The sequence below is a fragment of the Ureibacillus galli genome, assembly GCF_014836845.1.
In the GTDB taxonomy this organism is placed as follows: domain Bacteria; phylum Bacillota; class Bacilli; order Bacillales_A; family Planococcaceae; genus Ureibacillus; species Ureibacillus galli.
Genome location: NZ_JACSQA010000011.1, coordinates 1 through 57,671, shown reverse-complemented (window position 1 = coordinate 57,671; position 57,671 = coordinate 1). Strand labels below are relative to the sequence as shown.

56 protein-coding genes, 1 other RNA gene and 3 other annotated features (1 of these 60 running past the window's edge) are annotated in these 57,671 nt (G+C 36.0%); of the genes, 51 read left to right on the top strand and 6 right to left on the bottom strand.

Annotated features, from left to right (window positions below; genetic code table 11):
- Nucleotides 1-16, bottom strand: the beginning of a protein-coding gene (locus H9636_RS09195; protein WP_191707327.1) for a hypothetical protein. 182 nt of this gene lie to the left of the window's left edge; the window shows 16 of its 198 coding nt (coding positions 1-16); the start codon lies at nt 14-16; its stop codon lies off the left edge, out of view.
- A gap of 167 nt (nt 17-183) precedes the next feature.
- Nucleotides 184-443: a binding site (T-box leader), on the top strand.
- 62 nt (nt 444-505) lie between these two features.
- Here H9636_RS09195 and H9636_RS09190 point away from each other — a divergent pair.
- From H9636_RS09190 to H9636_RS09090, 21 genes are all read left to right on the top strand, one after another.
- Nucleotides 506-3,157, top strand: a complete 2,652-nt coding sequence (locus H9636_RS09190) for a valine--tRNA ligase (protein ID WP_191707326.1) — start codon at nt 506-508, stop codon at nt 3,155-3,157.
- 105 nt (nt 3,158-3,262) lie between these two features.
- Nucleotides 3,263-4,555, top strand: coding sequence for a bifunctional folylpolyglutamate synthase/dihydrofolate synthase (locus tag H9636_RS09185; RefSeq protein ID WP_191707325.1), 1,293 nt, complete (start codon nt 3,263-3,265; stop codon nt 4,553-4,555).
- A complete protein-coding gene (locus H9636_RS09180; protein WP_191707324.1) occupies nt 4,545-5,795 on the top strand; it encodes a bifunctional folylpolyglutamate synthase/dihydrofolate synthase in 1,251 nt (416 codons plus the stop codon). The genes H9636_RS09185 and H9636_RS09180 overlap by 11 nt, the downstream gene beginning before the upstream one ends.
- A gap of 157 nt (nt 5,796-5,952) precedes the next feature.
- Nucleotides 5,953-6,582 carry a hypothetical protein gene (locus H9636_RS09175; RefSeq protein ID WP_191707323.1) on the top strand — a complete coding sequence of 210 codons (630 nt, stop codon included), beginning with the start codon at nt 5,953-5,955 and terminating at the stop codon, nt 6,580-6,582.
- A gap of 92 nt (nt 6,583-6,674) precedes the next feature.
- Nucleotides 6,675-7,262 carry a Maf family protein gene (locus tag H9636_RS09170; RefSeq protein ID WP_191707322.1) on the top strand — a complete coding sequence of 196 codons (588 nt, stop codon included), beginning with the start codon at nt 6,675-6,677 and terminating at the stop codon, nt 7,260-7,262.
- A gap of 19 nt (nt 7,263-7,281) precedes the next feature.
- The gene (gene radC, locus H9636_RS09165; RefSeq protein WP_191707321.1) at nt 7,282-7,977 is read left to right on the top strand and encodes a RadC family protein; all 696 of its coding nucleotides are present in this window, start codon (nt 7,282-7,284) and stop codon (nt 7,975-7,977) included.
- Nucleotides 7,978-8,415: 438 nt separating this feature from the next.
- The gene (locus H9636_RS09160) at nt 8,416-9,435 is read left to right on the top strand and encodes a rod shape-determining protein (RefSeq protein ID WP_191707320.1); all 1,020 of its coding nucleotides are present in this window, start codon (nt 8,416-8,418) and stop codon (nt 9,433-9,435) included.
- Between the two features lie 12 nt (nt 9,436-9,447).
- Nucleotides 9,448-10,371 (top strand): rod shape-determining protein MreC, encoded by a 924-nt coding sequence (gene mreC, locus H9636_RS09155; protein ID WP_191707319.1) that lies wholly within the window; start codon nt 9,448-9,450, stop codon nt 10,369-10,371.
- Nucleotides 10,371-10,895, top strand: a complete 525-nt coding sequence (mreD, locus tag H9636_RS09150) for a rod shape-determining protein MreD (RefSeq protein WP_191707363.1) — start codon at nt 10,371-10,373, stop codon at nt 10,893-10,895. Before mreC ends, mreD begins: the two co-directional genes overlap by 1 nt.
- 29 nt (nt 10,896-10,924) lie before the next feature.
- Complete coding sequence (locus H9636_RS09145; RefSeq protein WP_191707318.1) at nt 10,925-11,593, top strand: septum site-determining protein MinC; 669 nt, start codon at nt 10,925-10,927, stop codon at nt 11,591-11,593.
- Nucleotide 11,594: 1 nt separating this feature from the next.
- Nucleotides 11,595-12,392 (top strand): septum site-determining protein MinD, encoded by a 798-nt coding sequence (gene minD / locus H9636_RS09140; RefSeq protein WP_191707317.1) that lies wholly within the window; start codon nt 11,595-11,597, stop codon nt 12,390-12,392.
- Nucleotides 12,393-12,673: 281 nt separating this feature from the next.
- Nucleotides 12,674-13,225, top strand: coding sequence for a M23 family metallopeptidase (locus tag H9636_RS09135; protein ID WP_191707316.1), 552 nt, complete (start codon nt 12,674-12,676; stop codon nt 13,223-13,225).
- Complete coding sequence (locus tag H9636_RS19035) at nt 13,198-13,836, top strand: site-2 protease family protein (protein ID WP_225230154.1); 639 nt, start codon at nt 13,198-13,200, stop codon at nt 13,834-13,836. Before H9636_RS09135 ends, H9636_RS19035 begins: the two co-directional genes overlap by 28 nt.
- A 43-nt stretch (nt 13,837-13,879) precedes the next feature.
- Nucleotides 13,880-13,959, top strand: a sequence feature (ribosomal protein L21 leader region).
- Nucleotides 13,960-13,973: 14 nt separating this feature from the next.
- Nucleotides 13,974-14,282, top strand: coding sequence for a 50S ribosomal protein L21 (gene rplU, locus H9636_RS09125; protein WP_122973208.1), 309 nt, complete (start codon nt 13,974-13,976; stop codon nt 14,280-14,282).
- A gap of 18 nt (nt 14,283-14,300) precedes the next feature.
- The gene (locus H9636_RS09120) at nt 14,301-14,645 is read left to right on the top strand and encodes a ribosomal-processing cysteine protease Prp (protein WP_122973209.1); all 345 of its coding nucleotides are present in this window, start codon (nt 14,301-14,303) and stop codon (nt 14,643-14,645) included.
- Nucleotides 14,646-14,661: 16 nt separating this feature from the next.
- The gene (gene rpmA, locus H9636_RS09115) at nt 14,662-14,961 is read left to right on the top strand and encodes a 50S ribosomal protein L27 (RefSeq protein WP_121212831.1); all 300 of its coding nucleotides are present in this window, start codon (nt 14,662-14,664) and stop codon (nt 14,959-14,961) included.
- A 235-nt stretch (nt 14,962-15,196) separates the two neighbouring features.
- Nucleotides 15,197-15,721, top strand: coding sequence for a Spo0B domain-containing protein (locus tag H9636_RS09110; protein WP_191707315.1), 525 nt, complete (start codon nt 15,197-15,199; stop codon nt 15,719-15,721).
- Nucleotides 15,722-15,726: 5 nt separating this feature from the next.
- Nucleotides 15,727-17,016 carry a GTPase ObgE gene (gene obgE, locus H9636_RS09105; RefSeq protein WP_191707314.1) on the top strand — a complete coding sequence of 430 codons (1,290 nt, stop codon included), beginning with the start codon at nt 15,727-15,729 and terminating at the stop codon, nt 17,014-17,016.
- Between the two features lie 41 nt (nt 17,017-17,057).
- On the top strand, nt 17,058-17,513 hold the full coding sequence (locus tag H9636_RS09100; protein WP_191707313.1) for an ACT domain-containing protein: 456 nt from the start codon (nt 17,058-17,060) through the stop codon (nt 17,511-17,513).
- Between the two features lie 102 nt (nt 17,514-17,615).
- Entirely contained in the window at nt 17,616-18,485 is an 870-nt protein-coding gene (gene pheA, locus H9636_RS09095; protein ID WP_191707312.1) for a prephenate dehydratase, read from the top strand.
- Nucleotides 18,486-18,498: 13 nt separating this feature from the next.
- Nucleotides 18,499-18,882, top strand: coding sequence for a thiol-disulfide oxidoreductase DCC family protein (locus H9636_RS09090; RefSeq protein ID WP_191707311.1), 384 nt, complete (start codon nt 18,499-18,501; stop codon nt 18,880-18,882).
- A gap of 52 nt (nt 18,883-18,934) precedes the next feature.
- On the opposite strand, the gene H9636_RS09085 is transcribed toward H9636_RS09090, so the two are convergent.
- Entirely contained in the window at nt 18,935-19,465 is a 531-nt protein-coding gene (locus H9636_RS09085; protein ID WP_191707310.1) for a transcription repressor NadR, read from the bottom strand.
- Between the two features lie 146 nt (nt 19,466-19,611).
- Between H9636_RS09085 and H9636_RS09080 the strand changes: the two genes are divergently transcribed.
- From H9636_RS09080 to H9636_RS09045, 8 genes are all read left to right on the top strand, one after another.
- On the top strand, nt 19,612-20,919 hold the full coding sequence (locus H9636_RS09080; RefSeq protein ID WP_191707309.1) for a LysM peptidoglycan-binding domain-containing protein: 1,308 nt from the start codon (nt 19,612-19,614) through the stop codon (nt 20,917-20,919).
- Between the two features lies 1 nt (nt 20,920).
- A complete protein-coding gene (locus H9636_RS09075) occupies nt 20,921-21,778 on the top strand; it encodes a phosphotransferase (RefSeq protein ID WP_191707308.1) in 858 nt (285 codons plus the stop codon).
- A 214-nt stretch (nt 21,779-21,992) separates the two neighbouring features.
- Entirely contained in the window at nt 21,993-22,613 is a 621-nt protein-coding gene (gene ruvA / locus H9636_RS09070; RefSeq protein WP_191707307.1) for a Holliday junction branch migration protein RuvA, read from the top strand.
- Nucleotides 22,614-22,627: 14 nt separating this feature from the next.
- The gene (ruvB, locus tag H9636_RS09065) at nt 22,628-23,632 is read left to right on the top strand and encodes a Holliday junction branch migration DNA helicase RuvB (RefSeq protein ID WP_191707306.1); all 1,005 of its coding nucleotides are present in this window, start codon (nt 22,628-22,630) and stop codon (nt 23,630-23,632) included.
- Nucleotides 23,633-23,649: 17 nt separating this feature from the next.
- The gene (gene queA / locus H9636_RS09060) at nt 23,650-24,696 is read left to right on the top strand and encodes a tRNA preQ1(34) S-adenosylmethionine ribosyltransferase-isomerase QueA (RefSeq protein ID WP_191707305.1); all 1,047 of its coding nucleotides are present in this window, start codon (nt 23,650-23,652) and stop codon (nt 24,694-24,696) included.
- Between the two features lie 54 nt (nt 24,697-24,750).
- Nucleotides 24,751-25,896, top strand: coding sequence for a tRNA guanosine(34) transglycosylase Tgt (tgt, locus tag H9636_RS09055; RefSeq protein ID WP_191707304.1), 1,146 nt, complete (start codon nt 24,751-24,753; stop codon nt 25,894-25,896).
- 136 nt (nt 25,897-26,032) lie between these two features.
- The gene (gene yajC, locus H9636_RS09050) at nt 26,033-26,293 is read left to right on the top strand and encodes a preprotein translocase subunit YajC (RefSeq protein ID WP_191707303.1); all 261 of its coding nucleotides are present in this window, start codon (nt 26,033-26,035) and stop codon (nt 26,291-26,293) included.
- A gap of 125 nt (nt 26,294-26,418) precedes the next feature.
- Complete coding sequence (locus H9636_RS09045; protein ID WP_191707302.1) at nt 26,419-27,069, top strand: DUF421 domain-containing protein; 651 nt, start codon at nt 26,419-26,421, stop codon at nt 27,067-27,069.
- On the opposite strand, the gene H9636_RS09040 is transcribed toward H9636_RS09045, so the two are convergent.
- Nucleotides 27,040-28,557, bottom strand: coding sequence for a putative polysaccharide biosynthesis protein (locus H9636_RS09040; protein WP_191707301.1), 1,518 nt, complete (start codon nt 28,555-28,557; stop codon nt 27,040-27,042). The genes H9636_RS09045 and H9636_RS09040 overlap by 30 nt on opposite strands.
- 92 nt (nt 28,558-28,649) lie before the next feature.
- Here H9636_RS09040 and H9636_RS09035 point away from each other — a divergent pair, with 92 nt between their 5' ends.
- The 6 genes from H9636_RS09035 (at nt 28,650) to dtd (ending at nt 37,360) form a co-directional block, all read left to right on the top strand.
- Nucleotides 28,650-28,964 carry a post-transcriptional regulator gene (locus H9636_RS09035; RefSeq protein ID WP_191707300.1) on the top strand — a complete coding sequence of 105 codons (315 nt, stop codon included), beginning with the start codon at nt 28,650-28,652 and terminating at the stop codon, nt 28,962-28,964.
- 175 nt (nt 28,965-29,139) lie between these two features.
- Nucleotides 29,140-31,404 carry a protein translocase subunit SecDF gene (secDF, locus tag H9636_RS09030; protein WP_191707299.1) on the top strand — a complete coding sequence of 755 codons (2,265 nt, stop codon included), beginning with the start codon at nt 29,140-29,142 and terminating at the stop codon, nt 31,402-31,404.
- Nucleotides 31,405-31,579: 175 nt separating this feature from the next.
- The gene (gene recJ, locus H9636_RS09025) at nt 31,580-33,916 is read left to right on the top strand and encodes a single-stranded-DNA-specific exonuclease RecJ (RefSeq protein WP_191707298.1); all 2,337 of its coding nucleotides are present in this window, start codon (nt 31,580-31,582) and stop codon (nt 33,914-33,916) included.
- Between the two features lie 16 nt (nt 33,917-33,932).
- The gene (locus tag H9636_RS09020) at nt 33,933-34,445 is read left to right on the top strand and encodes an adenine phosphoribosyltransferase (RefSeq protein ID WP_191707297.1); all 513 of its coding nucleotides are present in this window, start codon (nt 33,933-33,935) and stop codon (nt 34,443-34,445) included.
- Between the two features lie 252 nt (nt 34,446-34,697).
- A complete protein-coding gene (locus H9636_RS09015) occupies nt 34,698-36,893 on the top strand; it encodes a RelA/SpoT family protein (RefSeq protein WP_191707296.1) in 2,196 nt (731 codons plus the stop codon).
- 17 nt (nt 36,894-36,910) lie between these two features.
- Nucleotides 36,911-37,360, top strand: coding sequence for a D-aminoacyl-tRNA deacylase (gene dtd, locus H9636_RS09010; protein WP_191707295.1), 450 nt, complete (start codon nt 36,911-36,913; stop codon nt 37,358-37,360).
- Nucleotides 37,361-37,397: 37 nt separating this feature from the next.
- Here the strand turns inward: dtd and H9636_RS09005 are convergent, their stop codons facing one another.
- Entirely contained in the window at nt 37,398-38,996 is a 1,599-nt protein-coding gene (locus H9636_RS09005) for an SH3 domain-containing protein (protein WP_191707294.1), read from the bottom strand.
- 159 nt (nt 38,997-39,155) lie between these two features.
- Nucleotides 39,156-39,400 (top strand) — a binding site (T-box leader).
- A 47-nt stretch (nt 39,401-39,447) separates the two neighbouring features.
- Here H9636_RS09005 and hisS point away from each other — a divergent pair.
- The 9 genes from hisS to H9636_RS08960 all read left to right on the top strand — a co-directional run bounded on the left by hisS (nt 39,448) and on the right by H9636_RS08960 (nt 46,428).
- Nucleotides 39,448-40,716, top strand: coding sequence for a histidine--tRNA ligase (gene hisS / locus H9636_RS09000; RefSeq protein ID WP_191707293.1), 1,269 nt, complete (start codon nt 39,448-39,450; stop codon nt 40,714-40,716).
- A 31-nt stretch (nt 40,717-40,747) separates the two neighbouring features.
- Nucleotides 40,748-42,520, top strand: coding sequence for an aspartate--tRNA ligase (aspS, locus tag H9636_RS08995; protein WP_191707292.1), 1,773 nt, complete (start codon nt 40,748-40,750; stop codon nt 42,518-42,520).
- 199 nt (nt 42,521-42,719) lie between these two features.
- A non-coding RNA gene (gene ssrS, locus H9636_RS08990) (6S RNA) lies at nt 42,720-42,914 on the top strand.
- 149 nt (nt 42,915-43,063) lie between these two features.
- Nucleotides 43,064-43,825 (top strand): tRNA threonylcarbamoyladenosine dehydratase, encoded by a 762-nt coding sequence (locus H9636_RS08985; protein ID WP_191707291.1) that lies wholly within the window; start codon nt 43,064-43,066, stop codon nt 43,823-43,825.
- Nucleotides 43,826-43,919: 94 nt separating this feature from the next.
- Nucleotides 43,920-44,321 (top strand): aminopeptidase, encoded by a 402-nt coding sequence (locus H9636_RS08980; protein ID WP_191707290.1) that lies wholly within the window; start codon nt 43,920-43,922, stop codon nt 44,319-44,321.
- A gap of 212 nt (nt 44,322-44,533) precedes the next feature.
- Nucleotides 44,534-45,052: a hypothetical protein gene (locus H9636_RS08975; RefSeq protein WP_191707289.1), complete on the top strand. Its 519-nt coding sequence runs from the start codon at nt 44,534-44,536 to the stop codon at nt 45,050-45,052.
- Between the two features lie 455 nt (nt 45,053-45,507).
- Nucleotides 45,508-46,065: a sigma-70 family RNA polymerase sigma factor gene (locus H9636_RS08970; protein ID WP_191707288.1), complete on the top strand. Its 558-nt coding sequence runs from the start codon at nt 45,508-45,510 to the stop codon at nt 46,063-46,065.
- A complete protein-coding gene (locus H9636_RS08965; RefSeq protein ID WP_191707287.1) occupies nt 46,058-46,219 on the top strand; it encodes a YvrJ family protein in 162 nt (53 codons plus the stop codon). Before H9636_RS08970 ends, H9636_RS08965 begins: the two co-directional genes overlap by 8 nt.
- Before the next feature lie 2 nt (nt 46,220-46,221).
- Nucleotides 46,222-46,428 carry a hypothetical protein gene (locus tag H9636_RS08960; protein WP_191707286.1) on the top strand — a complete coding sequence of 69 codons (207 nt, stop codon included), beginning with the start codon at nt 46,222-46,224 and terminating at the stop codon, nt 46,426-46,428.
- Between the two features lie 185 nt (nt 46,429-46,613).
- On the opposite strand, the gene H9636_RS08955 is transcribed toward H9636_RS08960, so the two are convergent.
- On the bottom strand, nt 46,614-47,900 hold the full coding sequence (locus H9636_RS08955; RefSeq protein ID WP_191707285.1) for a replication-associated recombination protein A: 1,287 nt from the start codon (nt 47,898-47,900) through the stop codon (nt 46,614-46,616).
- Nucleotides 47,901-48,019: 119 nt separating this feature from the next.
- Here H9636_RS08955 and cymR point away from each other — a divergent pair, with 119 nt between their 5' ends.
- From cymR to H9636_RS08930, 5 genes are all read left to right on the top strand, one after another.
- On the top strand, nt 48,020-48,439 hold the full coding sequence (cymR, locus tag H9636_RS08950) for a cysteine metabolism transcriptional regulator CymR (RefSeq protein WP_191707284.1): 420 nt from the start codon (nt 48,020-48,022) through the stop codon (nt 48,437-48,439).
- 62 nt (nt 48,440-48,501) lie between these two features.
- Nucleotides 48,502-49,644 carry a cysteine desulfurase family protein gene (locus H9636_RS08945; protein ID WP_191707283.1) on the top strand — a complete coding sequence of 381 codons (1,143 nt, stop codon included), beginning with the start codon at nt 48,502-48,504 and terminating at the stop codon, nt 49,642-49,644.
- 21 nt (nt 49,645-49,665) lie between these two features.
- Nucleotides 49,666-50,787, top strand: a complete 1,122-nt coding sequence (mnmA, locus tag H9636_RS08940) for a tRNA 2-thiouridine(34) synthase MnmA (protein WP_191707282.1) — start codon at nt 49,666-49,668, stop codon at nt 50,785-50,787.
- A gap of 145 nt (nt 50,788-50,932) precedes the next feature.
- Nucleotides 50,933-51,592, top strand: a complete 660-nt coding sequence (locus H9636_RS08935) for a tetratricopeptide repeat protein (protein ID WP_191707281.1) — start codon at nt 50,933-50,935, stop codon at nt 51,590-51,592.
- 267 nt (nt 51,593-51,859) lie between these two features.
- Nucleotides 51,860-53,074 (top strand): NupC/NupG family nucleoside CNT transporter, encoded by a 1,215-nt coding sequence (locus H9636_RS08930; protein ID WP_191707280.1) that lies wholly within the window; start codon nt 51,860-51,862, stop codon nt 53,072-53,074.
- 132 nt (nt 53,075-53,206) lie between these two features.
- Here H9636_RS08930 and hisA read toward each other — a convergent pair whose 3' ends face one another.
- Nucleotides 53,207-53,959 (bottom strand): phosphoribosylformimino-5-aminoimidazole carboxamide ribotide isomerase, encoded by a 753-nt coding sequence (gene hisA / locus H9636_RS08925; protein WP_191707279.1) that lies wholly within the window; start codon nt 53,957-53,959, stop codon nt 53,207-53,209.
- A gap of 183 nt (nt 53,960-54,142) precedes the next feature.
- On the opposite strand from hisA, the gene recD2 reads away from it, so the two are divergent.
- Both recD2 and H9636_RS08910 read left to right on the top strand, forming a co-directional pair.
- Nucleotides 54,143-56,629, top strand: a complete 2,487-nt coding sequence (recD2, locus tag H9636_RS08920) for an SF1B family DNA helicase RecD2 (RefSeq protein ID WP_191707278.1) — start codon at nt 54,143-54,145, stop codon at nt 56,627-56,629.
- A 281-nt stretch (nt 56,630-56,910) separates the two neighbouring features.
- Nucleotides 56,911-57,561, top strand: a complete 651-nt coding sequence (locus tag H9636_RS08910; protein ID WP_191707276.1) for an SIMPL domain-containing protein — start codon at nt 56,911-56,913, stop codon at nt 57,559-57,561.
- Nucleotides 57,562-57,671: the final 110 nt, after the last annotated feature.

Below are 57,671 nucleotides of genomic sequence, written 5' to 3'. Positions count from 1 at the left end.
TAGAACGTTTTTTCATTATTTCACTTCCTTTCATCAAATTTATTGTCACTTGAAAGATGTTAATGGTATATTATACAATAAGAATAGTTATACTTTATTAACCATCGCACTACTATATAGTTATGATGATTTCTTGAATTGGTTTCATCAAAATGTGCGAGTTAAAAAAGTTAGTAAATAATGATAGATGCGATGAACAGGAAGAGTAAAATGATTCTTGCTTGCTAAAGAGAGGAAACGGTAGCTGAAAAGTTTCTGCTTGCAACCATTTGAACGTAGCCTTGGAGCAGCTTTTGTGAAGTAATAGTAGCAAAATGCCGGGTCAAACCCGTTACCACAATGAGTGTCGAGATATTCGTGTTATTATGTTTGGACTAATAACGGAATCTCGGAATTAAAGGTGGTACCGCGAAAAATAAAATCAAAACTCCTTCGTCCTTTTGTTAAGGGCGATAGGAGTTTTTTTATTTTATTCGCTTTTAAAAATTCATAAGGAGGAGTCTATATGACAGAACAACAAAACGTATCAATGCCAACGAAGTATGACCCCAAAAGTATTGAAGCGGGTCGATACGAATGGTGGTTAAAAGGAAAATTTTTTGAAGCACAACCTGAAAGCGGAAAGCAGCCCTATTCCATTGTAATTCCACCTCCGAATGTAACAGGTAAATTACATTTAGGGCATGCCTGGGATACGACATTACAAGATATTTTAATTCGTATGAAACGGATGCAAGGATACGATGCACTATGGTTACCTGGTATGGACCATGCTGGTATTGCGACACAAACAAAAGTAGAAGAGAAACTTCGCGAACAAGGGATTACTCGTTACGATTTAGGTCGTCAGAAGTTTCTTGAGAAAACATGGGAATGGAAAGAAGAGTATGCCGGTCATATTCGTGAGCAATGGGCAAAAATCGGCCTTGCTCTTGACTATACAAAGGAACGATTTACATTGGACGAAGGTTTATCGGATGCCGTTAAAGAAGTATTCGTTTCATTGTATGAAAAGGGCTTAATTTATCGTGGAGAACGGATTATTAACTGGGATCCTGCAGCAAAAACAGCTTTATCTGACATTGAAGTTATTTATAAAGATGTTGAAGGTGCATTTTATCATATGAATTATCCATTAGCAGATGGATCAGGGGTGTTGGAAGTTGCCACAACTCGTCCGGAAACGATGCTTGGTGATTCAGGTGTAGCTGTTCATCCGAATGACGAACGTTATAAACATTTAGTAGGTAAAACGGTTATCCTTCCAATCGTTGGTCGTGAAATTCCAATCGTAGCAGACGATTACGTAGATATGGAATTCGGTACAGGGGTTGTGAAAATGACACCTGCCCATGATCCGAATGACTTTGAAGTAGGGAACCGTCATAATTTAGAGCGTATTCTCGTGATGAATGAAGATGGCACAATGAACGAAAATGCCGGTAAATATCAAGGGATGGATCGTTTTGAATGCCGTAAACAAATTGTAGAAGATTTAAAGGCAGCAGGAGTTCTGATTAAAATCGAACCGCATACGCACTCTGTAGGCCACTCGGAACGCTCTGGTGCCGTTGTAGAACCGTATCTTTCTAAACAATGGTTTGTAAAAATGCAACCGTTGGCAGACGCTGCGCTAAAACTACAAGAGGATGAAGAAAGTAAAGTAAACTTTGTTCCTTCTCGTTTTGAAAATACGTACTCTCGTTGGATGGAAAATATCCGTGACTGGTGTATTTCACGTCAACTATGGTGGGGACACCAAATCCCAGCTTGGTATCATAACGAAACAGGGGAAGTTTATGTAGGTAAAGAAGCACCGAAAGATGCAGAAAATTGGACGCGAGATGAAGACGTATTAGATACTTGGTTCTCTTCTGCCTTATGGCCATTCTCTACGATGGGCTGGCCTGATGAAAATAATGAGCTTTATAAACGTTACTACCCAACAAGTACATTAGTAACGGGCTATGATATTATTTTCTTCTGGGTTTCTCGAATGATTTTCCAAGGAAAAGAATTTACTGGCGAACGTCCATTTAAAGATGTATTAATTCATGGTTTAGTTCGTGATGGTGAAGGACGTAAAATGAGTAAATCCCTTGGCAACGGTGTTGATCCAATGGAAGTAATCGCCCAATATGGTGCCGACTCCTTACGTTATTTCTTAGCAACCGGTTCATCTCCTGGCCAAGATTTACGTTATACAACAGAAAAAGTAGAATCGATTTGGAACTTTGCCAATAAAATTTGGAACGCTTCCCGATTTGCATTAATGAACATGGACGGCATGAAATATGAAGAAATCGATTTAACGGGTCATTTAAATGTTGCGGATAAATGGATTTTAACTCGTTTAAACGAAACGATTGAACGGGTAACGGACTTAGCAGATCGTTATGAATTCGGTGAAGTTGGCCGAGAATTATACAACTTCATTTGGGATGATTTCTGTTCATGGTATATCGAAATGGCAAAACTTCCTCTTTATGGAGAAGATGAAGCGGCGAAGAAAACAACTCGTTCAGTTCTTGCTTACGTTCTTGATCAAACGATGCGTTTATTACATCCGTTTATGCCTTTCATTACAGAAGAAATTTGGCAGCATCTTCCACATGAAGGAGAATCTATTACAGTTGCTGCATGGCCAACGGTAAAAGAACAATTCAACTTTGCACAAGATGCAGAAAGTATGAAACTTTTAACAGATATTATTCGCTCTGTTCGTAATGTTCGTGCAGAAGTAAATACGCCTATGAGTAAAAAAGTACCATTATTTATTTCTGCCAAAGATAATGAAACGGCGAAAGTGTTAGAAGAAAACAAAGCATACATTGAAAAATTCTGTAATCCAGAAAATTTATCAATCGGTGTTGCAATGGAAGCACCAGCTCAATCCATGACAGCTGTTGTATCAGGAGCTGAAATTTATTTACCGCTTGCTGGTTTAATTAACTTAGAAGAAGAAATTGCCCGCTTAGAAAAAGAACTAGAAAAATGGGCAAAAGAAGTGAAATTAGTTTCTGGTAAACTTTCAAATGAAAAATTTGTTTCAAAAGCTCCAGAAGCATTAGTTGCAAAAGAACGGGAAAAACTAGCGGATTATCAAGAAAAACATGAAGCAGTTGAAAAACGTTTAGCAGAATTAAAAAATATGTAATATGATAAAAGATGTCCTAGTTTAACTAGGGCATTTTTTCTTTTACAATTATCTTATGTTAAGAATCTATTTGGTTGTTTAATGATGAATCGAGGAGAAGAAAAGATGTTTCACTCAATGGAAGAATGTACAAATTTCATCTTTACATTAAAAGCAAGTACATATAAAGGAAAACCGCTAGAAGCGGTTCGAAAAATATTACATCTATTAGGGAATCCCGAAGAAAAGGTGAAATTTATTCATTTTGCTGGTTCGAATGGGAAAGGCTCTACATTAAATGCAACCCGCGCTATTTTAATGGAACATGGGTTGCGTGTAGGTGCTTTTATATCACCGCATTTAGAACGGGTTAATGAACGGATTACAATTAATCATCACCAAATTTCCGATGATGCATTTTTGCAATATGCAAATCAAGTGGTTAAAATCATTCGAACGAATTTGGATGGACAGTATCCAAGCTTTTTTGAAGTAATGACAGTCATTGCTTTAATGCATTTTGCAAATGAGCAAGTCGACGTAGCCTTAATCGAAACGGGCATTGGAGGACGGATTGATTCAACAAATGTTATCACACCAGAAGTTTCGGTTATTACAACGATTTCTTTAGAGCATACCGAAATATTGGGGGACACGATTGAAAAAATTGCTTTTGAAAAAGCAGGAATTATTAAATTTGAAAAACCTGCCGTTGTGGGTGTGAAACAGATAGAAGCGAAAGAAGTTATGAAACAACAGGGGGCGGAATGTAATGCACCACTGTATTTTTTAAATGATGATATTGTTATAACAAATGAAAAAATTGGGAGACTTCAACAGTTTGACTATCGTTTTCAACAAAATGTTTTTCAATCAATTCCTTTAGCAATGCAAGGAGCCCATCAAATCGATAATGCGGCTTTGGCTATTACAGCCTCATTACTTTTTGATCAGGATATTAAGGAACATACTATTCAACAAGCTTTACGAAATGCACGTTGGGAAGGAAGATTCGAACTAATTCGTGACGGTATCATTATCGACGGTGCCCACAATTCGGAAGGAACAGCCGCTTTAATTGAGACATTAAAAAAAGCGTATCCAAACCAAAAATATAAATTCATCTATGCTGCATTACAAGATAAAGATCATGAAATGAGTATTCAAATGATGGATCAAATTGCTACGTCAATGAGTTTTACAGAAATCAATTTACCCCGTGCAGCGAAAGCGCAGAACCTTGCAACCCAATCCACCCATTCAACGGTTCGCGTCAATGAAAATTGGAAGCAATTAATCGAGGATGAGCTAACAGAGAAACAAGAAAATGAACTTTTAATTATTACAGGATCTTTGTACTTTATTGGGGAAGTTCGAAAATATTTAGTAGAGAAGGAAGAGAACAATCATGATTCCTAAGTTAGATGACTATAAGCGGAAATGGAACGTAGAGAGTGATCTATCAATCAAACCGGGATTAGAAGCAATCAAAGCCGCTTTAAAAGTGCTTCAGAATCCACAAGAACGATTACAAGTCGTACATCTAGCCGGAACTAACGGGAAAGGATCCACTTTAACCTTTATTGAGCATATTGCGAAAAAACATGGACTAACCGTTGGGAAATTTATGTCTCCTTGTATTGTAGATGTTCACGATCAAATTCAAATCAATGGGGAATCGATTTCTCAAAAAGAGATGGATGAAATTTTTCAACAGTTAGAACAATCGGGTTTAAGTGGTAAATTAACCGATTTTGAACTTTTAACTTGTATCGCCTTTCTTTATTTTGCGAAGAAAAAGGTAGACCTTGTTTTACTTGAAACGGGGATGGGAGGGAGAGAAGATAGTACGAATGTAGTTACACCGATTCTTTCAATTATCACAAGTATTGCATTTGACCATACAAAGTTTCTCGGACCTACAATCCAGAGCATAGCAAAGCATAAGGCAGGGATTATTAAACAAAATCGTCCAGTTATTATAGGAAGGCTTCCGGAAGAAGCGTTAATCATAGTTAAAAATGAAGCCGAAAGTAAATCGGCTCCTGTTTTAGCTCTAGGTGAACATATCGATGTAATAACTGCTGAAACAGAGGATGTTTATCGCCATAATGTAAAAGGGATGGAAATTCCTCATCTTACTCGGTTATTACCTGGGAAACATCAAGCCGAGAATATGGCTTTAGCTATCACCGCTTTTCTTGAAATTGCTCAGCATCTTCAAGTTCCATTTGAAATCGAAAAAATTCACCAAGGTGTAAAAAGTGCCCAATTACCGGGAAGGTTTGAGGAAGCATTGCCAAATGTTTATTTTGATGGTGCCCACAACCCTGCCAGTGCGAAAGCTTTAGCTAAAACGATACAAACTCAATTTCCAAATGAACCAATTCGATTCGTAATTGGCATGTTAGCCGATAAAGATGTCGATTCTGTCCTTCGATTACTTGAACAAGTAAGTGGAGAATTTTATTTTGTAGACTTTCCCAATGAGCGCGCAATGAAGGCAAAAGAATTATATACACGAAGTAATGCTACAAAAAAAGCCATTTTATCCGATCCGTTCTCTTTTATACAAAATGCGGCAAATGAGCCAATTAAAACTTTTGTAACGGGATCGCTATATTTATTAGGTATCATTAGAGAAAAGTTAATGAGATAACTGCGTATGAAAATATAAAAAAAGTTAATATTGGTTGTAAGTAATGCGGAAATATATCGAATTTTGGTAGTTTTTGCGAAATATTTTTTTAGCGAGGCGTCAAAAGTCTCGCTTTTTTTCATTGTTGATTTGTTACCGTTACAATGAGGTGATGCGAATGAAATTTCCAAAAGTTATAGGAAAAAGAGAACTAATGCATGCAGCAATTATAGGATCTGTCGCTGGGCTAGCGGGAGTGATATTTTTTATCATTCTACTTAATTCAATGAACTCATCGACTGAACAAGCAAGTAACGGAGAAGAGGAAAAGGTTCCTGTTCAAGCATCGGAAGAAACAAAAGATGATAATTTATCTGTGGAATTCTTCGCAAACCAATTCGGGGTGTTTAAAAGTCAAGAAGCGGCAACAGAATTTATGTCTCAACACGCTTCTTTAAATACAAGTGCTATTGTAGAAGTGGATGGTAATTATTATGTATGGTCTTCTATTACCCCTGTAAAAGAAGAACTAATTTTATCCGAAAACCCAACCTCCTTTGCTAAGACGTTTCAATTTTCAGGTGCTGCATGTACCGAACCAACTTTGCAAAATTTACCTACTTATTTAAAAAGTAATGACCCTTCAAAATTTTATTTTGAAGAGGGAAAAGTTCCCGATAATATTCCACAAGATTGGCAATCAATCACTTCAGCATTATCAAGCTTTTCACAGGATTTAGGCAATGCACGATTACATTTAATTGCCCATTATTTTAGTAAAAATGATTGTATGAAAATTGAATTTTAAACGAAATGCTCGAGGAAAAAATACAATTTACAAATGAAACTTATTTTTCAAATCTCCAATCCTTCGCTATCATAGGGAGAGGAGGAATGGAAATGAATTTTAAAACAGATCACCAAATTGTGTTAGCATCAGCATCACCTAGAAGAAAAGAACTCTTTTCAACGTTAGGTGTTCCTTTCGACGTTGTAACGAGCAATGTCGAGGAAACGACTGTTCAAGCTGAAAACTTAAGAGATTATGTACGAGAAGTAGCGTTATTAAAAGCAAGAGACGTGGCCAAACGAGAAGCGGGTAAAACAATCATTGGAGCAGATACGATTGTTGCATTTGAAAATTCATTGCTGCATAAACCAAAAACAGAAGAGGAGGCCATCTCCCATTTATTAAAGTTATCAAATCGTCACCACCAAGTAATGACGGCTGTTGTCATTATTTCTCCAGATAGGAAAGAAGAAACGTTTGTGGAAGTAACGAACGTACACTTTAAAAATATACCGTTAGAATTAATTAAAGCTTACGTACAAACAGGTGACCCTTTTGACAAGGCAGGGGGATACGGTATCCAAACTGATGGAGTTTTATTTGTTGACCGTATTGAGGGAGATTATAACACGGTTGTAGGATTACCGATTGCAAGTTTATTTGAAAAACTAATTGCATTGGACATTATAAAGTTTTAAGGGAAGTGATAATTGAACGATGGTTGCCTCATTTCCAGAGCTAAAAATACGTGATGTGCATGTAGATGATCGGCCAAGGGAAAGGTTAATTCGACAAGGAGCTCAAAGTTTATCCAATCAAGAATTAATTGCTATTCTTTTACGGACCGGGACAAAAGAAGAATCTGTCTTAACATTAGCAAATCGAGTTTTAACTTATTTTGAAAAACTTCATGGCCTGAAATATGCCACGATAGAGGAAATAATGGCCATTAAAGGGATAGGTGAAGCGAAGGCTGTCCAACTTTTAGCAGCCATCGAGCTCGGTAGAAGGCTAGCTCAAAAACAAGTTGATTCTCGATTTACGATTCGTTCTCCACAAGATGCAGCCACCTATTTAATACCTGAAATGTCATCCCTTCAACAAGAACATTTCGTTGTCTTATTTTTAAATGTGAAAAATCAAGTTTTGCATAAGCAAACGATTTTTATCGGCAGTTTAAATTCGAGTATCGTACACCCTCGGGAAATTTTCCGAGAGGCGGTAAAACGTTCAGCTGCTTCTATCATTTGTGCCCATAATCATCCATCGGGCAATGCATCGCCAAGCCCTGAAGATATCGAAGTAACAAAACGTCTACAAGAAGCAGGTTATATTATTGGCATTGAATTGATAGACCATGTGATAATTGGTGACCATCAATTTATTAGTTTAAAGGAAAAAGGTTATATGTAATCATCCTAATAAATTTATTTATAAGGGTCGAATGTCCGTTTGAACGGATTTCGACTTTTATTTTGGGCAAAATAAGTTGAAATGAAATGATGTAACATTTCATTTACAGCGAGTTAACAAAAGTATGTTAAATAGCTGATTTTGATTAAAATTAATTCTTTAATATTTCATTTTCATATTGCAGAACCTATTTCGCTTTTTTTCGTCATTTATATGGAGTGCTTGTTACAAGAATGTAAAAACTTACATAATTATTTTATTTGTTTCATAGAGAGAATCGAAATAAAATGAAAAATGTCGATAAAAGTTGAATGAAGTTTGACAAATATGATAGAACAGTACAAGTGGCACTATAATTTTTCGAGTTTTTCCGCTATAATAATTCTTAGTTTATAAGCAACGATTATAGAATTGCTTACAGAGAAAGGGAGTACAAAATTGTTTGGATTAGGAAATAAAGATGTCGGGATCGATCTTGGCACAGCGAATACATTAGTTTTTATTAAAGGAAAAGGGATCGTTTTACGCGAACCTTCAGTAGTAGCAAAAAATACAAAGACAGGTGACATCGTAGCAGTAGGGAATGATGCGAAAAATATGATTGGACGTACACCTGGTTCTATAGTCGCAATTCGCCCGATGAAAGATGGGGTTATTGCTGATTTTGATATAACAACTGCAATGATTGAATATTATTTAAAACAGGCATTAAAAAATTCTGGTTCTAACTGGAAAAAACCAAATGTCATGATTTGTGTTCCTTATGGTATTACGTCCGTTGAACAACGCGCAGTTATAGATGCATCTAGACAAGCTGGTGCAAAAGAAGCTTTCACAATTGAGGAACCGTTTGCTGCTGCAATCGGAGCTGATTTACCGGTTTGGGATCCTACTGGATCGATGGTTGTTGATATTGGTGGCGGTACTACAGAAGTAGCGGTGATTTCTTTAGGTGGAATCGTAACAAGTGAATCGGTTCGAATCGGTGGTGACGCAATGGATCAATCGATCATTAGTTACATCCGTAAAACATATAACTTAACGATTGGTGAACGTACCGCTGAGAAAATTAAAATTGAAATTGGTACTGCTCGTGTCGATGATAGCAATGAAAAAATGGAAATCCGTGGACGTGATTTATTAACTGGATTACCTAAAACAATCGAAATTACTTCTGAAGAGATTTCAGATTCATTAAAAGAAGCCATCGCTACAATTATCGACGGCGTTAAAAAAACATTAGAACAAACACCTCCAGAGCTTTCTGCTGATGTAATGGAAAGAGGAATTGTGTTAACTGGTGGTGGAGCACTTCTTCGCAATTTAGATAGAGTTATTAGTGATGAAACGAATATGCCTGTATTTATTGCGGAAAACCCATTAGATTGTGTAGCAATCGGTACTGGTAAAGCATTAGAACATATCGATTTAGTTCGTTCACAACAGATGAAAGGGTAAGGAGGAATACCAATGCCACATTTTTTTTCAAACAAGAAATTAATATTGCTACTAGTTGGCATGATATTCCTTGTGGCATTGATTAGCTTCTCATTACGGGATCGACAAAACGCAAGCGTACCCGAACAATTTATTAAAGACACAGTTGGCTTTGCGCAATCTCTTGTTGCAAAGCCAACAAATTACATAACAGGGATTTTTAATGACATTAATTCTTTATTAAATACGTACGAAGAAAATAAGCGTTTAAAAATGCGTTTGGAAGATTTTGCTGTACTTCAGGCGGAAGTTAATACATTGCAATCTGAAAATGAATCGTTAAAAGAACTAGTAGGCAAAGAAGAGAGTTTAACAGATTTTAATCCGTTAAATGCAAGTGTAATTGCTCGAAACCCAGATCAATGGGAAGAGAAAATTATACTCAACAAAGGATCGTCTCATGGTGTACAATTAAATATGGCTGTTATGACAGCAAATGGATTGATTGGTAAAATTAGTTTAGTTACGCCGTTTACTTCTGAGGTAGAGTTACTTTATACGAATAATCCGAACTATCGGGTTTCTGCTATTGTTCAAGGAGAAAAATCGGATATTTTTGGTTTGATTGAAGGATATGACGCAGAGCGTAATGAATTAATATTAAAAAGAATTGATTCTAGCTTCAAAGTGAATGTTGGGGAACAGGTTGTCACTTCTGGATTAGGTGGCGTATTCCCGAAAGGTATTCCAATTGGAGAAATAACGGAAGTAACAACGGATGATTATGGTCTAACAAAACTTGCATATGTAAAACCAGCGGCAAACTTCTCTTTACTTGAGGATGTTGTTATTGCCCAAAGAACAGTTATTTCAGTTGACGGTTCTGATGGTGGAAATACAAATGCAGATCTAACGAATGAAACAAAAAGTAAAACTACTGACGAAGGTGAAGAATGATGGTAAGATTTTTAATTCCCTTCGTGGCAGTCGTTTTATTTTTGCTTGAACCAGAATTTGCGCTATTTTCTCCTATTGATTGGGGAGGCGAAACGGTTTACTTCGTACCACGTTTTGTCATCCTTTACTTAATTTTCATTTCTATCTATTATAGTCGTAAAAGAGCATGTTTATATGGTTTAATTTTTGGGCTCTTGTATGATGTGTTTTACATTGATATTATTGGATTATATTCCTTTTTATACCCGGTAGTTTGCTTTATCGCTGGTTCATCTGTGAAGTTTATTCATCAACACTTAAGCGTTACGACCATTTTATCGTTAATATTAGTTGCTATTATGGAAGTTGTTTTATATTATTTCTTTTATTTCATTCAATTTACTACGATTCCAGTAGGTGAATTTTTAAGTAACCGCCTACTTCCAACTATTATTGCTAACTTATTATTTTTAATTATGCTTGGTTGGGCATTTAAATATTTAATTAATGCGCGTGTGTTGCAGCGTGCCCAAGATAATTCATAAATTGATTTGGCGTGAGGTGTCGCTTTATTATGAAAAAACAGCTTGTCCATATTAAAGGGACAAAAGAAGGGTTAGTACTTCGGCTAGACGATCAGTGCGCCTACGCAGAACTAGTAGAGCAACTTAAACGTAAAGTTTCAGAAGGCGGAATTGATGGGAAGGTAGATGTTCAACTTCATTTAGGAAAACGTTACCTTTCAACTGCACAACAAGATGAACTTATCACAATTGTACAAGGCCCTGGTAATATGCATGTGTCGAAAGTGCATAGTGATGTTATAACAATTCAAGAAAAAATGGAAATAGAGCAAGCTAGTCAATGTGAAACATATATAGGAATCGTCCGCTCGGGCCAAATCTTAAATGCGATAGGTGATATCGTTGTCATAGGTGATGTCAATCCGAACGGAAAAATCGAAGCGGGTGGCAGTATTTATGTCCTAGGTAATTTAAGAGGAATTGCCCATGCAGGTTTAAAAGGAGATAAAGAAGCAATTATTGTTGCTTCACATTTTGAACCGACGCACGTGTTAATTGACGATAAAATTGAAATTATGTCAAACGAAAAGCCGTTTGTAAAAGAAAATGCGGAACAAATTTTTGCATATCTTAATAAAGATGGCCACATTTCTTATGAACGATTACAAGAAGTGAGAAATATAAGACCATTATTAAGTACGGTTAAAGGAGGAAGCTAATGTGGGTGAAGCAATCGTTATAACTTCAGGTAAAGGCGGGGTAGGTAAAACAACAACAACTGCCAATCTGGGAACTGCATTGGCTCTTCAAGGGAAAAAAGTATGTTTAATTGATACAGATATCGGTTTACGTAACTTAGACTTAGTATTAGGTTTAGATAATCGAATTATTTATGACTTAGTCGATGTCGTAGAAGGTCGCTGTAAAATACATCAAGCGTTAGTGAAGGACAAGCGAGTTGATGAGAAACTATTTTTATTACCTGCTGCTCAAACAACGGATAAAAATGCCGTTACACCGGAGCAAATGAAGAGTTTAGTTGATGAACTGAAACGTGAATATGATTACGTTTTAATTGACTGTCCTGCGGGTATTGAACAAGGATATAAAAATGCTGTAGCAGGTGCTGACCGTGCTATTGTTGTAACCACTCCAGAGATCTCAGCTGTTCGCGATGCCGATCGAATTATCGGTTTATTGGAACAGGAAGAGATTGAACCACCAAAATTAATTATTAATCGTATTCGAAGAGATTTAATGAAGAATGGGGATACGCTTGATATTAATGAAATTACAGCCCACTTATCCATTGATTTATTAGGGATTATCATCGATAGTGAAGATGTGATTAGTTCATCGAATCGTGGTGAACCAATTGTTATGGATCCAAACAACAAAGCTTCACTAGGATACCGTAATATTGCAAGGAGAATTTTAGGTGAATCGGTTCCGTTAATGGCACTTGAAGATCATACTAAAGGCATGTTTAAAAAATTAATCTCTATATTTTCAAAGTAGTCTAATAGAGAAAAGGTTATTGATTCAGACATCAATAACCTTTTATTTATTTATAAATAAACATTTCTAAAAGGTAATCTATAGGGAAACAATCCAGGTTCCTTATTATATGGGGAATTCGTATGTTTTCTATTTATCAATAGGACTTATTTTTTTGTTTGTGCCTCTCAAGGTCTCTATTTTATATAATTCGACTAAATTGGACAGTTTCTTTTTTCGTTCAAATTGAATCCTATTTTCATATTTTTCATATACTATGAAAAATGAGAATGGATGAGGTAGTGAACAAATTATGGAAATGGATTGCTGCTGTTCTTCTCTGCGTAGTTGTTTTAATAGGTAGTCAATTACATGAAAGAGGGCAAATTGCAGTAGACGTAAATAAAATTGTATACAGTTCGGAAGATTTAACCATTATGAGAAATTTTTTAAGAGAAGTATTTGGAAGTGAACCAGATACGACGATTACCGTTTCCTCGGATAAAGTAAATCAAGAATTATTATCCTTTGTTTCCGTCAAACCTTATGATAGTGGATATTTATTAACTTTCGAACAGCCCATTCCGATTCTCGCAATTGAAAATGGATTGGTTGTTTATACAGGGCATTCAAAAAATACTGGGAAAACAATATCAGTCTATTACGAAGACGACACGACGGTGACATATGGAAACGTGGATTCATTTTCTTTATTACCCTATACTTCCATTGAAAGAGGCAGCACGATTGCGAATAAAGAACCGGGAGATCTCTATATTAAAATAGAGGAAAATGGGAAAGTTTTAAATCTTGAGGAAACGTTAGAATGGATGAAAGAGCATACGCAATCATGATGCGTATGACAATTCATCCATTATTTTTACCGGTTCTTTTCAGTATGGTACTATACGGCAATGTCTCCTATTATGCACTTATTTTATCTTCTTTAATTATTCATGAAATTGGCCATATTTTGGCAGCTTTTCTTTGTAAAGTGAAAGTGGAACGTTGTGTCATTATGCCCTATGGCGGTGAAATTGAATTGCGAGGTGGTATGTCTATTTCGCCGCGTAAACAATTGATTATCGCCATAGGGGGACCTTTAGCTACGATTGGATGTATAGCTGTATCACCGCTTTTAGACCCGTTAGTAGCAGATCCGTTTTTAAAAATCCAATTGATTTTACTAGCGATTAATATTATTCCGATTTGGCCATTAGATGGAGGACGGATGATATTATCGCTAATTCTTATTTTTCATCCACGTATTCGCATCATTGAATATTATTTAACACTATCATTAATACTCATTACGATTTCGGTATTTATTACCTTCATTTTATTACCAAAAACTTTATTTTTATTAGGATTGAGTTTGTTTTTATTGCTTCAAATTATAAATGAATGGAGATATCGAAAATATCGTTTTGCCTTTGAGAAACATGTAATGAAAAGATTGACGTGAGAGTATTGTTGTGGTAGTATTTTTAATGTTATTGTTTGTAGCACCCGTGCTACAACCGCTCTGGAAAGGTTTTTTTAAGCATCGAAAGATCACCTTTCGTTACAGGCGAGTCTGAGTCTAAGAGGAGGTGCATTTTAATGTACGCAATTATCGAAACTGGTGGAAAACAAATCAAAGTAGAAGCTGGACAAGAAATCTATGTTGAAAAACTAGGTGTTCAAGCTGACGAAGTAGTAACATTTGATAAAGTTTTATTCGTAGGTGGAGAAACAGTGAAAGTTGGAGCTCCAACTGTTGCAGGTGCTACTGTTACAGCGAAAGTTGTAAAAGAAGGACGCGCAAAAAAAATTACTGTATTCAAATACAAAGCGAAGAAAAACTACCGTCGTAAACAAGGTCATCGTCAACCTTACACTAAATTAGTTGTTGAATCAATCAACGCTTAATAAATCGAGGTGAATGGAATGATTACTGTTACGATTCATCACGATGAAAATAGACATGTTTCTGCATATGAATTCTCAGGTCATGCTGAGTATGATCAAACAGGGAAAGATTTAGTATGTGCGGCTGCATCTACAATTGCCATTGGCACTGTAAATGCTATTTACGCTTTATTACAAATCGAGCCGAAAATTGATCAAGCAACAGAAGGCGGTGGCTACCTTCGTGTAGATCTTCCTACTGATATAGACGGAGAAGTCGATGCAAAATTACAACTTATTGTCCAAGTAATGACTGCTCAAGTTTACTCGATGGTACAAAACTATGGACAATATATCCAAATTAACTACAACCAAGTAGCCTAGTAGGAGGTGGAACGAAATGAAATTGTTACTATCTTTAGACCTTCAATTTTTCGCTTCGAAAAAAGGGGTAGGTTCTACAAAGAACGGACGTGACTCTGAAGCAAAACGCCTTGGTGCGAAACGTGCTGATGGTCAATTCGTAACTGGTGGTTCAATTCTTTACCGTCAACGCGGTACAAAAATTTACCCTGGTACAAACGTAGGCCGTGGTGGAGATGACACACTTTTCGCTAAAGTTGATGGCGTTGTTAAATTCGAACGTTTAGGCCGCGACAAGAAAAAAGTAAGTGTTTACCCAGTAGCTCAAGAAGCTTAATTCCATATTTAAATGAAAGGACTGCTAGACAGCAGTCCTTTTTCATGTGTTAAGGGTATAATTTTATGTTTGAAAATACCGGAATGGACTATATCTGTTAGCTTTTACTAATGGATAACTGAAATTTTCTTATAGTATTCTTACAGAATTAGGGGAAAGAAGGGAAAAATGTCGGGAAACTTGTTATACTAAAAAAGAAATTAGTAGCATTTTTTCTATCATGTGGAGGTTCAAAATGAAAACTCTATCCCTTTCAGTTAATGAAGTATTAAGATTTGCAAATCATGATTATATGAATCAACTACAACTGATCAAAATGAACTTAGATTTGGGCAGAGTAGAAGAAGCAAAAAAAATTATAGAGCAAATTTCTGAACAATGTAAAACCCTTTCAAATATCAATAAGCTAAAATTACCAAAGACAGTGGAATGGTTACAAACGATACAATGGCGCTATCCAGCATTTCAAGTGACATTAAAAAGTAATGTAACAAGTCCGGTTGATATGAAAAAAGATGAACAAATTGTAGAATACTTAGAAAAGACAGTTATTCATGTTTATGATAACTTGGATCCATTTACGGAACATGAGCTAACGATTCAAATTGAATCAAATGAATCAGCATTCCATTTAACTTTCGATTTAATCGGAAAATGGGATACCCATTTGTTCGAACATGAAGTAACGCATTTAAACGTTCAAACATATGAACAAACTACAAGACAATGGAAATATGCTTTGAATATAGAACAGGAGTGAAAGCAATGTTTGTCGATCACGTAAAGATTTATGTGAAAGGTGGAGACGGCGGAGATGGTATGGTCGCCTTTCGCCGTGAAAAATTTGTACCAAATGGTGGACCTGCTGGAGGAGACGGCGGTAATGGTGGTAATGTTGTCTTTGAAGTAGAAGAAGGTTTACGAACTTTAATGGATTTCCGTTATAAACGTCATTTCAAAGCGAACCGTGGTGAACATGGGATGAGTAAAGGAATGCATGGAAAAAACTCCGAAGATTTAGTAATAAAAGTTCCTCCTGGTACAGTTGTGATGAATGAGGAAACAGGTGCTGTAATTGCTGACTTAGTCGAGCATGGTCAAAGAGCTGTGATTGCTAGAGGTGGTCGAGGTGGTCGAGGTAATAGCCGTTTTGCTACACCAGCAAATCCAGCTCCAGAACTTGCAGAAAAAGGGGAGCCAGGGCAAGAATTAAATGTTATATTAGAATTAAAAGTATTAGCAGATGTGGGATTAGTTGGATTCCCAAGTGTTGGAAAATCAACTTTACTATCTGTCGTCTCAGCTGCAAAGCCTAAAATTGGGGCTTATCATTTTACAACGATTGTTCCAAATTTAGGGATGGTCGAAACGGAAGATGGTAGAAGTTTTGCAATGGCTGATTTACCTGGGTTAATCGAAGGTGCACACCAAGGTGTAGGATTAGGGATGCAATTTTTACGTCATATTGAAAGAACTCGAGTCATTGTCCATGTTATTGATATGTCAGGTATGGAGGGTCGTGACCCTTATGAAGACTATGTGACAATTAATGAAGAATTAAAACAATACAATTTACGTCTTACTGAAAGACCGCAAATTGTTGTTGCCAATAAAATGGATATGCCTGATGCAGAAGAAAATTTAAAAGAATTTAAAGAAAAAGTAGGGGATTCCGTTAAAGTCTTCCCTGTTTCCGCTATTTCTCGTCAAGGATTAAAACCTGTATTATTTGAAATCGCTGATTTACTTGAAGTAACACCTCATTTTGAGTTACACGATGTGGTGGAAGAAGATAGTGATGCATCTGTTCTATACAAACACGAGAAAAAAGGTGAAGATTTCGATATTACTCGTGATGACGATGGTGCTTATGTATTGTCCGGCTACTCCATTGAACGTTTATTCAAGATGACGGATTTCAGTCGAGAAGACGGTGTACGTCGTTTTGCACGACAGTTACGTGGAATGGGCGTTGACGACGCTTTACGCGAACGTGGGGCAAAAGACGGGGATATCGTTCGATTGTTAGAATTTGAATTTGAGTTCGTAGAGTAAAAGTTGCTTAATGTATATTGGGAAGATGTTGGAGGGAGAGTATGAAAAACGTTGCGAATCAACGATATTATTTAGTACGTGAAGACGTATTAACGGATGCGATGCAAAAGACATTGGAAGCAAAGCATCTTTTACAAAGTGGTGCAGTGTCTTCGATCTGGGATGCAGTAAAAGAAGTGGATTTATCTCGGAGCGCATTTTATAAATATCGAGATGCCGTTTTTCCTTTTCACTCCATTGTTCGAGAACGAATTTTAACAATTTTTATTCAATTACAAGATGAAAAGGGTACACTTGCTAAACTATTAGAAATCATTTCTACAGCCCATTGTAATATTTTAACAATCCATCAAACGATTCCAATTCAAGGACGTGCCAATGTAACATTATCTTTGGATGTTACTAGTATGGAGATAGAGCTGGATGATTTGTTACAACAATTGAAAAAGTTAGAGTTTGTTGAATCTGCAGAAGTAATAAGCTCTGGAGCACTTTAACAACTATTTAAAAGAGAGTAAGAGATTCTTCGATTGCTCTCTCTTTTTTACATTGAATTGAAAGAAAAATTACACTAGTTAGAAAACGGTGGAGGGATTAAAGTGAAAAAGGAAGAGTCAAATCAAATAGCATATTTAGGACCAGAGGCATCTTTTACATATTTAGCTTCAAAAAGTTTATTTCCCAATGAGTCATTAATACCTTTTACAACGATTCCCGAATGTATTGAAGCGGTATCAAGCGGAAAAGTCGATTTGGCAGTCGTTCCGTTAGAAAATACAATAGAGGGGACAGTACCACTGACGATTGATTATTTATATCACGAGGCAGAGTTATTTATTGTGGCAGAAGTGTTGACAAAAATCCAACAACATTTAATGGTTCATAAAGCCCAAAAAGATAAGTGGCAACACATTGAAGAAATTTATTCCCACCCCCATGCGCTAGCCCAATGCCATAAATATTTATTTTATCGTTTTAGTAAAGTACCATTACACCAATTTTCATCTACTTCAGCTGCAGCCAAATTAGTTGCTGAAAACCCAGATCGTTGTATCGCGGCGGTAGGAAACACTTCTTCTGCTGAAAAATATAATTTAGAAATTGTAGAAAAAAATATCCATGACTTTCATTTTAATCATACCCGTTTTGTCGTATTGTCGAAAAAAAATATACGGATTCAAAAGGGGAAAGCGGAAGGAAAAGCGAAAACAACGGTGATGCTCACTTTACCTGAAAATGTATCAGGTGCACTCCATCAAGTCCTTTCTGTCTATGCTTGGCGCAAACTGGACTTAAGTAAAATTGAATCGAGACCATTAAAAACAGGTTTAGGAGACTATTTCTTTATCATAGATATATTGGCCGATGAAAATGAGGCGATGATGAAGGGCGCCTTTGAGGAATTAAAAGCACTTGGTTGTACTGTGAAATCTCTCGGCACATATGATACTTATTTAACACCAGAGTAAAGTAGGCGATTAAATGAACATTATATTGTTTGATGGGGAATGTCATTTTTGTGATGCAACAGTCCAATTTATTATAAAAAGAGATCGACAAAAGCATTTTAAATTTGCATCGATTCAAAGTGAAGTTGGCCAAACTTTAATGAAAAAGTTTCGAATTCCAAAATCAATTGATAGTGTCATTTATATTGAAGACAGTAACTGTTATATAAAATCGACGGCCGTTTTGCGAATCAGTCGTAAACTAGATGGTTGTTGGAAAGGTTGTTATCTATTTAAGGTAATACCTACTCCAATTCGAGATTGGGTTTATGATGTAATAGCAAAAAACCGTCATAGATTTATCAAAAATAATCATTGCATCATTCCAAAGCGGGATGATTTAGACCGTTTTATATAGGATGTTTTTAATTTCAAAAAATGGGCCACTCGAGGAGAGGGCCCATTCTTTATTAACCTTCAATTAAATAGCCCTTTTCTCTTAACTTTTGTTCTACAAGATCTAATTGTTCTTCAGAAGATGCAGAAAGGACATGTAAATGGGTACCGTTTGTCAGTACGGATAAATAATTTGCTTTTGTTTCGTTGACTCGTTTTATAAAACTATTCACATCATGTCGATTCGATAACATCATGGATGCGGTAATTTCACCATAAACAGGATGTTCAACAATAACACTTTTTAACGTCACACCACAATCGACAATTGTTAGCATTTCGTCTTCTGCCTGCTCGGCTGTATGTAAACAAACAATTTTTCTTTCATAAATTTCGTTATGATCTTCCCGCGCTATATAAAGGTATCCTTGACTTGTAGCAATGATCGGTTCATTACGTGCTTTTAATAAATTCATATCATTAACAATGACTTGTCTTGATACATTCGCATGTTTTGCCAAATCTGTTCCTGTTATTGGGTTTTGTGTACTTTTTAATAAACGGAGCAGTGTATCTCGCCGTTCTTCTCCTAACATTTTTTTCATCTAGGCACCTCTTTCATTGGAAATTTCATGTATATACATTACTCCTTCATTCATAGTTTATCACGAGGAACAACACAAATCGTTTAATTTTTTTGTGTCCTTTTCGTTTGAATAACATATTATAAAACGAGAAAAGGAGGATGTTTGTGCGAATTCATATTGTTCAAAAAGGTGAGACATTATGGCGAATTGCCAAACAGTATGGGATTGGACTTGATGAGTTAAAACGTTTAAATGCGCATTTGGCTAATCCAGATTATATCGTTCCGGGAATGGAAATTATTTTACCGGATAATAGTTCAAATGCCAATACAAATGCAAATCCAAATAGAAGTGAATCTTCAAGAATGACAAAAGAACAACTAACAGCACCAATGACAAGAGAACAGCCACAGCAAACAGCACCAATGTCGAAGGAACAACAAACGGCGCCGATGACAAAGGAACAACAAACGGCACCGATGACAAAACCAAAACAAACGGCACCAATGACAAAACCAAAACAAACAGCACCGAAGGAAAAATTAACAAAAGAAAAACCGGTGGAAAAGGCTATACCTGCTCCTATTCCAATGCCGATGCCACAGTTAGATTTAACACCACAATTCCATTTTGATTTTGCACCACAATTACAATTCCAACAACAGCACCCACAAGCACAGCCAATGCCGCAAGCTCAACCGATTTTTATCGAAGTACCACAACAGCCAATGATGCAAGCCCAACCGATTTTTATTGAAGTACCCCAACAACCAATGCCACAGCCGAAAGTTGAAACAAAAGTAGAAAAAGAAGTGGAATATGTACCTGTTCCACAACCTCAAATAATTTATGTACCATATATGCCGCAATTCTACCATCATCCATGTGAATGTTATGAACAACCGTTTTATTTTGATCCGTGTGGTTGTCATGAACAACAATACTATCACAAACCATCACCATGCGGGTGTCAAGAACAGCAAGTACAACAGTATGACTGTGGATGTGGAGGAAGCCATCACAATGAAATAATGCCATATGGGCTACCGCATTTTGAACCGAACTATGATGTGGCCCCTTCGATGGATATTGCCCCAGCTATGGATGAACATTGCCATGATGAAGATGGTTTACCTGATTGGTTAAAGGATTCTTCTGAATTAAAAACGAAAGGTATTGAAGACAAACATCAAGTCCTTTCTGAACAATTCGAAGATTTTAACGAGAATTATCACGATGTAAATGATTATGATGATGATGTCTATACTGGTGAGTCGATGGATAATTCCTATTATCCACAAAATAATTATTATGGACATCAAATGTCCCATGTTATGCCTGCACATATGCAACAAATGATGCCTTATATGATGCAACAACCGATGATGTCGCAACCGATGATGCACCCGAATTGCCAAAGTAACCCTTATATGAATCCTTATTCATCTCATTACACACCTTGGAAATATTAACATGCAGATTAAGAACAATATATGGAAGCAAGAAACACCAAATGGAACATTATTTATAAAAAAATATGAGAACGTTTCGGTTGCTGATAAGGTAAAATCGATTCATAAACAACTCGATAAAATAAAGTTTCCATATGTTATTCCACTAGTGAAAAGTAAGGAAAGGGATTTAGTCATCCAACTTTGGCAAGATAATAGTTATAGTGCCGATTTCTCCAATGCAGATCAAAGAAAGCAAAGTTATAAAATATTAAAGGCATTACATGATACTGTGAATGTCATTGATTGGAAAAGTCAAGTCATACTCCCAAGACAGCACCTTTACCAAAAATGGAATGCGAGATATGAACGATTTTTAATAAATGAAAAAGAATTAGTTCCCTATCTACAGCACGCTTATTATGATATTACCCTTTTTGCAAGCAGGGTTTTAAAACAAATGCGAAGGAAAAGGCATAAAGTCAATGGGAAACTAACTTTGTTACATGGAGATGTCGTTCATCATAATTTTTTAATCTGTGAAGATAAGAATATGAAGCTAATCGATTTTGATTTAGCCGTAGTAGGCGATTCGGCGGAAGAAATGATATTATGGATGCATCGAGTTTTGCCTACTATGGACTATGATTTAAAAAAGTTGTTTAAGGAAATTCCATATCTTCATCAACTATGTCTACCGAAATTAAACTATTTACAGTACCCGAATGAGCTATTACGGGAATGGCTCTATGTACTGCAATTGGGAAATTATGAACGAGATGCTTTCTTAGACTATTTAATGCCATTTACGGAAAAAGCGTTAAGGCATTGGCCTGATTTAATAATAGAAACAGAAAAATTACAATCAAACTATCTATAAATGGTGAAAGTTTGATAAAATAGTTGAAAGTGAAAATAAATAAACAATTGGCCGTCTATTGAAAGACGGTCTTTCTTTGTTGATGATAAAGCCGAGAGTTCTTACCTAAAATAGAGGATCGTACTTACAACGGGCAAAAAGTTATCGTAGTATTTGTTCCGGTGAATACCGAACAGTATGCTATAATTTAAAGCAGTGAATGTGGGGGATGACAATGTATGACTATATAATTGGACAAATTAAGCGGGTAACACCTGAGTATGTGGTGTTAGAGCAACAAGGAATTGGGTGGCAAATTTTCACACCTAACCCGTTTGCCTTTCGCATGAAGGAAGAGTTGCAACAAATTTTTTTACATATGCATGTTCGAGAAGATGCCCATATGCTATTTGGATTTCGCTCGTTGGACGAACGAGAGTTATTTAGAAAGTTGATTCAAGTATCAGGGATTGGACCTAAAGGAGCATTAGCTATTTTAGCTAGTGGAAACCCATCTCAGGTTATCTCTGCCATTGAAATGGAAGATGAAGCTTTTCTCGTAAAATTCCCTGGAGTTGGGAAAAAAACAGCACGCCAAATGATTTTAGACTTAAAAGGTAAATTAGGATCGTTACTCGAACAAGTGGAACTACCAAGTGCAGAAGATGAATTGCCATTATTCGGTGTGCATCCAAATAAAAAAGAACTAGAAGAAGCAATGTTAGCGTTACTAGCCCTTGGATATTCGGATAAAGAATTAGCAAAGATCAAACCGAATTTAGAAGAAAATGAACAGTTAACGACAACAGAAGCTTACATGAAACAAGCTTTACAACTATTGCTTAAAGGAAAGTAAGGGGGGAGTGATTTATGTCCGATCGAATCATTTCAAGTGAGGCAAATCAATATGATGAGCAATTTGAGATGTCACTGAGACCTCAAAAACTTTCTCAATATATTGGCCAGCATAAAGTAAAAGAAAACTTGAATATTTTCATCGAAGCGGCAAAGCTCCGACAAGAAAGCCTAGACCATGTATTATTATATGGGCCACCTGGGTTAGGGAAGACTACATTAGCTTCAATCATTTCCAATGAAATGGATGTCAATATTCGCTTAACAAGTGGCCCTGCGATTGAACGACCAGGAGATTTGGCAGCTATCGTTAGCTCCCTTCAACCTGGGGATGTTTTATTTATCGATGAGATTCATCGTTTACCTCGTGCTATTGAGGAAGTATTATATCCGGCAATGGAAGACTTTTGTTTAGATATTGTTGTAGGCAAAGGGCCAGAAGCGCGCTCCATCCGTTTGGATTTGCCTCCCTTTACATTAGTCGGTGCTACGACAAGAGCAGGTGCATTGTCAGCACCATTGCGAGATCGATTTGGGGTTTTATTAAGATTAGAGTATTATGATGAGGAAGCTTTAGAAGAAATCGTATTACGTAGCAGTGAATTGTTTCAAGTCGAAATTGAACGACTTGCTGCCCGGGAAGTTGCTCGCCGTTCAAGGGGAACACCTCGAATTGCTAACCGTTTATTGAAAAGGGTTCGAGATTATGCCCAAGTCATTGGAGACGGTACAATTTCCCTTGCCATTGCAAATCAGGCCCTTGAATTATTACAAGTCGATTCAAGAGGACTTGACCATATAGACCATAAACTAATAATAAGTATGATTGAACGATTCAAAGGAGGACCCGTAGGGCTCGATACGTTAGCTGCTTCCATAGGGGAAGAACGTTTAACAATTGAAGATGTATATGAGCCATTTTTAATGCAAATCGGGTTCATTCAACGTACACCACGGGGAAGAGTGGCAAGTCAACTAGCCTATGAACATTTTGGTTATACTTATCCTGAACAAAACTAATGAAAGAAGATGTAAAAATGAAAGTTGAAGATTTTGATTTCTATTTACCAGAAGAACTAATTGCTCAAACACCATTAGAGGATCGTACTGCTAGTCGTTTAATGATAGTGGATCGGAAAACAGGTGAAGTGGAGCATAGTCAATTTAAATATATAGTAGATGAACTACAAAAAGGTGACTGTCTTGTTCTAAATAATACACGTGTTATGCCTGCGAGACTTTTCGGGGAAAAGAAAGATACTGGTGCTCACATCGAAGTGTTACTGCTAAAACAAGGAAACGATGATGAATGGGAAACCCTTGTTAAACCTGCGAAACGAGTGAAAGTAGGTACTGAAATATCCTTTGGGGACGGTTTGTTAAAAGCGACTTGTATCGGCGAATTAGAACACGGTGGAAGATTATTTAAGTTTAGCTATGATGGCATCTTTTACGAGATATTAGATCAGCTTGGAGAAATGCCACTGCCACCCTATATTCATGAAAAATTAGATGATCAAGAACGCTATCAAACAGTTTACTCGAAAGAGATTGGTTCTGCTGCTGCTCCAACGGCAGGATTACATTTTACAAACGAAATATTAGAACAAATCAAAGAAAAAGGTGTAGAAGTTGTGTTCATAACCCTACATGTTGGACTGGGAACTTTCCGCCCAGTAAGTGTCGATTCCATTGAAAACCATGATATGCATTCGGAATTTTATAGTGTATCGGAAGAAGCTGCAGAAATAATTAACCGCACAAAAGCCAATGGTGGAAAAGTAATTGCTGTAGGTACGACATCGACTCGTACATTAGAAACTGTCGCCCATAAAAATAACGGTGAAATTCGCGCGGAACAAGGTTGGACAAATATTTTCATTTATCCTGGCTTTGAATATAAGGCGATTGACGGATTAATTACAAACTTCCATTTACCAAAATCTACTTTAGTGATGTTAGTTAGTGCCCTTACGACTAGAGAAATTATATTAAATGCGTATAATAAAGCTGTAGAAGAAAAGTATCGATTCTTCAGTTTCGGAGACGCAATGTTTATTCGACCAGATCGATCACAAAGTTAATAACTAATATAAAACGAGTTTTTACTCATAAAGAAGAGAGGATTTTTTTCATCTATGACAAAACCAGCCGTAACATATGAATTAATAAAGACATGTAAGCAAACGGGTGCTAGACTTGGAATCGTTCATACACCCCATGGATCCTTTGAAACACCAGCCTTTATGCCAGTTGGGACACAAGCGACTGTTAAAACGATGTCTCCAGAAGAATTAAAAGAAATGGATGCAGGGATCATTTTATCGAATACGTATCATCTATGGCTTCGACCAGGAAATGATATTGTAAAAGAAGCGGGCGGCCTACATAAATTTATGAATTGGGATCGTCCGATTTTAACAGATTCTGGTGGTTTCCAAGTATTTTCGTTAAGTGAATTCCGTAAAATTGAGGAAGAAGGTGTCCATTTCCGCAATCATTTAAATGGAGACAAGCTTTTCTTAAGTCCAGAAAAGGCGATGGAAATTCAAAATGATTTAGGATCTGACATCATGATGGCCTTTGATGAATGTCCTCCTTATCCAGCATCCTACGAATATATGTTAAACTCCGTTGATCGTACAACACGTTGGGCAAAACGTTGCAAAGAGGCACATGCCCGTCCAGAAGATCAAGCATTATTTGGAATTGTACAAGGTGGGGAATACGAAGATTTACGTAAACGTTCGGCAGAGGCCCTTGTGGAATTGGATTTACCGGGTTATGCCATCGGTGGATTATCAGTTGGTGAACCAAAAGAAATTATGAACCGCATGTTGGAATATACAACTCCGCTACTACCTGATAACAAACCACGTTATTTAATGGGAGTAGGTTCTCCAGATTCTCTAATTGATGGAGCAATTCGCGGTGTTGATATGTTTGATTGTGTATTACCGACTCGTATTGCTCGTAATGGTACGTTAATGACTTCAGAAGGCCGTTTAGTAGTGAAAAATGCGAAGTATGCCCGAGATTTCAGTCCGATTGATCCAAATTGTGATTGCTATACTTGTAAAAACTATACACGGGCTTATGTACGCCATTTAATTCGTACGGAAGAAACATTTGGTATTCGTTTAACAACTTATCATAACTTACACTTCCTATTAAAATTAATGGAGCAAGTACGACAAGCGATTCGTGAAGATCGACTTGGGGATTTCCGTGAAGAATTTTTTGAGAAGTACGGATTTAATAAACCGGATGCAAAAAATTTCTAAAAATTGTAAGAGTAACGTCAATAATATGGCGATTTGAGAAAAATATGACTATTTGTAGAAAAATAATCGTTTCAAATCGCTTTTTATAACCATTTTATAATATACTTAAAATTGAGGTTTTGAAAGGAGGGTATATATGGAACAATTAGTAGGTTTATTACCAATACTTATTATGTTTGTAGCGATGTGGTTTATTTTAATCCGTCCAGCACAAAAAAGACAAAAAGCAACAGTACAAATGCAAAGTAATTTAAAACGTGGAGATCAAGTTGTAACAATCGGGGGACTTCATGGTGAAGTTGATGCTATAGAAGATACAGCGGTATATATCATCGTTGATGGAAAAACACGTTTAAAATTTGAGCGTCAAGCAATTGGTCGCATCATTACTCCATAATTATTTAAAGCTTACTAAATTGGACAAGTTCCAATTAGTAAGCTTTTTTCATTTCTCTAATTATAGAAATCATGAATAGTAACCCTTTTTTGTGCTCAAAATGTGGGAGAGGAGGGTGTGTGAAAATGGAAATGTATGGGGAAATTATTTTAAGGACCGTGTTTTTATATATTTTTATATTAATTGTTTTTCGTATGATGGGCAAAAGGGAAGTGGGCGAACTAAGTATTATGGACTTAGTCGTCTTTATTTTAATTGCTGAATGTGTTGCCTTTGCATTAGAAGATGTTGAAAAACCTGTTTTTCAAAACATATTACCCATTATCATTTTATTTTTAATTCAATATCTCAACTCACTCATCACATTAAAAAATAAAAACGTTCGTGATTTAATAGATGGAGATCCTTCCATTATTGTTGAAAAAGGGGTTATTAACCAAGAAGAGATGAAAAAACAACGTTACAATTTGGATGACCTATTTCAACAAATGCGTGAAGAAGGAGTTCCATCTGTACAAAGTATTGATTATGCATTTTTAGAACCATCGGGTAAATTATCAATTTTTTTAAAAAGTGAAGATCCACTTATTTTGCCTCTTATCGTCGACGGTTATATTGTGGAGAAACATTTAAAATTAATGAAAAAAGAACGTTCGTGGCTTCTATTAAAATTAAAGGAAGCCGGTTATGAAAAGATTGATGATATTTTTTATTGTTGTTATGAAAATGAGAAAATTCACGTTCAATTAAAGTCGACGGGAAATGATCGAACTTAAATATTTGAAATCACTAATTTTAATTTGATTTGTTAAAATTAAGAGCAATGTAAGGATAATTAATGTCAACGCACTATTTGTCCAAAAATCGAAGGAAGAATTTGATATTAGGAACGTTTGAACAAAACTTGTCAGCATAAAAATTCCATATGGAATTGCAAAGAATCTAAAACCTGCACTAATCATTTTATGTCCACGTAATGTTGCCATATGGAGGAACGATGTAATTAATACGCCAAACCCTATGGCAATAATAGCCCCAAATTCTCGAATAAAAGGCTGGGAGGCTAGTACAAACATAACAAATAACTTAGCTAGTCCGCCATAAATGGAGTTCATCATTGCAGGTCGTGCTTCATCTACAGCTTGTAAAATGGATTGAAGAGGACTTTGTATATAATAAAAATAAAAAATAGGTGCAAGTATTCTCATAAATCCACGATCTTCTTCAAGATGGAACAGTCGCATCGCTAGTTCATCCCCATGTATAAAGAAATAGGTAGCTGCATAACAGCCGATAAGGGATGATAAACGTAACGAAATACCAATTCGTTCATTTAATAAACTATAGTTACTCCTTGCAACAGCATCACTAACGGCTGGAATTAATACAATTGCAAGGGCATTTGGAATGAAAGATGGAAATAATAATAAAGGGATATGAACTCCTGAAATAACGCCGTATAATGTTGTAGCTCCAGCGGCAGTCAAACCAGAAACCGTTAACGCTTTTAAAAAGACAATCGGTTCTAAAAACCATGTAAACGTCCCAAAGAGTCGACTACCTGCCGAAGGAACGGCTATCCGTAATAGTGGTAATGCCGGATAGGCCTTTGATGATTCCATTCTCTTCGGCTTTTTTTTCTTTATCGTGTAGTGAATGTATAAATAAACTAAAGAGAACAATTCTCCGATTGCTGTTATTCCCATTGCATAAGTAGCAGTTAAGGCTGGATTTTCTGGCGTAACGAAAAATGGTAACAAGAAAGTAATGAGTGAAATTCGAATCACTTGCTCAAGCATTTGTGACCAAGCCGTTGCAGAAATGACGGCAATCCCTTGAAGATAACCTCTAAATAATCCTGAGAATACAACAATAGGTACAGCTCCGAGGGCAACGTATAATGTCATTTTCGTTCCATCATTATGTAAAAGCGTCCCTGCCAAATATGGTATAAACAAATAAAGTAACGGCGTGAATAAAATAATGGAAAGAATTGACCATCTTGTAGCGGTCGTCATGACGGATTTTAATTGACCATCTTTTCGTTTAGCATGAAGCTCCGCAACAACTTTTGCAACAGCTATCGGTATTCCTAACTGTAAAATGGAAATAAAGAATACAAAGGCAGGATAGGCGGTCATATATATCCCTACTGCTTCTTCTCCCGCAATCCGCATAAACTGCATTCTATATACAAATCCGAACATTTTAGACAAAAAAATAACAACGGTTAAAAACAATGTTCCTTTAACAAATGAACCCATTCATTCAATCCCTTCTCATTTCAAGAAATTTCAGATACAATATTTGTATGCTTAGTGGTCGTTAGTTAAAACTACTGGTTGGGGGGATTGTCATGATTCAGTTCGAACAGCTATATAAAAAGGTTTTACCAGTATTACAAAGCAAAATGGAAGAGATGAAGTATTATGAATATGATGGTATTTCTTCAGAGGATCTTTGGAATTTTTGTATTCAAAAAAAATGGCGAAAACAAAAAGTAGAAGATTTACGGGTATATGAAATTGTGGAAACGATTTATGCGATTAAACCTTCCGAAATTGTTAGTCATTTTCAAATTCAACAATTTCATTCTGCCAATTGGTTTAGTGATGTAAGTCAAGAAGAACTACAGGAATTATTAAAACCGAAAAGTACGAATGAAGGGTAGTAAACCTATAGTGTTGGTTTGACAGTTGGACAAAGGTGTCTCATAATATGTTTGTTACATAGACTTACTTGGCCAGTTGTAAAACTAAATAAAAAGAATTAATCATTTTGACAAAACGTAGTTGCGTTTTTTGTGTTTACGTTTATGTAAACACAAAATTGAGGAGGACTTGAAGATGAAGCAAAAAAGCCGTATTTTTACTTTTGTACTCGTTGTAGTTATATTATTAGCTGGAATAGGTACAACGGTACAAGGGATTTTAAAAGATGTAAAACTCGGCTTAGACTTACAAGGTGGGTTTGAGGTTTTATATGAAGTAGAACCGCTAAATGGTGGAAAAATTACACAAAGCGTCCTAACAGATACGACAACCGCTCTATCGAATCGTATTGACCAATTCGGTGTTAGTGAACCGAGCATTCAAGTTGAAGGAGATAATCGAATTCGTGTTCAACTAGCAGGGATTGATGACCAATCATCCGCGCGTGAATTGTTATCTACTACAGCTAATTTAACCTTCCGAGATGTTCATGACAATTTATTATTAGATGGTACGGATTTAAAAGAAGGCGGAGCAGCAGCTTCCTTTGATCAACAAAATCGTCCCATCGTTACTCTTACATTAAAAGATGCATCAAAGTTTGCAGATGTAACGAAAAAAATATCAGAAATGCCGTTGGGTGAAAACTTATTAGTTGTATGGATGGACTTTGAAGAAGGTGTCGATTCATATGAAAAAGAAGTACAGAAAGAAGATCCGAAATTTGTTTCTGCCGCTTCTGTAGACCAAGTTTTAAATACAACAGATGTTATGATCAGCGGTAATTTTACCGTTCAAGAGACAAAGGATTTAGCTAGTGTTTTAAATGCTGGGGCTTTACCGGTAAAATTAATTGAAAAATATTCAACATCCGTAGGCGCTCAATTTGGTGAAGAAGCATTAAAAAGTACTGTATTTGCGAGTATTGTAGGGGTAGTCTTAATCTTTATTTTCATGTTATTGTATTATCGATTACCAGGATTTGTTTCGATTATTACTCTAGTAGTCTTTACTTACTTAGTATTGCTTGTATTTAACGCCATCAATGCCGTTTTAACGTTACCTGGTATTGCCGCACTAGTACTTGGTATCGGGATGGCTGTGGATGCGAATATATTAACCGCGGAACGTATTAAGGAAGAACTTCGAGTAGGGAAGACGATTCAAGAGGCATATCAATTAGGCTCTAAACAATCGTTATCAGCTATTATTGATGCCCAGTTGACGACTTTACTTGCAGCTGTTGTATTATTCTACTTTGGTACAAGCTCAGTAAAAGGCTTTGCGACAACATTAATGATTACGATTGTTTTAAGTTTCGTAACTGCCGTTTGGTTATCTCGAATTTTAATTGGTTTACTTATTAAAAGTGGTTATTTCAACAGTCCATTCTTTTATGGGGTTCGTAAAAAGAAAATTCACGAAGAATCCGAAGGGTTATCTACACTGGACTTATCAACAAACTTTGATCGTTTCGACTTTGTTCATAATCGTAAAAAATTCTATAGTTTATCGATTGTTATTTTATTAGTTGGTGGCGTCATAATAAGTATATTCAGATTAGACTTAGGTATCGATTTTTCAAGTGGTACACGGGTAGAAATTATGGCGGATGAACAAATCAATCAAGAACAAATAAAAGATTATATAGATGAGATTGGTTTCCCTTCAGAAGATATCCTTATCTCTGGTGAAGAACAAAATACGGCTGTCATTACTTATAAAGATGATTTATCACAAAAAGAAATTTTAACTTACAAAGCTGAAGTATTAGATGATTATGGTCATGAGCCAAATGTAAGTACTGTGTCTCCGACAGTAGGACAAGAGCTTGTGAGAAATGCTATCTACGCCCTTGCTATTGCCGCATTAGGAATTATTATTTATGTTGCATTCCGATTCGAATGGCGTATGGGGGTAGGAGCAATCGCTTCCTTGCTACATGATGTATTCTTTATGGTTGCCATTTTCAGTGTGTTCCGTTTAGAAGTAGATATTACTTTTATCGCTGCCATTTTAACCATCGTTGGTTATTCGATTAACGATACAATCGTTACCTTTGACCGAATTCGTGAAAATGTTGATCGAAAAGGGGTTATCTCTACGAAGGAAGAATTGGCGGATATTATTAATAAGTCCCTTCGACAAACGATGGCCCGCTCAGTAAACACAGTATTAACGGTGATCATTGTTGTAGTGGCATTGTTAATCTTCGGCGCACCAGCAATTCAAAACTTCTCCATTGCGTTATTAATTGGATTAGTTACGGGGATGTATTCCTCCATCTGTATCGCTGCACAAATTTGGTATACGTTAAAATGTCGTCAAATGGACAAAAAAGGTGCAGTTGTTGAGAAAAAAGAGAAAAAACAATGGGGTTCAGACGAACCTGTTGTATAAGAAATAGATTAAACAAAGTGTAGATAAAGTCGTTTTTGACTTTGTCTACACTTTTTTTCATATCGTAAAGCAATTAAAATAAACGTTTTTTGCATAATTTCTCAATTTCTCTATTTTTAAAGATTAGTAGAAGCGTTCTATTTTCGGTATAATGAAAAATTGAGGATGTGACAAAATGATCGAATCAACGAAGAAATGGATTGTTGAACAACCGAATGAAGAAAACATTATTAAATTACAAAAAGAATTAAATATTTCATCCATCGTGGCGAAAATTTTAATTGCAAGAGGCTATACATCCGTTCAGGAGGCAAAATCCGTTTTGCAAATGGATGAAAGTCATTTACATAGTCCCTATTTATTAAACGGTATGAAAGAAGCTGTAGAACGTATTGAGGCGGCTTTAAATAATGGTGAGAAAATATTAATCTATGGCGATTATGATGCCGATGGGATTACGAGTACGACTGTTATGATGAATGTTTTGTTGGATTTAGGTGCGGATGTGGACTTTTGTATTCCAAATCGCTTTGACCATGGTTATGGTCCAAATGAACAACTTTTCCGTAAGGCTTTTGAGAACGGTGTACAATTAATTATTACTGTCGATAACGGTATTAGTGGAATAGAACCAATTCGAATAGCAAAAGAACTTGGAATGGACGTCATCGTTACAGATCACCATGAAGCAGGAGAAATATTGCCACCAGCGGATATCATTATTCACCCCCGTGTACCTGAAGGACATTATCCTTTTGGAGAATTGGCAGGGGTAGGGGTTGCCTTTAAATTAGCCCATGCCCTTTATGGGGAAGTTCCAGAACATTTATATGAATATGTAGCAATTGGAACCGTGGCGGATTTAGTTCCTCTAGTTGGGGAAAATCGCTATATTGTCCAGCAAGGTATAAAGCATTTACGAACATCTTACAATCCATGGGTACGTGCCCTATGCGAAGTGACAAGTGTAAAACAGCATGAAATTGATGAAGATACAATTGGATTTTATTTCGGTCCTCGTCTAAATGCTATTGGACGATTAGGAGATGCTGATCCAGGCGTAACATTTCTAATGAGCGAAAATGATTTGGAAGCAGCAGAAGGGGCAAAACTTTTAAATAAAAAAAATGTGGAGCGAAAAGAAATTGTCCAATCTATTACAGAGGAAGCAATCAATATGATTGAACAGAATCCAAACATTTCGAATTCTTTAGTCCTTGTCGTAGCTAAAGAAGGGTGGAATCCTGGCGTCATTGGAATTGTTGCTTCCCGACTAGTGGAAAAATATTATCGCCCAACAATCGTCTTATCATTGGATCCTTTGAAAGGGACAGCGAAAGGTTCTGGTCGAAGTATCGAAGGTTTTCACTTATACCAAGAGTTAGCGAAAAATCGTGAAATCTTACCTCATTTCGGTGGACATCCAATGGCGGCGGGTATGACCTTTGCTCTTGAACATGTCGATGAACTGCGTCAACGGCTTCATAAACAAGCTGAAGAAGTTTTGACAGACGAAATGTTAACACCGAAATTAATGATTGATGTACCGGTTGAACTTAGCGAAGTAACGGTAGAAGCCATTGAAGAAATCAAAAAGCTGGGCCCTTTTGGAACAGGTTTTGCCAAACCGGTCTATGCACTACAAAATGTACAAGTACGAACAATGAAAAAAATTGGTTCGGGCGAAAATCATTTAAAAATGGAGCTAGAGGATGCATACGGTACAATTGATGCTATAGGCTTTAGTAAAGGGTACTTATATGATGAAATCACTTATGGTGTTCATTTATCTTTCGTTGGAGATTTACAAATTAATGAATGGCAAGGGAAGAAAAAGCCTCAATTTATGATTTCAGATGTTCAAACAAAGGAATGGCAGCTGTTTGATTACCGTGGGAAAGGCCAAGCACAAAAATGGATTCATGCCCTTCCACAACAAAATTGTGCGTTTATTGCCTTCGATCAAAAAACGGTTGAACATTTCAAAGGAGATATAGGGAACAACGATATTTCTTTAATGTCAGATTCATCGAAATTAAAGATTAGTTCATCGAATGTGGTTTTATTAGATTTACCACCGAGTATCATTGTACTTGAGGAATTCATTCAACAAGTGCAACCAAAAAGAATTTATGCAGTTTTCTATACTCCGGAATCAAAATTTTTTAATGGCATGCCGACTCGCGAACAATTTGGTTGGTTTTACTCCTTCTTGAAAAAGCGTCCAGGATTTAATTTGTCCGTTCATTTGGAACAGTTATCCCAACATATTGGATTAAATATAGAAGTAATAAAATTTATGACAAACGTGTTTTTTGAGCTAGGTTTTGTTACAATAGAAAATGGTCTGACGACTGTAAATATTCATGCAACAAAGCGTTCTCTTTCTGAAGCGGCAAGTTATAAAAAAAGAGTGGAACAAATTGAAATAGAACAGAAGCTTTTGTATGCACCATATTTAGAATTAAAACAATGGTTTAATGAACGAATGAAGGAATATCTCTATTCCTAAGGAGGACAAATTAATAATGGATTTAAAGCAATATGTAACAACTGTCGAAAACTGGCCGAAAGAAGGCATTAGTTTTAAAGATATTACAACTATCATGGATAATGGGCCAGCATTTAAATATGCTGCAGATAAAATCGTTGAATTCGCCAAAGAAGTAGGGGCAGAAGTAATTGTTGGACCCGAAGCGCGCGGATTTATCATCGGTTGCCCGGTTGCCTATGCTCTAGAAATCGGATTTGCACCGGTACGTAAAGAAGGAAAACTTCCTCGTGAAGTTGTACGTGTTGAATACGGTTTAGAATATGGACAAGACGTTTTAACAATGCATCAAGATGCGATTAAACCTGGGCAAAAAGCATTAATTGTTGACGATTTATTAGCTACGGGCGGTACTGTAGATGCAACGATTCAATTAATTGAAAAATTAGGTGGCGTTGTAGCAGGTTGTGCATTTATTATTGAGTTAAAAGACTTAAATGGTCGTGACAAAATTGGCAACTATCCAATTAAAACGTTAATTGAATATTAATCCTAAAAAGGAAATATCCCGCATTTTTTCGGGATATTTCCTTTTAATTTATTAGCTGCTCACCAATTTTTGGATTCGTAATAAAATAATTGAAATAAGGTTTTATTAAAAGTAAAATAATGTTCGAAAAATGTTCGAATTTGTCGTATTTCTGAAATGATTTATGTAGTTATCTTTACTTTTTATACATATTTTTTATACAATTAAGTTTATATATTAAATTTGAAAATTTTTTAGCAAGGTGGACAACTAATGGCGAAAGAGCAAATTTTGACGCCCGAAGATGTATTCGCGCTCGTCAAAGCATATATGAACGATGAACATGTTGCCTTCGTAAAGAAAGCCTATGAAGTAGCAAATGAAGCACATAAAGAGCAGCTTCGTAGTTCAGGGGAACCGTATATTATTCATCCTATACAAGTAGCAGGAATTTTAGCTGAGCTCCAAATGGACCCGGAAACGGTTGCTGCTGGTTTTCTTCATGATGTCGTAGAAGATACTACTGTTACACGAGATGATTTAGTAAACGAATTTAATGAAGAAGTCGCGATGTTAGTTGATGGCGTAACGAAGCTGGGGAAAATTAAATATTTGTCGAAAAAAGAACAACAAGCAGAAAATCATCGGAAAATGTTTGTTGCCATGGCGCAAGATATTCGTGTTATTTTAATTAAACTTGCTGACCGTCTTCATAATATGCGAACGTTAAAACATTTATCCGCTGAAAAACAGAGACGTATTTCCAATGAAACATTAGAAATTTTTGCACCACTTGCTCATCGCTTAGGAATTTCAAAGGTTAAATGGGAGCTAGAAGATACAGCATTACGTTATTTAAACCCCCAGCAATATTATCGAATCGTCAGCTTGATGAAAAGAAAACGCGTGGAACGAGAAGCGTATTTAGAAAATGTCATGGATGAAGTGAGATCTCAACTGACTGATGTCGAAATAGAAGCTGAAATATCTGGCCGACCGAAACATATTTACAGTATTTATCGAAAAATGGTTTTACAAAATAAACAATTTAATGAAATTTATGATTTACTTGCTGTACGGGTTATAGTAGATAGCATTAAAGATTGCTATGCAGTACTTGGAATCGTACATACATTATGGAAACCGATGCCAGGTCGTTTTAAAGACTATATTGCCATGCCGAAACAAAATTTGTACCAGTCACTTCATACGACAGTCATTGGTCCTTACGGTGATCCATTAGAAGTACAAATCCGTACTCGAGATATGCATCAAATTGCCGAATACGGGATTGCTGCTCACTGGGCATATAAAGAAGGGAAATCTGTTTCCAATAAGGAAAGTATTGACCAAAAATTAACTTGGTTCCGTGAAATTTTAGAATTTCAAAATGAATCGTCCAATGCCGAAGAATTTATGGAATCATTAAAATTTGATTTGTTCTCCGATATGGTTTATGTTTTCACCCCTAAAGGGGAAGTAATTGAATTGCCTTCTGGCTCTGTTCCAATCGATTTTGCTTACCGTGTCCATTCGGAGGTCGGAAACCGAACAATCGGAGCAAAAGTAAATGGTAAAATGGTACCGTTAGATACGCCTTTAAAAACAGGGGATATTATTGAAATTTTAACATCGAAACAATCCTTTGGACCAAGTAGAGACTGGTTGAAAATCGCCCAAAGTTCCCAAGCAAAAAATAAAATTAAACAATTCTTTAAGAAACATTTAAGGGAAGATAATATCGTAAAAGGGAAAGATCTCATTGAAAAGGAGATTAAATCTCAAGATTTCGATATTAAGGAAGTACTTTCCGCTGAAAATATAAAACGGGTTTTAGATAAATTAAATTATACAAATGAAGAAGACTTATATGCTGCCGTTGGTGTAGGTGGAATTACTGCTCAACAAATTGTCAATCGACTTGCTGAAAAGAAACGAAGAGAACGGGAACAGGAAGAAGCCTTTGAAAAAATCGTAAAGGAAATGCAAAATCCTTCTACGAAAAAGCGTAAAACCGAATCAGGGGTTATCGTTAAAGGAATTGATAATTTGCTAATTCGTTTATCTCGCTGCTGCACTCCTGTACCTGGAGATGAAATTGTTGGATTTATTACAAAAGGTCGTGGTGTTTCCGTCCATCGTTCAGATTGTCCGAATATACAAGAAGGGGATAATATGGATCGTTTAATTGAAGTTGAGTGGGAACATAGTCAAACGCAAGTACGAAAAGAGTATCCAGTAGATATCGAAGTATCTGCCTTTGATCGTCCTGGCATATTAAACGATGTAATGCATGCAGTAAGCGAGGCTAAAACAAATATTTTAGCTGTTTCTGGTCGTGCGGATCACGATAAAATAGCAACGATTCATTTAACGATTGCGATTTCAAATCTTTCAGGGTTACACAAAGTTGTAGAAAGAATTAAACAATTACCAGATATTTATTCCGTTCAACGGGTCATTAATTAATAGACGAGGTTTAATGAATGAGAGTAGTTATTCAAAGAAGTAAACAAGCATCGGTTACGGTTGAAGGTAAAGTTACAGGTGCTATTAATTCCGGATATGTATTACTAGTTGGATTAACCCATCATGATACAATCGAAGATGTACGTTATGTTGCTAAGAAAGTAGCGGAATTAAGGCTATGGGAAGATGAAGAGGGGAAAATGAATCGTTCCATTGTAGAACATGGTGGGGATATTTTATCCGTTTCCCAATTTACATTATACGGCGATACTCGAAAGGGTAGAAGACCAAGCTTTATTGAAGCAGCGAGGCCCGAAGTTGCGTTACCTTTGTGGGAATCGTTTAACGAAGAGCTTAAAACCTTTGGGTTGCATGTCGAAACAGGTATTTTTGGTGCGATGATGGACGTAGCATTAATAAACGATGGACCTGTTACAGTAATCGTTGAATCTAAACCGAAAGAATAGTCAAATAAAAAAGAGTTGCTCAAAATGAGCAACTCTTTTAATTTTCTAGTTGTGCATCAAAATAATCTAGTATCCCTTGGTAAATTCCTAATGTAGCCTGTTCACGATAATAATCCGTTGTTACAACCCGTTCTTCACTAGGATTACTTAAGTAGCCTAATTCGATTAAAATAGCTGGTTGTTTATTTTCACGAGTAACTAGATAATTACCAGGTTGAACACCTCGATCTCGAATCGTTACCTTTTCAGATAGACCATTGTGAACATACTCCGCTAACTCACGTTGGAAACTATTAGTATAGTAAGTTGTAAAGCCAGAAATAGAGCTGTCCTCTGTCGCGTCATAATGAATGCTTATAAAAGCATCTGCTCCATATTGATGGGAAATGGATACTCGTTTACGTAAATCAACATAAACATCGGATTCTCGAGTTAAAATAACATCTGCCCCTGCGGAACGTAATTTGGATGTCAGTAATTCAACTGTTTTTAAGTTGATATCCTTTTCTTCCGTTCCACTTGCTCCAGTTGTACCTCTATCATGTCCACCATGACCGGGATCAATGACAATTTGGATTCCTTTTAACGTTCCTTTTTTTCGATTTTCTTTGGACGTTTGTTTCTGAACCGTTCCATCAGAACCCGCCATTTCTTGGTCTACCGAAACGACCCAATTTGCTACATAGGCAGATGTATTCTTGTCCAACTCCACTTCATACCAATCGTCCTTTGTAGAGAGTACAGGGTATTTCTCGCCAGCATTCGCGCGAAGGACCACATTAGATGAAGTGGAAGGTACTTCACGAAGGTTCGTGCCATTATAGATAATCGTCACGGTACTTTGATCAGCAGAAGTTGTGTCTGATTGAGCAGCGGTAGGGATTTTCTCATTTTCTTGAAAAGTTCCGTAAAAACTATAAACCCAACCTTTTTCTTTACCATATTGAATTTTCACCCAGTTATTTTCCCGATCTAGCACTTCGTATTGTTCGTCCCTTTTTGCTGTCCCAATTTTCTTGGATGACAAATTAGGTTTTTTACGAACGTTCACTGCATCTACGGCAATTGAAAATAGTTTAGGATTATTTGAAGCTGTATTTTCTTCTGAGGTTTCGGATTGTTCAACCGTTTCCGTTTTATTTTTTGTTACATATTCTGAAGAAACCCAACCGACTGTTCCGTTATAGGAAATTTTCACCCAACCATTTTCTGTTGCTAAGACATTTGCTTCATCACCAACGTTTAATTGATTTAATACGGGTGATGAAATAGAAGCATCCGCTCGAATATTTAAATGATCGACTTGGGATATGACGGTACTTTCAGGTTGTTTTGTCTCAGAACTTTTTGGAGTGGAAGTTAACCATGAGGCAACCCACCCTTCAACATTTTTTACTTTTACGTGATACCAATCATCTTGCTTTTCAATAAAGGTTAGCTCTTCACCTTGTTTTAACGTTTCTAAAATTGGATAAGATAATCCAGGTCCTTCTCTTAAATATAAAATTTCAGCAGAAACAATTAAATCAGGTGTATCTTCATCTGATGCAAATGCATGTGTTTCATATGTATAAGGAAACAGCAATGAACAGATTAAGATGAAGGCCAAAAAATAATTAACTGCGTTTTGTTTCATCTAATTCCTCCTGTTCATTCATAATTTAGTAAGGAGATGCATAACCATATTTACTCTTTTCATTTTAAAATCAATTATGCACTAAAATCCACTGTTTTTTGAAAATAGTTGACAATATGTTATGACTTACTTAAGATTAGAGATAATGTAAAAACTGTAACATTGCCATTGACCAAGAAAGTAGCAATTACCTCTGTAGACAAGAGAGGGAGAGACTTAGGCTGAAATCTTTCCTACTACATGTAGATGTGAAAAACACTTGAGAGGTTTTTTCTCGAAAGACAAATTATTTTTGTTTAGTAGGGAAAAACGGAAACGGCCGTTATCCGTAATGAAGAGGGTGTACATTTTGTACATCAACTAGGGTGGAACCGCGGAAGTCATTTCAAGCTTTCGTCCCTTGCGTATGCAAGGGACGGGGGCTTTTTTTATTTTAGAAAGGAGAATGAAAATGTCATTTAAAGTACCTAGAGGGACACAAGATATTTTGCCAGAGCAAACAGCCAAATGGCAAAAAGTTGAATCGGTTGTACGGGAATTAAGTCGTGTTTACCGTTATAAAGAAATTCGCACACCAATTTTTGAACAAACGGAATTGTTTCAACGAGGTGTAGGAGATACAACCGATATCGTTCAAAAAGAAATGTATACATTTGAAGATCGGGGAGGACGTTCGTTAACCCTTCGTCCTGAAGGAACAGCTTCTGTAGTTCGCTCTTACGTAGAACATAAAATGTTTGGTAATCCAGATCAACCTGTCAAGCTTTCTTATATGGGACCGATGTTTCGTTATGAACGTCAGCAGGCAGGTCGATATCGTCAATTTGTCCAATTTGGCGTAGAGGCAATTGGAAGTGCTGATCCGGCAATTGATGCTGAAGTCATTTCCCTTGCAATGGATATTTATCAAACAGTGGGATTAAAAAATTTAAAATTAGTCATAAACTCTCTAGGGGATAAGGAAACGAGAGATGCACATAGAACAGCGTTAATCCAACACTTTGAACCAAGTATTGGGGAGTTTTGTTCCGACTGTCAAAACCGTCTAGCAAAAAATCCGCTCCGTATTTTAGATTGTAAAAAGGACCATGATCACCCGTTAATGAAAACTGCACCAGCTCTAACCGATTATTTAACGGAATCCTCTGCCAACTATTTTGACCAAGTGAAAAAATACCTTGAAGTGCTTGGTATTCCTTATGAAGTAGATCCAAATTTAGTTCGAGGATTAGATTACTACACTCATACTGCTTTTGAAATTATGAGTACAGCAGAAGGTTTTGGTGCCATTACAACTTTATGTGGTGGAGGACGTTATAACGGTTTAGTTGAGGGTATTGGGGGACCGGATGTTCCAGGAATCGGCTTTGCGATGTCCATCGAACGAATACTATTAGCCCTAGAAGCAGAAGGAATTGAACTGGAAGTAGAAGACGGACTTGATCTTTATGTCGTTGCAATCGGTGACGAAGCAAAATTAAAATCGGCCGAATTAATTAGCTCTTTCCGGGCAAAAGGAATCTCTGCTGATATGGATTATGTCGATCGTAAAATGAAAGCTCAAATGAAATCTGCTGATCGCCTTGGTGCTAAGTTTGTAATTGTCCTTGGTAATACGGAGATGGAAGAAGGGGCAGTAAACGTCAAAGAAATGGAAACAGGGAATCAAGAGAAAATTCCATTCCACGATCTAGTTAACTATTTACTTGAAAATAAATAATTCTTTTAATCATAAATTGGAGGAAAAGAACATGGCGCAAAGAACGCATGCATGTGGCGAAATAAACGAACAACATCAAGGAGAAAAGGTAATTTTAAAAGGTTGGGTACAAAAACGTCGCGACCTAGGTGGTCTGATTTTCGTTGATGTACGTGATAGAACAGGAATTGTTCAAGTTGTTTTTGGCGATGAAGCAAAAGATGCTTTAGCCGTAGCAGAGACGATTCGTAATGAATATGTCGTGGAAATCGAAGGTACCGTTGTTCTTCGCGATGAAAAACAAATTAACCCAAATTTACGAACAGGTAAAATTGAAATTGTCGCATCGTCCATCCATATTATCAATGAAGCGAAAACACCACCATTTGCCATTGATGATAAAGAAGAAATTGGAGAAGATGTGCGCCTAAAATATCGTTATTTAGATCTACGTCGCCCAGTGATGTATAACACATTTAAATTACGTTCGGATATTACCCGCTCAATACGTAACTTTTTACAGACTGAAGGATTCCTTGAAGTGGAAACGCCGATATTAACAAAATCGACGCCAGAGGGAGCGCGGGATTATTTAGTGCCATCACGAGTTCATGAAGGGGAATTTTATGCATTACCCCAATCACCTCAACTTTTCAAACAGTTGTTAATGGTATCTGGATTCGAAAAGTATTTCCAAATTGCACGTTGTTTCCGAGATGAAGATTTGAGAGCTGACCGTCAACCAGAGTTTACTCAAGTCGATATTGAAACTTCCTTTATGTCAATGGACGAAATTATTGAAATGAATGAACGTTTAATTCAAACGGTTATGAAAGAAGCTAAAGGTGTGGATGTTATTCTTCCATTCCAACGAATGACTTACAAAGAAGCAATGGAACGTTACGGTTCAGATAAACCGGATGTTCGATTTGGATTAGAATTAGTTCAACTTTCCGAAATCGTTCGAAATTCATCCTTTAAAGTGTTCGCTTCTGCTGTGGAATCAGGAGGAGAAGTAAAAGCAATTAATGTCAAAGGAAAGGCAGAAAATTATTCTCGTAAAGATATTGATGCATTAGCAGAATTCGTAGCAATTTACGGTGCTAAAGGATTAGCATGGTTGAAAGTGACGGAAGAAGGACTATCGGGTCCAATTGCTAAATTCTTTGAAGGTGAAACTGCTGAAAACTTAATGATAGCAACGAATGCAGAGGCGGGAGACTTATTATTATTTGTAGCGGATCAATCATCCGTTGTTGCATCTGCTCTAGGTGCCTTAAGAAATAAATTAGGAAAAGAATTAGGCTTAATCGATGAATCCCAATATGCATTTCTTTGGGTTACTGATTGGCCGTTGTTAGAATATGATGAAGAAGCGGGTCGTTATACGGCTGCCCACCACCCATTCACACGTCCATTTGATGAAGATATCGAAAAAATGGATACGAATCCATCAGAAGTTCGTGCCCAAGCATATGACATCGTACTAAATGGTTACGAGTTAGGCGGAGGTTCTTTACGAATTTACGAACGTGACCTTCAAGAAAAAATGTTTAAACTACTAGGATTTAGTCAAGAAGAAGCTCAAGAACAATTCGGTTTCTTATTAGAAGCGTTTGAATACGGAGTTCCACCACACGGAGGACTTGCCTTTGGATTAGATCGATTTGTTATGTTGCTTGCAGGTCGTACAAACTTACGTGATACAATCGCATTCCCTAAAACGGCAACAGCAAGTTGTTTATTAACTTCAGCACCGAGTGAAGTATCTATTGCCCAATTAGAAGAACTTAGTTTAACGGTTACAAAGAAAGAAGAAAAATAAGTAGCAAATTTTTGCGCAAGAATGTTTAACGCATTCTTGCGTTTTTTTGCATTTTTTAACAAGCTTTATTTTTTATTATGGATAAGTAATAAAATGTATCTAGTAAAAGTTCCTAGAAAACGATTAATTTGAAAAAAATTTAATATTTTTTATTTTCATATTGAAAATTCAGATAATTGTTGTTAATATAAAATTAATAAGAATCCTAAATTGCTAGTAATTGCTTTACAACTCTTTTGACCGAACAATTAATCGTTGGGAACCCATATTTTATCTTGGCAAACAAGCCCTGCAACAAGCCGAGGGAAGTTTAAAAAGATAAAGAGGGTACCCACCTGCAAGGGAAGCGGGTTCAAAACGAGGTTAACTTGCTTACGGTAAGTTTAGGATTCTATCTAAAACTCTTCTACTTTTTGTAGAAGAGTTTTTATTTTTCAATTTCTCTCTTTCGTATACTTTGAATCATTTTGTTACAAATTTACACTATAGAGGGCGATATGTTATAATTCCGAGTAGTAAAATATAGATTGAGAGGCATAAAATATGTTACATCAGTTTTCAAGAAACGAACTTGCAATAGGAAAAGAAGGACTTGAAAAATTAAAAAATACAACCGTAGCCATATTAGGAATTGGTGGCGTAGGCTCCTTTGCTGCAGAAGCATGTGCTCGTAGTGGAGTTGGACGTATTATTTTAGTCGATAAAGATAATGTGGATATTACAAATATAAACCGTCAATTAGTCGCTTACCTATCTACTGTTGGAAAATCTAAATCTCAAATTATGAAAGAACGTATTGCAGACATTAACCCAGAGTGTGAAGTAATCGATATGCATATGTTCTATACAGAAGAAACATATGAAAGATTCTTTGAACAAGGGATTGACTATGTAATTGATGCATCCGATACGGTCATGTATAAAATTCATTTAATGAAAGAATGTTTAAAAAGAAACATACCAATTATTTCAAGTATGGGTGCAGCAAATAAGATGGATCCAACTCGATTTAAAATTGCTGACATCTCTAAAACTCATACAGATCCATTAGCTAAAGTGATACGTACAAAGCTTCGTAAAGAAGGAATTCATAAAGGCGTTATGGTCGTTTTCTCAGATGAATCACCTATCGTCGTTCGTCCTGATGTGGTGGAAGAGGTAGGAAATCCGAATGCGCAAATACGAAAAGCAAAAATGCCACCTTCTTCCAACGCCTTTGTGCCTTCTGTTGCAGGGTTAATTGCAGCTAGTTGGGTCATTAATCAAATATTAAAAGATGTTAATATAACACGTGTTCAACAATAAATTACTTTATAATAGATGGGTAACCCGAAATTCGGGTTACCCTTTTTAAATTTAAACAGAGTTCTTAATCTTATGAATAAAAGGAGAACGTAATTTGGACAAATATACAGAACTGGAGTATAGGGGATTAAATATTATAGATGAAATTAGTACGGTTGAATTGGCGATTGATTGGGAAAATCAAAGGATTCATGTATTCGATACGAACCAAGTAGTAGAACCAGAGTATCATTTTTTAACGAAAAGCTATCAATTAAGTGAAGGATTTTATAAAATGGTAAAAGTTTTAAATGATAAACAAATTTGGGCTATTCAGAAAGTTGAAGGGGTTCAAAAGGGGTATACTGATTATGCATGGTACTTCTACGGGTCAAGAAATTGTATTTTAAAATATGAAAATTCAACCATGATGGAAGTGATAAAAATCGAGAATTTAAATGATGAAATGGTGACATATCATCATTTATATACAAAATATATTTCCAAATTACGATAATCGAATAAGCAATTGTTTTAATAAAATAATAAAATTCGGTACGTTTGGAATGAAATTTCTGAAATTAGCAGTTGAATAATCTTCAAAAATGAAGTAATTTCACATATATATCACATTTTTTCAGTCATTTTTTATTTTAAGAAAAAATCTCAGAACAATGTTGGTATAGTATGGATACCTAGAGTTTTATGGGGAATAGGGGAGGAATGAAAATGTCAACAAAGGTTCCAATGACAAATAATCATACTTTAAACTTGGTAGAGCTAAATGACCGTATGGAAGAAATCGTATTTAACTATATCGATACGACCCAAAACTGGAAAAAAGCTTATACCAATTTGGATGAGTTAGTAAAGAGTGCAGTCAACCATTTTAATCATGTTGTTCAGGCGAATGGGGAATTGCCAAAGGAAAATACTTATTGGGTATTATATATGAATGTTGTATGTAAGTTACTTTATTTCCATACAATTTCTAACTATCACTTACAAATGAATATAGATCAAGATGTGAAAAAAGAAGTATTAAACTTGTTAACAGTAGCTGCAAATTGTATTCCAGATGTACACATGGAAGATAATGCTGAATTTTTAAAAGAACTAGCAACAAGTTATGAAAATATAGAACTCTATAATGGAAAACAAGGTGAGTTTGAAAAAATGATTGTTGCTCAAAATAACCGAGTAATAGATTGTATAAAGACCTTTTCAACTTATTCCATCAATCAATAAGGAATGAAAAAAGGTAAAATTGCTACGGCAATTTTACCTTTTTTTATGTAGTAAACGATGATGGAACCGTATTTCATTTACTTGTATAACATTTATATGTTATTCATAAGGTTTTTTTACAATTTTTCAATAATTTTTATCGTTCAAAGTTGTTCTAAGGGTTGTTATTTTTGGGCTAGATTGTCCTTTATAAAGTAACCAAACAAATTATTACACCTCAAAGTAAAAAAATTTTCTAAACTATTTAAAGCCTCTTACAAAATTTCTACCTTTCCAATAGTCCTAGGTTTTTCCGGTTTAAAATTCGTCATCTTTTTTACAAATTTGGTCGAAATAATAGGAACATTTTCTAAAAATAATTCCAAGAATATGGTAAATGTGCTCTTTTAGGCTTCTAACGTTTCCTTTTATAATTTAATAAAACAAATGTTCTATGTTAAGGAGGGATGATGATAGTGGAAATTCAATTTAAGAACCCATTATTAAAAGCTTTTTTAGCAGACGCAGAACATTTGGAATTATATAAACAATACTGTCGTACACCGAATGATTGTATTAAAAAGATGATTAATGATCGTTTTGTTCAATTTTATATTCGCATTCGAGCTGTAGCTTATTTTTCGAAAATTATCCATTATACCGCTCGTCACTTTGATATAGAAAGACGAAAGTATGATCAGCGATATGTATTAAATTTGGATAGTACAGGCAATGAATCTAAAAATGGTAACAACGAAGGATCGATTACGTTAAAAGAACTTATCGTCGATGAATCTGCTACAAAAAGTTTTTACGAACAGATTGAAGATGACTTAGAACAACATATTCAAAATCCTAATTTATATAAAGCGATTATTTCTTTAAATGAGAGACAAAAACAAATTTTATATCTATCGTTCATTATTAATTATTCAGATACAGAAATTAGTAAAAAACTGAATGTCACGCAACAGGCAATAACGAAATCCAAAAATAATGCTTTGGCGAAAGTGAGGCGAATGATCGATGCTTGATGAGGGTCAATTAATTAACTTAATTAGTAACATTGGTTTCCCGATTGCTGTTTCGATTTACTTATTACTTCGCTTTGAAAAAAAGATAGAAGGCCTAGAACAGACGATTCAAAAATTAACGACTGAAGTGGAATTAATTAAAAACAAGGAGTGATTATGATTAAAGAATATATTTCTCCATTAGAGTTGTTGGAACTCCTTAGACCGAAAATTAAGAAAGAATTGTATCAAACCGATGCGAAATATCGCGAAGATTTGGAACAAGAAATCATTATGAAAATTTTAGAAGGGTTAAGAACGAAAAAATTTCATAGCATCCCTACTTTTTTCGAATTAGTTGAAAAGGAAAAACAACCAAAGTAAAGGTTTGTTAATCTTGTAAGTCGTCATGTGATGTTGAATTTGATTTACAATTACTAAAGGGGTTTAATGGCGACAAATAACAACCTCTTTTGCAAAATTTTTAATTAAAACTTTTGTAATAGTTCAAAAAGCCTTTAAAATAGGGAAAAAGAAGTTGCTCCTCTAACTTGAGGGCAACTCCTTTTTTATGTTTCTTTTTTAAACGATTTTAATTTTTCATAAATCGCAGCCATCTTTTTCTCTTCTCCTGCAATGACAGGCTTGTAAAATTCCTCATTTGCTACGTTATCTGGCAAATATTGTTGATCAACCCACCCTCCAAATGTACCAAGGGGATAATCATGGGGATATTTATAACCGACATGTCCTAGTTTTTTCGCTCCTGCGTAATGACCATCTCGGAGATGAAGTGGAATTTCTCCAGTTTTGCCTTCGTGAATAGCAGAAATTGCTGCATCTAGAGCAGAATAGGCTGAATTAGATTTCGGCGATAAACACATTTCTATCACAGCATTGGCCAATGGAATACGCGCTTCGGGTAGCCCTAAAGTTTTAGCGGCTTCGGTTGCTGCATATACATGTGCTCCTACTGCTGAATTTGCTAATCCAATATCCTCATATGCCATAACAAGTAATCTTCTACAAACAGCAATCAAATCTCCGTTTTCAAGAAGATGTGCTAAATAGTAAATCGCTGCATTCGTATCACTACCACGTACTGACTTCTGCAATGCGGATAGTAAATTATAAAAATGCGATCCACCTTTATCCCCATATACGCCAATTCGCTCCGATAAATGCTCCACAATATGATCTTGCACAATCGTCTGCTCATCCACTTCATCCGATGCGTAATAGATTGATTCTAATAATGTTAATGCCTTTCTAGCATCCCCATTTGAAGCTAAAGCAATTTTTTGAATTTGTTCCTCAGATATGACAATATCAATTTTCCCTAAGCCTCTTTCTTCGTCTTTGAGGGCATTCGTAATTAACTGGGCGATATCATCTTGGGAGAGACGTTTCAGTTGTAGTATTTCCCCACATCTTGATCGGATGGCTGGATTCACATCATGGAAAGGATTTTCAGTTGTAGCTCCTATTAAAACGATGGAACCATTTTCTACATGGGGTAATAAAGTATCCTGCTGTAATTTATTAAACCGATGAATTTCATCGAGAAATAAAATGACTTTCCCTACAAGGCGTGCTTCTGACACAATTTGCTCCACATCTTTTTTCCCCGCATGGGTTGCATTTAACGAGAAAAAAGGAAGTTTCGAACTACCAGCGATGGCATTGGCGATGGAAGTTTTCCCAATACCGGGCTCACCATATAAAAGCATTGAAGGGACATGACCATTTTCAATCATTTTATAAAGCGCAGTGTCTTTTCCGATTATATGTTGTTGTCCGACGACTTCATTTAAGTTGCGAGGTCGCATTCGAAATGCTAAAGGTTCATTTTGCATGTCTTCATCCTCCAAAGATTCCTTTTACTATATTTAATATTAGACCTTTTCCAAGTGGAATTAAAGGATATATGATATACTTGAGCATAGAAATGGACAAGAAAAATAGAGGTGTTATAATGAAAATTTCTACAAAGGGTAGATATGGACTAACGATTATGATTGAATTAGCAAAACATTATGGAGAAGGACCAATTCCATTGCGCCAAATTGCAGCAGAAAAAGATTTATCTGAAGCTTATTTAGAGCAACTGGTTTCTCCCCTTCGTATTGCTGGTTTAGTAAAGAGTGTCCGTGGAGCTTATGGAGGATATTTATTAGCATTGCCACCAAGTAAAATTTCAGCTGCTGATGTTATTAAAGTTTTAGAAGGACCAATTCAACCTGTAGAAGGAATTGAAAATGAGGAAGCACCACAACAACAATTATGGATTCGAATCCGTGATGCTGTAAAGAATGTCCTTGATACAACTTCGATTGAAGATTTAGCAAGACATAACGAAGAAACAGAATTCGACGGTTATATGTTTTATATTTAATTACTTTAAGAAGAAAATAATATAAAATTGTCGATTCAAGATTAAAGGAGCTTTTAATGACAATGGAAACAATATATCTAGACCATGCAGCGACTTCACCTATGCATCCAGAAGTTATTCAAGCGATGACAACAGCTTTTGAACAAACTTTTGGAAATCCTTCTAGCATTCATACTGCAGGTAGAAAAGCGCGAAAGGTATTGGATGATGCCCGTTCATTGCTTGCAAAGGCAATCGGTGCAAAAGATACGGAAATCATTTTTACAAGTGGCGGAACAGAGGCAGATAACACGGCTATTTTTGGTGTAGCAAATAGTTTGAAGCATCAGGGAAAACATATTATCACGACGCAAATTGAACATCATGCTGTATTAAATGCATGTGAAAAACTTGAAAAAGAAGGTTTTGATGTAACGTATTTGCCGGTTGATGAGAGTGGACGCATTTCGCTGGAGACTTTTAAAAATGAACTGCGAGATGATACGATACTCGTTACGATTATGTATGGAAACAACGAAGTTGGAACAATTCAACCGATAGCAGAAATCGGTAAATTATTAAAGGACCATCAAGCAATTTTTCATACGGATGCGGTACAAGCTTTCGGAATTGAAAAACTGAACGTTGATCAATTACAGGTTGATTTGTTAAGTGTAACGAGTCATAAATTAAACGGTCCTAAAGGGATTGGCTTTTTATATCAACGGACTGGGACACCATTAATGGCAACATTTTTTGGAGGATCTCAGGAAAAGAAAAGAAGAGCAGGTACAGAAAATGTTCCATCTGCGGTCGGGTTTGCAAAGGCAGTCGAAATTGCTCAACGGGAAATGGAAATAAAAAAAGAGCAGTTTCAACAATTCCGTCAACTGTTTTTACAAATTTTAGACGAAGAGGGACTTCAATATAAAGTAAACGGAAATGAAGAACATGCATTACAGCATGTATTAAATATAAGCTTTAAAGGAATGGAAGTAGAGTCCTTTTTAGTTAATTTAGACATGGCAGGTATTTATGCTTCAAGCGGCTCAGCTTGTACAGCAGGATCCATCGATCCATCCCATGTACTTGTTGCCATGTTTGGAAAAGATGCTGCAGAATTACGAAATTCTATTCGTTTTAGTTTTGGATTAGGCTTAACGAAGGAATTGATTGAAGAGGCAGCTCGTCGAACAGCAGTAATTGTAAAAAAACTTGCGAACTAACAGAGAAAAGGTGAAACGACAATGGTAGAAACTAGAGACCCATCACAAATCCGCGTTGTTGTTGGAATGTCAGGTGGGGTTGATTCCTCTGTTGCTGCCTATTTATTAAAGCAACAAGGATATGACGTAATTGGTATATTTATGAAAAACTGGGATGATACAGACGAGTTTGGTGTATGTACAGCTACTGAAGATTACGATGATGTAATTAAAGTATGTAATCAAATCGGAATCCCTTATTATGCTGTTAATTTTGAAAAACAATATTGGGATAAAGTATTCACTTACTTTTTAGAAGAGTATAAAGCAGGTCGTACACCAAACCCAGATGTGATGTGTAACAAAGAAATTAAATTTAAAGCCTTTCTTGAACATGCAATGAAATTAGGGGCTGACTATTTAGCGACAGGTCACTATGCTCGAGTTGAAGAACGGGACGGAGAAGTTTTGATGTTGCGCGGTGTCGATAACAATAAAGATCAAACGTATTTCTTAAATCAATTATCTCAAGAGCAATTAAAGCATGTCATGTTCCCAATTGGCCATATAGCAAAACCAGAAGTTCGTAAAATTGCGGAAGAAGCAGGATTAGCAACTGCAAAGAAAAAAGATTCAACAGGAATTTGCTTTATTGGCGAACGGAACTTTAAAGAATTTTTAAGTCAATATTTACCAGCGCAACCGGGAAAAATGGAGACTTTTGATGGTCGTGTAATGGGAAATCATGATGGATTAATGTATTATACAATTGGTCAACGCCATGGTTTAGGAATTGGGGGAGACGGTGATCCTTGGTTTGTATTAGGGAAAGATTTACAACGGAATGTGTTGTATGTTGGTCAAGGTTTCCATCACGATGCCTTATATTCAACATCATTAAATGCTGTAAAAATGAGTTTTACAACTGACGAACCAAAACCTTCTAAATTTACTTGCACGGCAAAATTCCGTTATCGCCAGGATGATACACCTGTGGAAGTTGAACTTTTAGAAGATGGTCGAGCGCATATTACATTTGCAGAACCTGTAAGAGCCATAACACCTGGACAAGCGGTTGTTTTATATAATGGTGAGGAATGCCTTGGTGGTGGCACGATTGATGAAGTATTTAAAGATAGTGAAAAGCTAACTTATGTAGGATAAGTAATATCTAAATCAATGTTGAGCACAAGAACGTTCTTCTGATTTTCGAATAGGAGAAAGACAACTTCTGTTTCAATCTAATGGAGTGTTACTAAGGCTTATCGTCAAAAGTTGACGGTAAGCCTAGTTTTAAGAGGTGAGGAAAATGGATTTTAATGAAAAGGGAATACTAGCATTTCAAGAAAAGCGGTATGAAGATGCCGCGAAAGCCTTTACGGAGGCGATAGAAAATAATCCCGGTGATCCAATTGGTTATGTGAATTTCGGTAATTTACTTGCCGCAATGAACGATAATGAACGAGCGGAGCGTTTTTTCCAAAAAGCAATTACAGTTGATGAATCTACTGCTACGGCTTATTATGGATTAGCCAATTTATATTACAATTCGGAAAGATTTATAGAAGCTGCAAAACTATATCAAAAGGCCATTGATCTTGGAATTCAAGGTGCTGATGCTTATTATATGTTAGGGAAATCCTTTGAACGGGATGAAAAATTTAAATTAGCATTACCTTATATGCAACGAGCAGCTGAACTTGCTCCGAATGATTTACAAATAAGATTATCCTACGGTATTTTACTTTGTTCATTGGAAATGTTTGATGTAGCAAAGGGTGAATTACAATTTGTTCTTGAACGAGATCCAAAAAATGCAGACGCCCATTATAATATAGGTGTTTTATATGCAGTAGCTACTGAAGATACAGAAAAAGCGATGGAACATTTAAAAGAAGCTTATACAATTGAACCAAATTTTGATCAAGCAAAATATATTTACGATATGATCAGTCAAAGGTTCAATTAAGAAAACGTCGACCGAAAAAGGTCGACGTTTTTATTTGGAATTGTTGATGAAAAAGAGTGAACGATTTATAGGGTGGATTTTAAAAATACAATAAAACGGTTTCATTTCTGCCTATTTAAAATACTAAGGTAACTTCGAAAACTTTGAATAATTTTTTATATAAATATTTCTAATTTCCTTTGATAGTATAATACGTATTATTTTAATTATCGTGTGATCGAGAAATAATTGAAATAAAATTTATCGTTTTACAAAGTAGGTATCTTAATGAATATTTTATGGGGTTTTATTGGAATTTTAGTTATTTTTATGATTGCTTTTTTCATATCGAGCAATCGAAATTCGATTAACTGGAGAACGGTATTCGCTGGTTTGGCGATACAATTAGCCTTTGTCTTTATCGTTCTTAAATGGGAATTTGGCCGAAAAGTACTATTGGCAATATCGAATGCAGTTCAAAATTTAATAAGTTATGCAAATGAAGGGATTTCCTTCGTATTTGGTCCTTTAGCAGATCCAACTGTCACAGGTGCTACTGTTTTTGCACTAAGTGTATTAACGATTATAATATTCTTCTCATCATTAATTTCCGTATTGTATTATTTAGGAATTATGCAGTTTGTTATTAAAATTATTGGTGGGGCACTATCAAAAATTTTAGGGACAAGTAAGGCGGAATCTGTCAACGCAGCTGCTAATATTTTTGTTGGTCAAACAGAAGCTCCTTTAGTTATTCGACCTTTTTTAGAAAAGATGTCAAAATCTGAGTTGTTTGCTGTTATGACAGGTGGTTTAGCATCAGTATCAGGTTCGGTCCTTGTGGGATATTCGTTATTAGGGGTACCGTTAGAATACTTAATTGCTGCAAGTTTTATGGCCGCTCCAGCAGGTTTAGTATTGGCAAAACTAATGATTCCTCAAACAGAGGAAATCGATGATTCTGCTTTTACGTTAACAAAAGATTCTGATTCAGTTAATGTGATTGATGCAGCAGCACGTGGTGCGAGTGATGGGATGAAACTCGCTGTAAATGTTGGTGCGATGTTACTTGCATTTATCGCGCTTATTGCATTGATAAACGGTATTATCGGTGGTATTGGTCATATTTTTGGATTCGAAGAAATGACCCTTGAAGGAATATTAGGTTACGTCTTTTCACCAATTGCATTTGCTATTGGGGTTCCTTGGGAAGAAGCGGTTCAAGCTGGTTCATTTATTGGACAAAAATTAGTATTAAATGAATTTGTTGCTTATTCAAACTTTGCACCAGAAATCGTCAATCTTTCAGATAAAACAGTCATGATTGTTAGCTTTGCTTTATGTGGTTTCGCCAATTTAAGCTCAATGGCGATTTTAATTGGAGGTCTAGGGGCAATGGCTCCTAGTCGAAGACCTGTCATTGCGAAATTAGCTGTAAAGGCAGTAATTGCTGGTACATTAGCTTCTTTACTTAGCGCATCCATCGCAGGTATGTTCTTATAAAAGAGACTATTACAAAACTTTAAAAATCTGCTCTTTCTACGGGTGTAGATATAACGTTGTTTCGGTCATATAGTGATGAGTCAAAAGCGTTTAATCTTCCGTGTTTCCTGTGGAACGAGCAGATTTTTATTTTCATTTACAAAATGATACAACATCGCGGTAGCTTAAATCGCCACCAAAAATAGTTAAAGCACTTCCAATGGTCACGTGCAATTTACCCTTTGATATTTCTTTGAATTTTTCAAGATCAGTTAAAGAACGTACACCACCAGCATAGGTTGTTGGGATGGATGTCCATTTTGCTAAATCTTGAATTAAATCTTCTTGCATTCCACTTCTTTTTCCTTCTACATCGACGGCATGGATTAATAATTCATCGCAATATTGTTCGATAAATGGAATGGTTTGTTCTTTTACTTCAAATTGGCTAAACTTTGTCCATTTATCCGTCACTACAAACCATTTACCGTCTCGTTTTCGGCAGCTTAAATCAATGACAATATGTTCTTTACCTACTGTGTTTACAAGTTTTTGCAATCGATCCATGTCAAGCTGACCATCATGAAAAATATATGATGTAACGATAACGTGGGAAGCCCCAGCCTCAATATATTTCTTTGCATTTTCATTTGTAATGCCACCTCCTACTTGTAAACCGTTTGGATAGGCTTTTAGTGCTAGAAGAGCAGCTTCTTCATTTCCTGAACCAAGCATAATAACATGGCCGCCAGTTAATTGATCTTCTTTAAACATATTGGCATAATATGCTGAATCCTGTTCTGCGACAAAATTTTCGATAACATTTTGATTTTGATGACCTAATGTGCTCCCTACAATTTGTTTAACTTGTCCATCATGTAAATCTATACAAGGTCTAAATTCCACTAAAAATCACGAGTCCCTTCCATACCTTTTCGTTTATATATACAAATTGATTCATAAATTATCATAGCATCGGTACTAAAAAATATCGAGGTTGGATATTCGAACCTTTGAATTTGTAAGACACATAAAGGGGACATATGGTAAAATCAAATGTACTAAAGGCTAGAAAAGGAGTATGTAAGGATGGCAGAAAATCTTAATTTATTTGAAGTAAATAAATTGTTTATTCTTGGCCGTCCAATTGTGTCCATTTTTCATAATGCGACAAATATGTATTCGATTGTTCGGGTAAAAATACAAGAAACGAATTTAAAATATGAAGATAAAGAAATTATCGTAGTCGGTTATTTTCCAAAACTTAATGAAGAAGAGTTATATCGCTTTACTGGGGTTTTAAAAAATCATCCGAAATATGGCCAACAATTTCAAGTAGATACTTTTGTCAAAGAAGTACCAGCAACAGAACAAGGTATTATCAATTATTTATCCAGTGATTTATTTTCTGGAATTGGTCGGAAAACAGCTGAAACAATTGTTCATCAGCTTGGAATTGATGCCATAAAGAAAATTATGGAAGATCCATCTGCATTAGATACGGTACCAAGATTGAACGATGAAAAAAAAGAGACAATTCGCCAAACATTGGAACAAAATTTAGGTTTGGAACGAGTGATGATTCAATTGAATGAATGGGGATTTGGTCCTCAACTCTCCATGAAAATATATCAAACTTATCGGGATGAAACGATAACACTACTTACGGAAAATCCATATCGTTTAATCGAAGATGTGGAAGGAGTAGGTTTTGGCCGGGCTGATGAATTAGGGAGAAAACTAGGAATAGAAGGAGCCCATCCAGATCGTATTAAAGCTTGCGTATTTCATGTTTTAACAAATGCGGCGTTGTCAGACGGACATGTTTATGTAGATGCAGAGCACGTTTTACCCCACGTAAAATCCATTCTCGAACAAAGCCAACCACAAGAAATTCCTTATGATGCGATTTCAAAGGCAATTATTGAAATGAGGGAGGAAGATAAAATTTGTGGGGAAGAAACACGAATTTACTTACCTTCTTTATACTTTAGTGAAGTTGGCATCGCTTCGAAAATATTAGAACTATTAAATCAAAATGAAAAAGAAAGATTTTCAAAGGATGAAATACGAAAAGCTATTGGTGAAGTAGAAGAACGATTAGATGTATCCTATGCAGAAACACAAGCGAAAGCGATTGAATGTGCTTTAAATTCTTCTGTCATGATTTTAACAGGGGGTCCTGGTACTGGGAAAACAACAGTTATTCGCGGGCTAGTGGAAGTATATGCTGAACTTCACGGGTTGTCACTAAATCCGAAAGAATATGCGAAAAAGGAAGAACCATTCCCGATTGTATTAGCAGCACCGACCGGGAGAGCAGCAAAAAGATTAGCTGAGTCAACGGATTTACCAGCAATGACAATCCATCGTTTGCTAGGATTTAACGGTCAGGAAAAAGAGGAAGAGACGGAACGAGAAGTGGAAGGACGTCTTGTCATTATCGATGAAATGTCCATGGTTGATACGTGGTTAGCCCATCAACTACTAAAAAGTTTAAGTGAAGATGTTCAAGTAGTGTTTGTAGGGGATCAGGATCAATTACCACCTGTAGGTCCAGGACAGGTGCTAAAGGACTTGCTAGCTTCTAAAAAAGTTCCAACAGTAGAATTAACGGATGTTTATCGACAAGCAGAAGGGTCTACTATTATTGAACTTGCCCATCAAATTAAAAAGGGAGACATTCCAAATACCATTTCCAATAAAACGAACGATCGCTCATTTATAAAAGCATCGGCAGATCAAATTGCCAGTGTCGTCACTCAAGTGGTGAAAAGTGCCCTCGCAAAAGGTCAGTCCATTCGAGATATTCAAGTTTTAGCACCAATGTACAAAGGTCCTGCCGGAATTGATATGTTAAATAAAAAGATTCAAGAATTAGTTAATCCAAATGAAAATGGTACGAGGAAAGAACTTGTATTTGGTGATGTCGTTTACCGAATCGGTGATAAAGTTTTACAACTTGTCAATCAACCAGAAAGTAATATTTTTAATGGGGATATGGGCGAGGTTATTGCTATTATACGGGCAAAGGAAACGGTGGAAAAACAAGATTTACTAGTCGTATCCTACGATGGAAATGAAGTAACTTATCAGCGGGGAGATTTAAATCAAATTACTCTTGCCTATTGTTGCTCTATTCATAAGTCTCAAGGTAGCGAATTCCAAACGGTTATTATGCCTATTGTGAGAAGTTACTCTAAAATGCTCCGACGAAATCTTTTATATACCGGCATTACTCGAGCGAAAAACTTTTTGATTCTTTGTGGAGAGCCGGATGTCTTTGCAACTGGTCTATCGAAAACCGATGATTTAATGCGTTTAACGACGTTAAAAGCAAGATTAAATCCAGTGGAAGTTGTAATAGAGGAAATCGAAGAGAAGGAAAAGAATTTAAAGAATACTACTAAAGCCGTACAGGAAATAAAAGAAGTTGATGAACAACAAGAAGCTTTTTATGTAAATGGGGAAGTCGTAGCACCTATATTGAACATGGAAACGGCTCCTTATATCCATCCGTTAATCGGAATGGAAGGTATAACACCGTATCATTTTCTAGCAGACGACGAAAAATAAAGGAGCTATTTACGATGACAAAACTACCCCTTTTCTAATGTTTCAAGGTCTAGCAGAAGAAGTAATAAAGAACTTGTTGAAGTCTTTTTTGTAGCATTGTCAAACAATGGACAAATATTAATGCCAATAGATCATTATGGATTTAGTAAGAAATTTGGTTGGGTACAAGATCCTTTCGAAAATTCTTGGCAACTTTATTTAAATGAATAATTTTTAAGTTAGACAAATTTCCTACCTTCCATGCATATAGTAATCTATGTGAAAAGGGAAGGTGGTATTAGTTGGATCATTTAAATGCCTATCAACATCCTTCTTATAAAGTTCGGGTGATATCTGTTATTGGGAATAGTCAGATTGAAGTGAAACCGGATTATGCACAATTGCAAATTGAAGTTGTCACACAAGCAGCAAATATTACGGAAGCGCAAACTGAAAATGCGAACAAAATGAACCAAGTTATAGAAGCGTTATTGGCGTTAAATATTGATCGCACAAATATTCAAACAGCATATTTTAATATTTTCCCTCGCTACGATTATATTGAAGGAAAGCAAGTGTTTAGAGGGTATGAAGTATCCAATGCGATTAAAGTAGAAGTAGACAACATTAGTGAAGTCGGGATTGTCATTGATCAGGCAATAAAAAATGGGGCTAATCGTATAACGGGACTTGAGTTTAAATTAAGAAATGAAGAGGCCTATTATAATAGTGCCCTACAATTGGCGTTGCAAAATGCCCACGAAAAGGCATTGGCCATTGCGAGTTCCTTACGTCTTTCTTATATGCCCCAACCGATTGAAATTGTTGAAGAATCTAGAGGTGGCCCTATTTTACTGAAACATGTTGCGATGACCCAACAAGCTTTTGATACTCCAATTGAACCTGGAACAATCACTGTTGAAGCGACTTTGAAAGTGATATATCAATATTAATCTCAATGAAAATAAGTTTTTATAGAAGCTATGGAGGCTGGGACAAAAACCCTCCTCTAAATAAAAAAAGCCGGTGAAATTTTACGAAAAGTAAAATTTCACCGGCTTTG

Coding starts and splice junctions, on each gene's coding strand:
- H9636_RS19035 (WP_225230154.1), top strand. CDS start 13,198: ATGGATGAAAGAGCATACGCAATCATGATGCGTATGACAATTCATCCA.
- H9636_RS09045 (WP_191707302.1), top strand. CDS start 26,419: ATGGAAATGTATGGGGAAATTATTTTAAGGACCGTGTTTTTATATATT.
- H9636_RS09180 (WP_191707324.1), top strand. CDS start 4,545: ATGATTCCTAAGTTAGATGACTATAAGCGGAAATGGAACGTAGAGAGT.
- tgt (WP_191707304.1), top strand. CDS start 24,751: ATGACAAAACCAGCCGTAACATATGAATTAATAAAGACATGTAAGCAA.
- H9636_RS09015 (WP_191707296.1), top strand. CDS start 34,698: ATGGCGAAAGAGCAAATTTTGACGCCCGAAGATGTATTCGCGCTCGTC.
- H9636_RS08945 (WP_191707283.1), top strand. CDS start 48,502: ATGGAAACAATATATCTAGACCATGCAGCGACTTCACCTATGCATCCA.
- mnmA (WP_191707282.1), top strand. CDS start 49,666: ATGGTAGAAACTAGAGACCCATCACAAATCCGCGTTGTTGTTGGAATG.
- rplU (WP_122973208.1), top strand. CDS start 13,974: ATGTACGCAATTATCGAAACTGGTGGAAAACAAATCAAAGTAGAAGCT.
- queA (WP_191707305.1), top strand. CDS start 23,650: ATGAAAGTTGAAGATTTTGATTTCTATTTACCAGAAGAACTAATTGCT.
- aspS (WP_191707292.1), top strand. CDS start 40,748: ATGGCGCAAAGAACGCATGCATGTGGCGAAATAAACGAACAACATCAA.
- obgE (WP_191707314.1), top strand. CDS start 15,727: ATGTTTGTCGATCACGTAAAGATTTATGTGAAAGGTGGAGACGGCGGA.
- ruvB (WP_191707306.1), top strand. CDS start 22,628: ATGTCCGATCGAATCATTTCAAGTGAGGCAAATCAATATGATGAGCAA.
- H9636_RS09185 (WP_191707325.1), top strand. CDS start 3,263: ATGTTTCACTCAATGGAAGAATGTACAAATTTCATCTTTACATTAAAA.
- H9636_RS09100 (WP_191707313.1), top strand. CDS start 17,058: ATGAAAAACGTTGCGAATCAACGATATTATTTAGTACGTGAAGACGTA.
- H9636_RS09170 (WP_191707322.1), top strand. CDS start 6,675: ATGAATTTTAAAACAGATCACCAAATTGTGTTAGCATCAGCATCACCT.
- H9636_RS09120 (WP_122973209.1), top strand. CDS start 14,301: ATGATTACTGTTACGATTCATCACGATGAAAATAGACATGTTTCTGCA.
- hisS (WP_191707293.1), top strand. CDS start 39,448: ATGTCATTTAAAGTACCTAGAGGGACACAAGATATTTTGCCAGAGCAA.
- cymR (WP_191707284.1), top strand. CDS start 48,020: ATGAAAATTTCTACAAAGGGTAGATATGGACTAACGATTATGATTGAA.
- secDF (WP_191707299.1), top strand. CDS start 29,140: ATGAAGCAAAAAAGCCGTATTTTTACTTTTGTACTCGTTGTAGTTATA.
- H9636_RS09145 (WP_191707318.1), top strand. CDS start 10,925: ATGAAAAAACAGCTTGTCCATATTAAAGGGACAAAAGAAGGGTTAGTA.
- H9636_RS09110 (WP_191707315.1), top strand. CDS start 15,197: ATGAAAACTCTATCCCTTTCAGTTAATGAAGTATTAAGATTTGCAAAT.
- H9636_RS09005 (WP_191707294.1), bottom strand. CDS start 38,996: ATGAAACAAAACGCAGTTAATTATTTTTTGGCCTTCATCTTAATCTGT.
- H9636_RS08935 (WP_191707281.1), top strand. CDS start 50,933: ATGGATTTTAATGAAAAGGGAATACTAGCATTTCAAGAAAAGCGGTAT.
- recD2 (WP_191707278.1), top strand. CDS start 54,143: ATGGCAGAAAATCTTAATTTATTTGAAGTAAATAAATTGTTTATTCTT.
- H9636_RS08955 (WP_191707285.1), bottom strand. CDS start 47,900: ATGCAAAATGAACCTTTAGCATTTCGAATGCGACCTCGCAACTTAAAT.
- yajC (WP_191707303.1), top strand. CDS start 26,033: ATGGAACAATTAGTAGGTTTATTACCAATACTTATTATGTTTGTAGCG.
- recJ (WP_191707298.1), top strand. CDS start 31,580: ATGATCGAATCAACGAAGAAATGGATTGTTGAACAACCGAATGAAGAA.
- H9636_RS09090 (WP_191707311.1), top strand. CDS start 18,499: ATGAACATTATATTGTTTGATGGGGAATGTCATTTTTGTGATGCAACA.
- H9636_RS08960 (WP_191707286.1), top strand. CDS start 46,222: ATGATTAAAGAATATATTTCTCCATTAGAGTTGTTGGAACTCCTTAGA.
- mreC (WP_191707319.1), top strand. CDS start 9,448: ATGCCACATTTTTTTTCAAACAAGAAATTAATATTGCTACTAGTTGGC.
- rpmA (WP_121212831.1), top strand. CDS start 14,662: ATGAAATTGTTACTATCTTTAGACCTTCAATTTTTCGCTTCGAAAAAA.
- dtd (WP_191707295.1), top strand. CDS start 36,911: ATGAGAGTAGTTATTCAAAGAAGTAAACAAGCATCGGTTACGGTTGAA.
- radC (WP_191707321.1), top strand. CDS start 7,282: ATGGTTGCCTCATTTCCAGAGCTAAAAATACGTGATGTGCATGTAGAT.
- H9636_RS08975 (WP_191707289.1), top strand. CDS start 44,534: ATGTCAACAAAGGTTCCAATGACAAATAATCATACTTTAAACTTGGTA.
- H9636_RS09085 (WP_191707310.1), bottom strand. CDS start 19,465: ATGAAAAAAATGTTAGGAGAAGAACGGCGAGATACACTGCTCCGTTTA.
- mreD (WP_191707363.1), top strand. CDS start 10,371: ATGGTAAGATTTTTAATTCCCTTCGTGGCAGTCGTTTTATTTTTGCTT.
- ruvA (WP_191707307.1), top strand. CDS start 21,993: ATGTATGACTATATAATTGGACAAATTAAGCGGGTAACACCTGAGTAT.
- H9636_RS09040 (WP_191707301.1), bottom strand. CDS start 28,557: ATGGGTTCATTTGTTAAAGGAACATTGTTTTTAACCGTTGTTATTTTT.
- H9636_RS09190 (WP_191707326.1), top strand. CDS start 506: ATGACAGAACAACAAAACGTATCAATGCCAACGAAGTATGACCCCAAA.
- H9636_RS09035 (WP_191707300.1), top strand. CDS start 28,650: ATGATTCAGTTCGAACAGCTATATAAAAAGGTTTTACCAGTATTACAA.
- H9636_RS09020 (WP_191707297.1), top strand. CDS start 33,933: ATGGATTTAAAGCAATATGTAACAACTGTCGAAAACTGGCCGAAAGAA.
- H9636_RS09075 (WP_191707308.1), top strand. CDS start 20,921: ATGCAGATTAAGAACAATATATGGAAGCAAGAAACACCAAATGGAACA.
- H9636_RS08985 (WP_191707291.1), top strand. CDS start 43,064: ATGTTACATCAGTTTTCAAGAAACGAACTTGCAATAGGAAAAGAAGGA.
- H9636_RS09175 (WP_191707323.1), top strand. CDS start 5,953: ATGAAATTTCCAAAAGTTATAGGAAAAAGAGAACTAATGCATGCAGCA.
- H9636_RS08965 (WP_191707287.1), top strand. CDS start 46,058: ATGCTTGATGAGGGTCAATTAATTAACTTAATTAGTAACATTGGTTTC.
- H9636_RS08930 (WP_191707280.1), top strand. CDS start 51,860: ATGAATATTTTATGGGGTTTTATTGGAATTTTAGTTATTTTTATGATT.